Genomic DNA, 57,671 nt, shown 5'->3' on the forward strand with positions numbered 1-57,671 from the left:
ACTCGACGTGATGGGCGAGCACGGGCGGCGGCGCCCCGCGGCCGGCGAGCGCCTGCGCGACGCGGCCGTGCGCGGCGAGCCGCCAGCCGCCCGGCGCGCCCTCGTAGACGGCGCGGTGCACGAGCGGATGCCGGAACGCGAACTGGCGCGGCACGTCGGTCGCGCGCACGAGGCCGGCCGCCAGCAGGGCGTCGAGGAGCACGAGCGGGTCCTCGACTTCGGCCGCGGCGGCCGCGAGCTCGGGCTCGAACGGGTCGCCCGCCACCGCCGCGCCCTCGAGCAGCCGGCGCTGGTCGGCGTCGAGCGCGCGGAGCTCGCCCGCGATCGCCTCGGCCACACCACCGGGTAGCGACGCGCCCGCGCGCACGAGCTGCTCGATGTAGAACGGGTTGCCGCCGCTCTCGCGCAGCACCGCGTCTCGCTGCGCGGCCGGCAGCGTGGTGCCGATCAGCTCCAGCGCCTCGTCGGGGTCCAGCGGCCCGAGGTCGATCCGGATCCCGTCCCGGAGCCCGTCCGGCGCGGGCGGACGCATCGCCACGGCCACCAGCACCCGCGCGGCCGGCGGGCGCCGCACGAGGGCCAGCAGCAGCTCGAGCGAAGCCGGGTCCGCGTGGTGCATGTCGTCGAGCGTGAGCACGAGCGGCCGCGTCGCCGCGAGCCGCGCCAGCAGCTCGATCACTGCCCGGTGCGCCCGGTAGCGCTCGACGGCGAGCGTCGGCGTCGCGCCCGCCCGGTCCGCGAGCGCGGGGAAGATCCCGCCGAGCTGCTCCGTGTCCAGCCCGCGCAGCTTCGTGTCGTCGAGCGTGGCGAGGTGCGCGTCGAGCGCGTCGACGAGCGGGCCGTAGGGCAGCTCGCGCTCGAACTCGGCCGCGCGGCCGCGCAGCACCAGCGCGCCGTCTGCCTGCTGCGCGAGCTCGTTCAGCAGATGCGATTTGCCGATGCCGGGCTCGCCGGTGATGGCGACCAGCGCGGGCATGGCGCTCAGTGCGTCGCGGAGTCGGGCGAGTTCGCGGGCGCGGCCGATCACGGCCGCGCATGGTGGCATGTGAGGCCTGGACTGGGCTCGGAGCGGTTACGCCTTGCACCGAGGAGGGGTGGGTCGAGCCGCGCGGTTTGCGCATCGGCCGCGTTGTTCTAGTTCCGGATTCCGGTACTCAAACGACACGGTGCGGAGTCTGACTCGTGATTTCCCCGAGTGAAACTCCTCAACCGCCGATGCACGAACAACGCGCTCGGCCCTTCCCCTCCTCGGTGCCCGCCGTTCACGCGGTCGGTCCTTAGGCTGCGACGGCAGTGACCACGGCGGGCCGTTCCAGGTGCCGCCGCGACAACGCGAGCGCCACCACCGACAGCGCCACCATCCCCGCCCCGACGTACATCGGCGACGCGGCGGACACGTGCTCCGCCAGCTTCCCCGCCAGGTACGGCGCCACCGCGCCGCCCGTGAAGCGCACGAACGAATAGGCCGCCGACGCGATCGGACGCTCGACCACCGCCGCGGCCATCACGGCCTCCGTCAGCACCGTGTTGACGATGCCGAGCAGCGCGCCGCTCACCACGATCACGACGATGAGCCCCGCCGAGGAGGCGTGGAAGACGCCGCCGAAGAACAGGTCCACGGCGACCAACGCCAAGGTCACGCCCAACACGGACACCAGCCCGAAGCGCCGCTCCAGCCGCTGCGCGCCGAACACGGACGTCAGCGCCACGAGCAGGCCCCAACCGAAGTAGATGAGCCCGAGCTGGTGGGCGCTCATGCCCAGCAGCAGCGGCGTGTAGGCCAGGATCGTGAAGAAGCCGAAGTTGTAGAAGACGGCGACGATCGCCATCGACCGCAGGCCGCCGTGGCCGAGGGCACGCAGCGGGTCCAGGATGGATACGCGGCGGGCGGGCTTCGGGACCGGGCCGAGCCAGATCGCGATCAGCAGGAAGCCGATCGCCATCAGCACCGCCGTGCCGAAGAACGGGCCACGCCACGAGACGTCCCCGAGCAACCCGCCGAGCAGCGGCCCGGACGCGATGCCGAGCCCCAGAGCGGCCTCGTACAGGATGATCGCGGACGCCAGCCCGCCGGTGGCCGCGCCGACGATGACCGACAGCGCGGTGGCGATGAACAGCGCGTTGCCGAGCCCCCAGCCGAGCCGGAACCCGGCGATCTGGAAGACCGTGTCCGACAGCCCGGCCAGAGCGCTGAACACGACGACGAGGAACAGGCCGACCAGCAGCGTCTTGCGCGGCCCGATCCGCGACGCGAACCAGCCCGTGACCAGCATCGACAGCCCGGTCATCGCGAAGTAGCTCGTGAACAGCAGCGAGACCTGGCTCGTTGTGGCGTCCAGATCTTCCGCGAGCACGGGCAAAATCGGGTCCACGAGGCCGATGCCCATGAACGCGACCACGCACGCGAAGGCGACCGCGTACACGGAACGGGGCTGGCGCAGCAAGGGGTTCACGGTTCGATGAGCCGGTCGAGGGCGGGCAGGGCGGCGGCGAGCGCGGCGCGAGCCTCGTCGTCCAGGCGGTCAAGCCGCGTTTGCAGCACGGCCGCCCGGCCGGCGCGCAGCTCGGCGAGCTGCGTGCGGCCGATGGCGGTGATCGCCACCTGCACCGCGCGCGCGTCCGACACGTGCGGCGTCTTGCGCACCAGGCCTTCCTGCTCGAGCCGGTTGACCAGCGCGGTCATCGTCGGCTGGGCGACGAGCTCGGCCGCCGCCAGGTCGGTCACCCGCTGCGGGCCGTCGGCGTCCAGCCGGCGCAGCGTGAGCAGGGCGCCGACGCTGAGCCCGCGCGGCGCGTGGGCGCGCAGCAGTTGCGAGACGAGCGCGACGCGGCGCTCCAGTTGGGCGGCGAGATCTTCGATGGCGAAACTGTATAGCACGCCTATGTATATCCAACCCGTTCCGGCTCATCGACCCGGAGAACCGGTGTCGGACCAACCGGTGACACGTATCACGGTGCACTGATTTTCCACAACTCGAAAAGTGGTCACCAAGCGGATCGCGGTCATGAAATCCGCTGGACCTGCTAGTAAATGGACCGGCGAGTCCGGAGCCTGACGGACGTTCGACCGCTCGGGAAGGTAGTCTGCATCCTGACCATGCCCAGTACTGCATCAACCTCATCTAGTAACGGCACGCGTCCGACGGGTGAAACGTCCGAAGCACGCATCGCCAAGGCGCTCGCGCATCCCCTGCGCGCGCGCATCCTCCAGCGGCTCGGCGAACGGGTCGCCAGCCCCGGCGATCTGGCAGTGGAGCTCGGGGCTCCGCTCGGGGTCGTCAGCTACCACGTGCGCATGCTGCGCGACTACGACTGCGTCGAGCTCGTGCGCACGGAACCGCGCCGCGGCGCGCTTCAGCACTTCTACAAGGCCACGGCTCGGCCGAATCTCGACGAGAACCAGTGGCGCACGCTGCCTTCCGGGCTGCGCGGCGAGCTGGCCGGCGAGACGATCCAGGAGCTCGTGACCGACCTGGCCTCGGCGGCTGACGCCGGCGCCCTCGAAGATCCCGAGATCGTGCTCACCCGCACGCCGCTCGAGCTCGACGACAAGGCCTTCAAGAAGCTCAACAAGCTCCTGGCCAAGACGCAGGAGCAGGTGCTCGCGATCGCCGCGGAGAGCGCGGCCCGCGGCACCGACGGCGTCTTCGCCACCGAGCTCGGCCTGCTGCACTTCAAGCGCTCCGGCGCCAACAACTAGCGTTCGTCGACAGTCGCGCGGTCAGCGTTCAGACCGCGCGGTCTGTCACGTTCGCACTCATCCCTCCCTCACTGGGTACGGCCGACGCATGCGATTCACGTTCGCCGGACTGTTCATCACCGCCCTGATGCTCGCGCTCGTCCCGAGCGCCGCCAGGGCTGACGACGCGTCTCTCAGGAAGACCGTCGCCACGCAGGCCAAGAAGTGGGAGAAGGCCGCCGAGCGCTACGTCGACAAGGTCAAGGGCCTGGAAGACGGCGACGAGGCGAAGCTCAAGAGCGCCACCCAGACGTTCGCGAAGTCCACGCAGAGCTTCCACGCCAAGGTCGAGGCGGAGGAGGCCTCGTCCTCGAAGCTCAAGAAGGCGCGCACCAAGCTGCTCGACGGGCTCGAGACCTACGGCGACGCGCTGGACAAGTTGGTCGAGGCGATCGACTCGGAGGACAAGGCCAAGTTGAAGTCCGCGCAGAAGAAGGCCGACAGCGCGGAGAAGAAGCTCAAGAGCGCCGCGAAGGCGTTCTCCTAGCCGGATCGACCGCTCACCCGTCGACCTCGGCGGGTGAGCGCGTCTCCTCGCGCAGCCGGTTGATGGCGACGATCCCGTCGATCACGAACAGGAAGCTGCCGTCGCGTCCCAACGTCGGCTCGTAGCGCCGGCCGTCGTAGAGGAGCGGCGCGGGCCGGTAGGACGGGCGGCCACGTCCGAAGACGAGCGTCACCGGATGCTCGCCGCGCACGGGCATCAGGTCGCGGACGCTCGGCAGGCGCTCGAGGTCGAAGCAGACGCCCGTGACTTCCTTCCCGTACGGGTGGAAGCGCCCCTCGCGCATGATCCCGAGCTGGGTACCAATCACCAGCCCCGCGGTCACGCAGTCGCGCCCCGTGCGTGAGCGGAACGCGCCGACGCCCCACCGGCGGCCCGTCGCGTCGAGCGCGGAGACCGCGAGCCGTGGACCGTCGGTCGCGGTGGTGCTCGCGTCGCGCAGCGTGCCGGGGAACGGCTGGTCGAGCGGCTCGCCGGACCGCAGCAGCCCGGTCGCGTCGGCGCCCGCCGCGATACCGAGCCCGGCGACCACCAGCACGGTCGCCACGCGCAGCCGTCGGCGCCGCCGGCGGGGCTGATGCTCGCGCACCGCGGCGGCCACGAGCTGGTCGCGGACGGCGTTCTGCGTGCGGCGGCCGCGGTCGCTCACGCGACGTCCTCCATCTCCAGATCGTCCCGCAGCGCGCGGGCGAGCGCACGCAGTCCGCGCGAGACGCGGGCCCGGGCGACCTGCTGGGAGACTTCGAGCGTCGCCGCCAGCTCCGCGTAGGATCGCTCCTGGATGACCCGCAGGTCGACCGCGCGCCGCTGGTCCTCGGGCAGCCCGCGCACCGCCTCCAGCAGCGGCCCGTCGAGCGAGTCCAGCCCCGCGAGCGCCTCGACGCGCACGAACTCGTCGTCGTCGAGCGGCGGCACCGAGATCGCGAACCGCTCCAGCGCCGCCCGCTCGACCCGCCCGCTGCGCCAGTAGTGCCAGAGCTCGGTGCGGGCGATCGCGAACAGCCAGCCCTGCTCCTCGGCGGCGGTGTCGCCACGGAACTGCATCCGCCGCGCGAGGACCTTCGCGAACGTCTCCGACATCAGGTCGACGGCGACCTCCGGGTCGAACACGCGGCGGACCAGGAACGCCAGCACGCGGTCCGCGTACGCGTCATAGAAGGCGGCGTACTGCGTGGGGTCCTTCTGCGCGCGTACCAGCAGGCTCGTGGTCGACGCCGACCGGAGGATGCGAAGCCTGGGCACGACGGGGCGAGCCTAGTCGACCGCGCGGCGGGCACGACCCCAATGAGCGTTGCGTCTTCGGTCTGGAAGCCCGCCGGGGCGGGCCTCTGGATGGACGGGCTAGGCGAGCGTGAAGCGTGAAACGAGGCGTTCGAGCTGCTCCGCGGTGGCCGCGAGCTCCTCGGCGGACGCGGCGATCTCCTGGGCGGACGCCGAGGTCTGCTGCGTGGCGGCCGTGACCTGCTCGGCGGACGCGGAGGACTGCTCGGCGACGCTGGCGACCTCGCCGATCTCGTGCTCGAGCCGCTCGCCGCTGGTGGAGATCTCCTCGACGGCGGCGGCGATCTGGGCGGCGCGGGTGGTCATGTCCTCGACCGAACCGCCGATCCGCAGGAACGCCTCGCGGGTCTGCGCGACCGTGGCCGCGCCTTCCTCGGTGCGCTGGACGCCGTCGCCGGCGACGATCACGGCGTTGTGGGTCTCGGCCTGGATCTCGCCGATCAGGCCGGAGATCTGGCCCGCCGCCGACTGGGACTCCTCGGCGAGCTTGCGGACCTCTTCGGCGACGACGGCGAAGCCCTTGCCCTGCTCGCCGGCGCGTGCGGCCTCGATCGCGGCGTTGAGCGCGAGCAGGTTCGTCTGCTCGGCGATCGCGGTGATGGTGGCGACGATGCCGCCGATCTGCTCGGACTTGGACGCGAGCTGCTGGATCGCGCCCGTGACGGACTCGGACGCCGCGCGGACGGAGGTCATCGCCTCAGTCGCGTGCTCGGCGGCCTGGACGCCTTCGCGCGCGAGATCCCGCGCCTCCTCGGCTACTCGCGCGGCCTGCTGCGCGTTCTCGGCCGATTGACGTGCGGCCGCCGAGACCTGGTCGCCGGCGACGCGGGCGCTGGTGACGCCGCGGACCTGGCGCTCGGCGCCCTGGGCGACCTCGCCGATCGCGGTGGCGATCTCGCCGACGGCCCGCCCGGCCTCCTGCGACGTCGAGGCCATCTCCTGCGAGGCCGCCGACAGCGTCGTGGCGCTGCCGCTCACGCCGCCGACGATCTCGCTCAGGTTCGCGACCATCCCGCTCAGCGCGGTGCCGAGCGCGTCGTCGCTCGAGCGCGCCGTCACGTCGACCGTGAGGTCACCGGCGGCGACGCGGTCGGCGGCGCCCGCCATCTCCTGCAGGTAGGCCATCATCCGGCGCATGGCGTCGCCGAGGTCGCCGACCTCGTCCCGGTTGGTGACGTCCACGGTGTGCCCGAGGTCGCCCTCGGCCACGCGGTCGGCGGCGCCCAGGACCTTGCGGATGCCGTTGACGAGCGAGCGGGCCACCAGGTACGCGATCGCGAAGCCGACCACGCCGGAGACGATGATCAGGATCAGCGCGGAGCGCTTGGCCGAGGCGGCCGCGGCCACGCTGTCGGCGTCGCCGGACTCCGCGAGCGCGACCTTGGAGTCGAACAGCTCGGTGAACGCCGCGGCCACGGCCGTGAACGCGGGGACGCCTTCCTTCTTGTTGAGCGCGTACGCGTCCTCGGTGCGGCTCTGGTCCGAGAGCGCGAGCACCCGGTCGCGGACCGCCTCGTACGCCTCGTTCGCGGCCGTCAGCTCGGCGAACGACGCCTTCGCCGTGTCCGTCTGCAGCGTGCGCTGGACCGCGGCGAGCCGCTTGGTCGTCTCCTCCGAGTTGGCCTTGATCTTCCCGTCGAGCTCGCGCTTGGCCGCGAGGTCCGACCCTTCGAGGATGTGGTTGTTCAAGAACGCGCGGTTCTCATTGAGCTTCGCGCGGGCGACGCCCATGTCCGCCAGTGGCTTGGCCGCGTACTGGTACATCGCGTGCGCCTCGTCGGCGACGGTGGTGGTCCCACGCATGCCGACGATGCCGACCACGACCATGAGCCCCAGCAGCAGGCCCACGGTGGCAAGAAGCTTCGTCTTGATCGAGATTCTCATGTCCCCGGCCATCGACCGTGTCCGCCGAAAGCTTGCGTTCATTAAGGGAATGCACACCGTGTTGCACGACGGGCGCAAACGTGCACGGCTCCAGGCGGCGAAAAAGCCCGCCGAAGCGCGCGCTTCCTTTAGACGACTTGCGCCGCGGCGTGGCCCGAGGCCCAGGCCCACTGGAAGTTGAACCCGCCCAGGTGGCCGCTGACGTCGAGCACCTCACCGACGAAGTACAGGCCGGGGCTCTTGAGCGATTCCATCGTCTTCGAGGACACCTCGCGCGTGTCGACGCCGCCCAGCGTGACCTCGGCGGTGCGGTAGCCCTCGGTCCCGGCCGGCATGAACCGCCAGGCGGCGAGCCGATCGGCGATCTCGCGCAGCTGCGCCGGCGTGTACTGCTTCATCGGCTTGGACGTGAACCAGTGCTCGGCCAGCAGCGCCGCCATCTTCTTCGTGAAGACCTCGCCCAGGAGCGTCTTTAGCTCGCTGTTCGGGCGCGTGGCCTGCTGGCTCTGCAGCCACTCGAGTGCGTCGCGGTCGGGCAGCAGGTTGATCTCCACTATGTCACCGGGGTGCCAGAACGAGGAGATCTGCAGGATCGCCGGGCCGCTGAGGCCACGGTGCGTGAACAGCAGGTTCTCGCGGAAGCTCTCGCCGTTGCAGCCGGCCACGCAGTCCACCGACGTGCCGGACAGCTCGGTGCACAGCTCCTTCAGCGGGCCGGACGCGGTGAACGGCACCAGCCCGGCGCGGGTGGGGAGGATGTTGTGCCCGAACTGGCGGGCGACCTCGTAGCCGAAGCCGGTGGCGCCGAGCGTCGGGATCGACAGGCCGCCGGTGGCGATCACGAGCGACTGCGCGGCCACATCTCCCAGGTCGGTGCGCAGCGCGTACCCGCCGGCGTCGGCCTTCTCGATCGCGTGTACGGACGTGTTGACGTGCCACTCGACGCCGGCCTCCTCGCACTCCGTCAGCAGCAGGTTGAGGATGTCCTTGGACCGGTTGTCGCAGAACAGCTGGCCGAGCTTCTTCTCGTGGTACGGCACCTCGTGCTTGGCGACCAGCCCGATGAAGTCCCACGGTGTGTACCGGGCCAGCGCGGACTTGCAGAAATGCGGGTTCGTCGCCGCGAAGTTCGCCGGCTCCGCGTACATGTTGGTGAAGTTGCAGCGCCCTCCACCGGACATGAGGATCTTCTTGCCGGGCTTGTTGGAGCTGTCGAGCAGCAGCACCTTCCGGCCGCGCTCGGCGGCGGTGATGGCACACATCAGCCCGGCGGCACCTGCGCCGATGATCACCACGTCGAACGCGCGCACGAAGCTCAAGACGGGCGCGCATTCTAGGCGCTGCCCGTCGTCGAGAACTGCCGTGGTCTCCGGGTGTATCAGGGCGGCGACCGGCCGGGTCAAAGGGTCGGACATGCCCGAACACGACTCCGGCACCGCCATGCAAACCGCCGTGATCAAGGTCACCCGGTCCGCGCCCGCCGCGGACTTCACGGTCGAGCTGCTCGACGCGGACGGCGACCGGCTCGAGATCGAGACGATGGTCGCCGGCCTGCCGGAGCTCGCGGCGCTGCAGGTCCTCCCGAGCGCCGCGACGATCGGGCAGGCGCTGGTCGCGTTCTACGCCGACACGACGAGCTCGCATCAGTTCAGCCCGATCGGGACCGCGCTCGGAGACCTGCTCCTGGGCGGCAAAGTCGGTGCGCACTGGACACGACTTCAAGGCGCCGGTCCTCACCGCACCCTGCTGCAGATCGAAGACCCCGACCTTGCACTGCTCCCCTGGGAGCTGATCCGCCACGGCCAGCGGCGGCTGTTCGCGAATCCGCAGGCGCCGTGGGCGCGCGCGGACGCTCTGGTGCCGGAGCCGGCCGAAGAGCTCCTCCCGCTGCGCCTGCTGGTCGTGGAGGCACCCGGCATGGGTCTGGACACGGCAGCCGAGACGCGCGGCATCAAGGCGGCGCTGAGCGCGTTCGACGGCGCAGTCGACGCTCATTTCCTCACGAACCCGAGCGAGAGCGACTTGCGCGCGGCCTTCGAGTTCCGGCCGCACGTCTTCCACTTCAGCGGTCACGCGGGGCCCGATCCGGATTCAGGGCTCCCTGGGTTGCAGATCGCAGACCTCTCGCTCACCAGCGACTACGTGGTCCACTTCCTCTCGAACGAGCTGCCGCGCCTCGTGGTGCTCAACGCCTGCCGCACGGCGAACGGGGACGTTGGCCAGGTCCACACGCTGGTCGAGAGCTTCCTGGAGATCGGCGCAGCGGCGGTCGTCGGCATGCGCGGCGACATCCATGGCGCTCCGGCGGCGTGCTTCGGCGAGCAGCTGTATCGCGCGCTCGCGGCACACCACCCGATCGACGTGGCGGTGGCGACCGCGCGCAACGAGCTCGCCCGCTCGCACAGTGCCGTGCTGCGCGACTGGAGCCTTCCGAGCCTCACGCTCCGGGTGCCGCCCGAGCACGTCCTGCCGATGTGCGAGCGAACGACGAAGGACGACCGAAAGGCACTCGAGGACGAGCTGGGCGACCGGCTCCGGACGTTCGTCGACCGCTCGAACGAGCGCCGGAAGCTGACGGCCATCGATCCGCACGTCGGCTCGCCGGAGCGGTTGGTCGTCGTCCACGGCGAGATGGAATCAGGCAAGACCGCGTTGCTGCAGTGGATCCGCCGCCGCAGCGCGATGCGCGGCGTGTGCGTCCGCTACGTCGACTTCCGCTCGCCTGAGCGGATCAACTTCGTGCGCGCGCTCGAGATCATCCGCGACGAACCCGACGACGTCGCGCTGCTCGGCCTCTCACCGACCGCGTTCAGCAGCTTCAACTACGACCTGGGCTTCCTGCTCGAGGGGCGGCTTCCCGTCGCGCACAGCAACGGCGTGAGCGCGGTGCCGGCACCCGAGCGGCCCAAGTCCTACGAGCTCGGAGAGAACATGGTCGACGAGATCTTCACGTCGTTCCGGACGGCGCTGCAGAGCGCCACCAGCGCGGAGCGCCCGCTGGTGCTGATTCTCGATCACGTCGGAGCAGTGCTGCAGCCGGACTTCACCGATCGTCTGTATCCGCTGCTGATCAAGCGCGTTCTGGCGACGAAGGAGCTGGAGCACGTGCGGATCGTCGTCGTGCTGTCGCCCGAGCAGCGGCGCGATTACTGGCCGGCGTCCGACGCCGACGTCGGCTACCGGGTGCCGGTCGACCTCCTCAAGCCGGGGGAGTTCCAGCGCTGCGCGGAAGACGTCGTGCTGGCGCTGGGCAAGCCGCTGAACGCGGTCCTCTCCAACCTGATCGCCGCGCTGGAACCGCTGTTCGCGCCCGCCGACTGGGTCCCGAAGAAGCTCGACGAAGTCCGGGGGCTGATCCCATGAGCACCGCGTCCGAGCTGCTCGCGCGCCTCGCAGACGGCGAGTCGCCGGCCTCGATCCTGGCGTCGCTGCGCCCCGAGTCCGAGCCCGCGCTACTCGCGCGCTGCGCGGTGGTGCGCACGTTCGACCGCGACCTGTTCAACGCGGTTCTGGCTCAGGGCGGAGACTTCGAGACGCTCGTCCAGGCACCGGGCGTGTCCCGGCTCCCGCGCACCGACGGGATCTACGAGCTCACGCCCAGAGAACGCGAGCGGCGGTGGCGATCGTGGTGGAGCGACGCCGACCCCGAGACGCTGCCGCCCGAGTTGACGGCCCTCCTCGAGAAGCTCGTCGGCTACTACACGCGCCCCGATCAGGCCCTCGATCGCCTCGCCCAGCTCGCGCTGATCCGGCCGGAAGAGGCGATCGGCGAGTTCCGCGAGCAGTTCGCCGACAAGGATCGCCGCTTCGACCTTGCGGCCTGCCAGGACCTGATCGACGTGCTCAGCGACCCGCTGCGTGAACGGCTGCTCAGCACCGAGCTCAAACGCGTGCGCGACGACCGGGCGACGCTGCTGAAGGCGCGTAGCCATTGGTCGGCCGAGTACTTCCAGACCGCGACGTTCATCCAGCCGGCACGCTTCGACGACGTCTACGGCGGTCTGTTCGCGCCCGGCGGCCCCCGCGTGCTCAACGCCCACGCGCCCGGCGGCCGCGGCAAGACGACGCAGCTGCGCGCGCTGATCGCCCGCAGGCTCGTGCCCGAGCAGGACACGCCGCTCGGCCCGCTGATCGCCGGAGGCCGGATCCCGTGCGTGCGCGTCGACTTCGACCTCGTCGACCCCGTCAACGCCGCCCGCTACCCGTGGCTCATCCTGCTCGAGACCGCGGCGCAGCTCGACGACCAACTCTCGCGCGCGCCGTTCAAGGGGCTGCTGCACGAGTACGGCTGGGCCGTCCCGCTGCTGCGCCGCAACCCCTCCGATCCCTCCCGCGCGGAGGTCGCGAGCAAGTGGATGCGCAGCGAGGGCGCGCGGGCCGCCGAGTCCGTGCCGCGCGACTTCATGCGCACGCTCAATGAGCAGCTCGGCGACACGCCCGTCCTGCTCGTGCTCGACACCCTCGAAGAGGTCCATCTGCGCCCCCAGGGGGATCTCGCCGCGCCGATGCAGCTGCTCGCCGACCTCCTTCACGACTGCCCGGGGTTGCGCGTCATCCTCGCCGGCCGCCACACCGTCGAAGAGGTGCTCGGGCCGGTCGCGGAGATCCTCGGGCCGATCGAGGTCTTTGAGGTCGAGAAGCTGCTGGCGGACGAGGCCGAGCGCTACCTGGCCGATCGTCGCGGGCTGGAGGGTGAGGGCGTGCGCGCCGCGATCATCGACAACGCCGGCGGCGATCCGTTCAAGCTCGCGCTGCTCGCGGATCTCGTCCAGGAGCAGCCGGGCATCCCGCCCGAGCAGATCCGCGGCTACCCGGCCGACGTGATCCGCCTGATCCGCCGGATCATCAACCGGATCGACGAGCCCGGCGTGCGCTGGCTGCTGCGCTACGGCGTCGTCCCCCGCACGCTGACCCTCGCGTTCGTCCGCGACGTGATGGAGCCCTACCTGCGGGCGGCGATGGCGGGTGTCGCGGCGTTCGACCCGCCGGGCGACGACGACGTCCCCGCCGAGCTCGAGGAGCGCGAGCCGCCCTTCCCGCCCGACTATCTGGACACGCCGGACTCGAGCCTCGACCTCGGCGCGCTCTGGCAGCAGCTGAGGCAGTACGTCGTCGGATCGACCGGCTGGGTGTTCGAGGTCGCCGACGGCGCCACCGAGGCACCGGTGACGCTGCGCTTCCGCGACGACGTCGCGATCCCGATGCGCAAGCTCCTGCGCCGCAAGGGCGTGGACAAGCTGCTGCACCGCGAGGCGGCCGAGTTCTACGAGGCGCGGGCGCGCGACGACAGCTCGGAGCGGTGGGAGCGATGGATGTCGGAGGCGCTGTATCACCGCTTCCAGCTCGCCGGGCACCGGGCCGAGCGCTTCTGGCGGCGGGCGCTCGACGAGGCCGGCTCATCGCCGTACCGCCGGGAGGCGATCGCGGGCGAGCTGCTGATGTCGGACTACATCGACTTCCAGGGCGCTCCGCTGCCATGGTCCGACACCGAGCCGATGGTCGCGGTCGAGACGCTCGTCGAGGCGCGCTTCGAGCACGCGGCAGCGCTCACGGAGCGCGCGCGGCTGGAGGGCGTCCCCGCCGACGACACCCTTTGGAGCCGGGCCGAGCAGAGCCGCGTCGCGATCACCCTCGCCGGCAAGCGGGTCGTGCCGTCGTTCCGCTTGGCGTACATCGACGCCGGGCTCGAGCTGCGGCACGGTCGTCACAAGGCGGCTGAGGCGCGGCTGCGTCGCGCGCTGACGAAGGCCCGGGGGCATGTCGACGTCGCCCGCCTGCGGATGCTGCTCGGCGACGCGCTGTTGATGCGCGGCGAGCCCGCGGCGCTCGAGGCGTACCGCGACGCGCTCGTCTCGGTCTCGCGGCTGCCCGCCTCGCGCGGGTGGCAGGCCGCGATCCGGCGGCGCATCATCGACGCGGCCTCCGCGCTCGATCGCCTCAAGGAGGCCTACGACGAGTACCACAAGCTCGAGGCCGTCACGGTCGGAGCCGAACGCGACGCGCTGACGCTGCTGGCCGCCGAGCAGGCCCTTCGCTCCGGCCACCTGACCTGGGCCGACGAGCGTGCGCGCCGCGTGCTCGGCGGGTCGGGCGAGTGGGGCGCGTGGGCGGTGCGGGTGACCGCAGCCGCGCGCCGTGACCCTCCAGCCGCGAAGCGCTACGCGCAGCGAGCCGCCGACGCGACCGGTCGCGCTCCCGCGGGCGGCGGCATCGCGGCCACCGCGAAGGCGGCCTGGTCGCAGGAGCTGCTGGGTGTGGCGGCCGGCTCGGCGTTCGAGCTCGAGACCGCGTTCGCGCATCTCGAGCAGGCCCGCAGCCTGTGGCAGTCGCAGGGTGAGCCGGAGGCGATGGCTCGCTGCATGATTGCGGCCGCCCGCCTGAAGCTGCGTACGGTCGGCGATGTCAACGCCGCGCGCCAGCTGCTCGAGGACGCCGAGCGCCTGACCCTGCCTCCGCGCAGCGACGAAGGCGCGGCGCGCAGCCACCTGCGGGTCGAGCTTCTCGTCACCGAGGAGCGCCAGGCCGAGGCGGCGACGCTCGCTCGGCACGCCGTCAAGCGGTTGCGCGCCGCCGCCGCCCCGCCGCGGCAGATCGTCGCCGCCGCGGTGCAGGCGCTGGCCATCTGCCCACCCAACGCGCGCCGGAAGCTGCTCGATATCCTCGTCGGCGAGTGCGAGCGGATCACGCCCGTGTCGGCGCGCGTAGCGGCGCTCGAAGGCCTGTCGCGTGTGCCGGTCCTGCCAGGCGGCGAGTGCGGCCAGCGGCTGACGGCGCTGCGCCGGCTGCTGCATATCCCGTCCGACCGCCGGCTGACCGCGGCCGATCGGGCGTTGCTGAAGCTGACGCTGGCCGAGGTGGCACGTGTGGCCGGCGACCGCCAGGCGGGTGTGACCGTACTGATGGACGCGCGCCGCGAGCTGCGCGGGGGCGACGCCATGCTGTGGGTGCGCGAGTGGTCGCGCGCGCTGGACCGGATCGAGCTGACACGCCGAGACCGGCACTGGACCGCGCCTGCTGATCTCGACGCGTTCCTCGCGGCGCACACCGAGCAGCCGATGCTGTGCGCCGCGTTCCTGATCGAGCGCGCGGAAGCGAACGAGGAGGACGCGAAGGGCGAGGCGCGGCGGCTGCTGGGCCTCGCCGAGCGCGAGCTCGCCCGCGCGCCGGACGATGAGACGCAGTGGCACGCGCGGCTGGCCGAGGCGCAGGCGCGCGTGGACAGCGGCGGCCTCACGGCCTCTGACGTCGTGGCGCTGACCGCCGGCGCCGCGGCGCTCTTCATCGGCCTCGGACAGCTCTGGCGCTCGACGAAGCGCTGGCTCGCGGAGCCCGAGCTCGGTCACGACGGGGGCGTCATCGAGGTGCAGGTGACGGCCGGCGACACGCTGTCCGTCGCCGTGCGGCCGCCCACCGACGCGCCCCGCCGGCAGGTGGCCGCGTCCGAGCCGCCGATCGCGGCGGTGCTGGCGACGGACGACCTCGAGCGGTTCTCGTTCGCGCTGGTCGAGCGCTGGCGCAACGATTGGATCGGCGCGGGCACGGCGCTCGGCGAGATGCTGCTGACCACGGAGGAGCGCGGCCGGCTCCTCGCGGAGCCGCGCGACGTGCGCATCGAGCTGGCCGATCCGCGCCTGCACGCGCTTCCCGTCGAGCTCGCGCGCGTCCCGACCACGCGCCAGCCGCTGGTGTTCGAGGAGCAGCTCCGCAGCTTTGCGCGCTCACTCTCGGGCGAGGTCGTCGCGCTGCACGCCACGCGGCTGCTGCAGTCGCTCTTGAACCGGCACCGCAACGCGAAGCTCGCGGTCGACGGTCAGCTCGGCCCGCAGACGCGACTGGTGCTCGATCGGGCCCTGGCGGAGGATCGCGACGGCGGGGTCCGCGCGCTGTACGACCGGCTGCAGCCCGGGCTGGAGCCCGGCACGCGGCCGCTCGCGATCCTGGTGCATCCCAGCGCCGACCTCCAGCCGGGCGACATCGGGCACAGCACCGACGTGGGATGGCTCTACGAGGCGAGCGGCTTCACCGTCTGGCGATTCGTCAGCCCGCGGATCGACGAGCTGCGCCGGGCGCTCACCTCCGCCGCGGCCGAGGGCATGGTCCCCACGGTCATGCACCTCGCCGGCAGCGTTCGCGTCTCCGGCGGGGCCGTCGCGCTGTCGTTCCTCGGCGCGGACTGGTACAGCGAGGCGCTCGAGGGCAACCGCTACTCGGACGGGTTGACCGCGGCCGCCGTCGACTCGCTCCTGAAGGCACTCCCGCGCGACGCGTTCCGTCCGCTCGTTGTGGTCGACATCGAGCGCCCGGAGGGCACCACCGAGGCGATTACCCATCTCCTACTGCGCAACCTGTTCGCGGGCGACCTGTTCGCGCTGGGCCGCTGCGCCGCCGTGCTGGCCACCGGCCTCTCGATGCCACACCAGCGCGATCCGTACGCGCAGCTCGTGCGAGCGCTCGCCCGCCGCGACACCGTCGGGGAAGTCGCGAGAGCCGTGCGCGCGACCGGGTACGCGGACGCGATGGCGGCGGACGGGCTGGAGTCAGCGCTCGGGCCGCTCGCGACGGCGCTGTACACCAACGTGCCCTGGCTGCGCCCGGTGTCGCGCTGATGGATCCGCTCGCCGCGCGCAAGGTCATCGAGCTGCGGCAGAAGCTCGCGGGCATCCAAGCGGAGTTCGCCGGCTGGATGGCCGACGCCGGCGAGGACAAGCCGCTGCGCAAGCACCAGTCGCAGATCTCGCACATCACGCGGCAGCTGGGCGTGATGGTCGACGGCCTGCGTGCGCAACTCGATGCGCTCGCGCGCGACGACGAGCTCGTGCTGGGCCGCTGCCGCGAGGTGCAGATCCGGGTGTTGGAGGTGCACCGCCTCTGGGACTACTTCCGCTCGAAGCTGTCGCTGCGCTACGTGGAGTGGTTCCGCGACTACCTCGCCGTCGCCGACGAGCTGGCCCACGCGTGCTACGCGCCGGCGCGAGACGCGTGCACCGGCGGGGTCGTCCCGCGCACGATCCCGCTGGTGTTCTTCAGCGGCGAGTTCAGCCCGTATACGCATGCACGCGACACGGCGTTCGCCGTCGAGACGGTCGAGAACGCGATGAGCAGCCGCGAGCTGCGTGAGTTCGCCGATCGCCTGCCGGTGCCCGTCATCGGCGTCCCCTGGTACCAAGTCTCGCACCTGCCCGACGTCCTGATGATCGCGCATGAGGTCGGGCATGGCGTCGAGGACGACTTCGGCCTCGGTGAGCCGATGGAGGCCGCCCTCGAACCGATCCTGGCGGCGTACGACGAGGATGCCGAGTTCGCCTGGAACCACTGGCGGCGGGAGCTGTTCGCCGATCTCTACGGTCTGCTGGCCGTCGGACCCGCGTACACGATGGCACTGGCGGATCTGCTGGCGACCGACACCCGGTCGATCGTCGCCGAGACGGGGGAGTTCGCACGCTTCGACGTGCACCCCCCTGCGACCTTGCGGCTGGCCGCGCAGTCGGTCGCGATCGACAAGCTGGAGCTCGCCGTGGATCCGGCCGAGAGCCGCAGCGCCTGGGAGCGCACGTTCGCGGCGGCGCCCGGCGACCGCTTCCACCTGCAGGTCAAGGACGTCACCGAGACGCTGCTGGGGGTGTCGTACCGGGTGTTCGGGAACCGGACGCTCGCAAGCGTGCTGGAGAAGCGGCCCGATCCCGTTGGCTGCAGGGCGGTCAAGCAGGCCGCGCTCGCGGAGCTGCGCGTGAACGGGGACGACGTGCGCGTGCTCATGGCCGGCGCGCGGATGGCCTTCGAGGAGAACGCCGAGTCCTATGTCCGGCCGACGGTCGAGGACGCTCTAGGCCCGCAGGACCGGATCCTGGCGCGCGCCGTGGCGAACATCGACAGCAAGACGCGGCACGCCGGCCCACGCGAGCTGAGCGAGCAGCACGACCTCACCGCCGGGGCGGAGCTGCTGCGCGCCCTGGAAACGCGAGACGCAAAGGAGCAACCCCGTGAGTGACTCGACAGCCGCCGATCCGCTCCGCCCTGAGCTCGACGCGATCGAGCAGCTCGCCGACCTGCTGGCCGGCGACGACGACGCGCGCTTCGTCGTCGTGTTCCAGGCGCTGACCAACTTCTCCACTGGCATCCGCGAGCGTCCGGAGGAGGAGGCGGTCAAGCTCGCCCGCTCGGTGATGGTGCGCTCCGCGGAGCCGCACCTGGCGCGAGCACGCGCGACGCGCTCAGCGGCGGTCGGTGTGCCGCGGACGCGCGCGGAGACGAGCGACAGCATCTACAGCGACCCCGTGTTCCTCGCGAACGCGCGCCGCATGATCGGCGACCACCAGCGCATCGTGGGCGGAATCCGGACGAGCGACTACCCGGACTGCGTCGCGGTCGGCTCGCCCGGCGCGTGGTGCTGCACCGGGACGGTCGTGGCGCGCAACGTCGTCGTCACCGCCGGGCACTGCTGGGCGGGAGGCTGCGCCGCGCGCGTGTTCTTGGGTGACGACGTCACGCGCGAGGCCGAAGGTCGCGTCGTGAAGGTCCGACACCCCGCCCCGCACCCCAAGTACGACCCGTCCGATCCGCTGCAGGACATCGCGGTCCTGATCCTCGAGGAAGATCTCGACGTCGCGCCCCGACCGCTGGCGACGGCCGGGATGATCGAAGCCGCCGCGACCGTTCGCCTCGCCGGCTACGGCAACACCGACGTCTTCAGCTCCGGCGGCTACGGCATGCGCCGGATGGTCGACGTGCCGCTCGCGAGCACCGACCCGAGATTCGGCGCTGACGCCGCCACCGAGTTCGTTGCGGGCGCCGCGTTCCTGGACCGCGATAGCTGCAACGGCGACAGCGGCGGCCCGGCGTACGTGCAGGCCGACGGCGCCTGGTACCTCGCGGGCGCGACGTCGCGTGCGACGGCGAGCGCGATCCGCCCCTGCGGCGACGGCGGCATCTACACGCGCGTCGCGGCGTACGAGGACTGGCTCCGCAACGTGCCGGGCGGGCACTGGGACTAGAACGGCGAAAGGCCCGCAAATGCGGGCCTTTCGGTGAAGCGGATGAAGGGACTCGAACCCTCGACCTTCTGCATGGCAAGCAGACGCTCTAGCCAACTGAGCTACATCCGCGCGGTGCGGCGAGGAGTATAGCCAGCCTTATGAGGTCTTCCAGGGGTGTCAGTACATTCAACTCATGGCGGACTCCCCAACTGAGCGGCGACCCAGGACTCCGCTGCCCCCGCGACAGGACGGAAAGCCCCCCGCGGGCCGGCCCGGCAACCAGCCCCAGACACCTCAGGGGCGGATGGCGCGGATGCCCGGTGGGCGGAATTTCTGGTTCATCGTGCTGGGCCTGCTGGTCCTGAACTACGTGCTGATGGCGGTCATCTCGCCAGGGCGCGACCCGAGCGTGACCGTGCCGTACAGCAGCCCGAGCGGTGCGCCCGGGTTCCAACAGCTGGTCGATCAAGGCAAGGTCGCGCGGATCTCGACGCAGGGCGCGTCGGTGACGGGCGAGTTCAAGCAGGAGCAGCGGTACCCGGACTCCAAGGCCGAGCCGACGAAGAACTTCGACACCGAGCTGCCGACCCCGCTGCTGTCGGACCCCTCGTGGGTGGACGAGCAGGTCGAGAAGGGCGTCAAGGTCGAGGCGACGCCGATCAACGACGGGCGCGGGTTCCTGGCGTCCCTGCTGCTCGGGTTCGGCCCCGTGATCCTGCTCGTCTTCCTGTTCGTGTGGCTGTCCAGACGGGCGGCGGGCGGTCAGATGGGCGCGATCGGGTCCTTCGGGCGCTCGCGCGCGCGTCGCGTGGAGGGCAACGAGACCAAGGTGACCTTCAAGGACGTCGCCGGCATCGACGAGTCCAAGGGCGAGCTCGCCGAGGTCGTGGACTTCCTCAAGAACCCGGAGAAGTACCAGAAGCTCGGTGGCCGGATTCCGCGGGGCGTGCTGCTCGCGGGCCGTCCGGGCACGGGCAAGACGCTGCTCGCGCGCGCGGTCGCGGGTGAAGCCGGCGTGCCGTTCTTCTCCATCAGCGCCTCCGAGTTCGTCGAGGCGATCGTCGGCATCGGCGCGAGCCGCGTCCGCGACCTGTTCAAGCAGGCCAAGGAAGCCGCGCCCGCGATCATCTTCATCGACGAGCTCGACGCGATCGGCCGCCAGCGCTCCTCCGGCGGCGGTCCGTTCTCCGGTGGCAACGACGAGCGTGAGCAGACGCTCAACCAGATCCTCACGGAGATGGACGGCTTCGAGCAGGGCGACACCGTGATCGTGGTGGGCGCGACCAACCGCGCGGAGATCCTCGACTCCGCCCTGCTGCGTCCCGGGCGCTTCGACCGTCGCGTGACGGTCCCGGCGCCGGACAAGGAGGGGCGCAAGAAGATCCTGCAGGTCCACACGCGCTCGCTGCCGCTGGACGAGAACGTCGACCTGGACGACATCGCCGCGATCACGCCTGGCATGGTCGGCGCGGACATCGCGAACCTCTGCAACGAGGCGGCGCTGCTCGCGGCCCGCCGCGGCCACGTGAAGGTCGAGCGGGTCGACTTCACCGACTCGCTGGAGAAGATCATCCTCGGCGCGCCGCGCGGGATCATCCTGTCCGACGAGGAGAAGCGCCGCACGGCCTACCACGAGTCCGGCCACGCGATCGTCGGCATGCTCACCCCGGGCGCGGACCCGGTGCGCAAGGTGTCGATCATCCCGCGCACGATGTCGCTGGGCGTGACCATCAGCTCCCCCGACGCCGAGCGCACGAACTACGACGTGGACTACCTGACCGGCCGGATCAAGGTCGCGCTGGGTGGGCGGATCGCGGAGGAGGTCGTGTACGGCTCGATCTCCGCGGGCGCCGAGTCCGACATCCAGCAGCTGACCGGGATCGCCCGGCAGATGGTCGGGCGCTGGGGAATGAGCCGCGCGGTCGGCCCGATCGCCGTGATCCCGAGCGAGTCCCAGGGCCCGCTGCTCCCGGGCGTGTCCGAGGTCTCCCAGGCCACGCAGGAGCTCATCGACAGCGAGGTCAAGCGGATCGTCGACGAGCAGTACGCGGTCGTCGTGCAGCTGCTGACCGAGAACCGCGACAAGCTGGACAGCCTGACCACGCGCCTCCTCGAGGAGGAGACGCTGGACATGGACGACGCGTACGAGGCGGCCGGCCTGGTCGCCCCGCGCGCACCGCAGGAAGATCCGGTCGCGGCGGAGGAGCCGCTAACCGCGTAAGGGTGCGTTGAGGAATGGGCGGTGCGCCTGATGTGGTGCAGCCGCCCGTGCCTCGGGCCGCCCGCGACAAGCGTGGCGTGCCTCTGGCACGTGAGCGTCGTGGGTGGCGCGAGGTGCCGCGGATGTGCCGCAGCAGGTGTGCCGGTATTCCTCAACGTGCCCGTAAAGCCGCGCGGCCGCGCTGCACGCTCGTCTCACCCCGCGCGAGTCGCTCGCGCGGGGCGTCGAGCAGCGAGCCGCTCTCGTCCAGGTAGTCGCGCCACGAGTGCGCCGGGCGGTAGCCGAACAGCCGCTCGGCCTTCGCGTAGGAGATCCCGCCCGCGTCCTCGCGCGCGAGGTCTTCCGCGACGCTCACCGCCTCGCCGAAGTGGTGCGCGACCAGCTCGCCCAGCGGCCGTCCCGCGCCGTTGTCGGCGGAGACGACGTACGCCGCCTCGTGGCCGGGCGTCGAGCCCTCGACCGCCAGCCGGAGACCGTGCGCGAGGTCGTAGACGTCGATGTAGCTCCAGAACGAGACGCTGCCCTCACCGCCGAGCGGGTCGCTGAGCCACGGCTTCAGCGAGCGCTCGTAGTTGCCCTCCCACTGGACCCAGGACGGCCGGATCGACACGGCGGTCACGTCCGACCGGGCGACCATCGCGTCCATCAGCTGCTCGCCGAAGACCTTCGCGAGCGCGTACGGGTCCTGCGGGCGGTTCTCCAGCGACTCGTCGATCGGGGCGACCGCGGCGTGGAACGGGCGCTCGGCGAACGCCATCCCGCTCACGGTCTCGCTCGAGACGTGCACGACGCGGTCCACGCCCATCCGGACCGCGGCCTCGGCGACGTTGAAGGTCGCCATCACGTTGTTGTGGAAGACGGTGTGGGACGGGTTGCGGGTCGGCTCCGGGAGCGCCGCGCAGTGGATGACGGCGTCAATGCCACGCACCACCGCGAACGCGTCGCCGGCGTCGGTCAGGTCGGCCTGCACGTAGTGCGCGCCGAAGTCGCCGCCCTCGTAGACCGGGGGCGCGAGATCGCACCCCGTGACCTTGTGCCCGGCGGAGAGGAGCTCGTGCACCGTCGCCGCGCCCACCTTGCCCAACGCGCCGGTGACCAGGATCTGCATGCCCGCTTGTTACCAGACGGAGGGCGTTCATCCGGGCTCGCGATGTTCTTTGAACGTTTGACCTTTTCACGGTCCGGCAACAAGTGCAGTGTCCGCTGACAGAGGCCGCGGCTCGGAGAGAAGCCGTGGGGGAGAGTGCAGACATGGCTGGAACCGTGGGACGCGGGACCGAGACCGACACCACCCGCACCGGTGGTCGCTTCGACCGGGGAGAGACCGGCGCGGAGCCGCAGTACGCGCCTGAAGCGCGCACGGGCGTCCTCCCGCCGATGGAGTACGCCGACATGCCGGAGCCCTTGCCGCTGCGCAAGATCCTCGGGCCGAGCGTGATCCTGGCGGGCGTCGGCGTCGGCTCGGGCGAGTACATCCTGTGGCCGTACATCTCCACCAACGCGGGCATCGGGTTCCTGTGGCTCGCGGTTGTGGGCGTGACGCTCCAGTACTTCCTCAACATGGAGATCGAGCGCTACACGCTCGCCACCGGCGAGACCGCGATCGCGGGCTTCGCGCGCTACTGGAAGCCGTGGGGCGCGATCTTCTGCGTGGGCGCGATCGTGCCGAACATCTGGCCCGGCTGGGGCACGGCGGGCGCGACCACGTTCACCTACCTGGTAGGAGGGAATCCGACCACCGTCGCGGTGATCGTCTGCATAGCCATCGCGGTGGCGTTGACGACGTCACCCGTCGTCTACAAGGCCCTGGAGACCGCGGAGTTCTTCAAGATCGGCCTGACGCTCGTGTTCCTGGCGATCGCGATCATCGCGGCGATCCCGCTGTCGGCCTGGGGCGACCTGAGCGACAACGTTGACAAGATCGGCACGCTGCCGATGGACGACGTGGAGATCGCCGTGCTGCTCGCCGGCCTCGTCTTCGCGGGCGCGGGCGGCGCGAACAACCTCGTGCAGTCCAACTGGATCCGCGAGAAGGGCTTCGGCATGGGCAAGTACGTGCCGAAGATCCAGTCGCCGTTGACCGGCGAGCCGGAGCCGCAGCCCTCGACGGGCACGATGATGCGGCAGGACGAGGAGAACATCAAGCGCTTCAAGGGCTGGTGGAAGGTCGCCAACAAGGAGCAGCTCGTCTCCTTCTGGGCCATCTGCCTGGCCTCGATCATCACCTTCTCCGTGCTGGCCTACGCGACGGTCGGCAACCAGCAGCTCTCCGACTCGCCGGACTTCGACTTCATCAAGGGCGAGGGCGAGATCCTCAAGGACGTCGTCGGGCCGTGGTTCGGCACGTTCTTCTGGATCTTCGGCACCGTGTCGCTGATGCTCGTGGCGCTCGGCGTCGTCGACTACGTCGCGCGCGTCGTCTCCGACGTCCTCAAGACGCTGCACCTGCGCGACAACGAGAAGCTCAGCGAGTCCAAGCTCTACACGTACGTCGTCTGGGGCATGTGCGCCGCCGGCGTGTGCGTGCTGCTGTCGGGCATGGACCAGCCGCTCGTGCTGCTCGTGCTGTCCGCGTGCCTGAACGGCATCGTGATGTTCGTGTACTCGTGCCTGCTGATCAAGCTCAACCGCTCGGGTCTGCCGTCCGCGATCCGCGTGCGCGGCGCCCGCCTCGGCGTGCTGATGTTCTGCGTCGCGTTCTACGGCTTCTTCGCCGGTTGGTACGTCATCGTCCAGATGGGAGAGCTGTTCTGATGCTCGCTCGCCGTGTATTCGCCCGCTTTGTGGTGTTCGTCGTGGCGTTCACCGTGCTCTACGTGGCGGCGTGGTCGCTGGGGTTGCTGTCCACCTAGACCTTCGTCTGGACAATCGGCCGAGTTGACCTCTGGACCATTCAAGTCCATCTTGTCTGCACACAGACGGGACCCGCAGGGAGGCGCGGCCACTTGTCAGCACGAACTTTCAGCATCAGCGCGGTAGTGGCGGCGGTCATCGCGGTGTGCGCGTGGCCGTCGCTGGCCAGCGCGCAGAGCGTCTCTGAGGCGCCGACGCTCAGCGGCACCGCGATCTCGGGGCAGACCCTCACCGCCAGGGGCGGCCGGGGCTCGAACGGCTACTGGTACGGATACCAGTGGGCGCGCTGCACCGGCACGGCGGAGAACACCTGCTCGTGGCTGGCCGGCGAGAACGACAGCACGTACAGGCTGGTCAGCGGTGACGTCGGCAAGCGGATCCGCGTCGCCTATGTCTCGTTCCGCGACTGGGACGACTTCGCGTACCGGTTCTCGTCCGCGACCGCCGTCGTCGGGCCGGTTCCGACGCCGACGCCCACGCCGACGCCGGTGAAGACGCCGACGCCGACGCCCACGCCGGTGAAGACGCCGACCCCGACGCCGACGCCGGTGAAGACGCCGACGCCGACGCCTACGCCGGTCAAGACGCCGACGCCGACGCCTACGCCGGTCAAGACGCCGACGCCGACCGCGACGCCGGCCAAGACGCCGACCCCGACCGCGACGCCGGTGAAGACCCCGACGCCCACGGCCACGCCGGTCAAGACGCCCACGCCCACGCCGACCCCGGTCGCGGGTGACGTCGGCGGCAGCGTCGACACGCCGGCTCCCCAGCAGCCGACCGCGACCGTCGAGCCCACGCCGCTCCCGCCGCCGGCCACGACGTCCACCGCCCCCACGGGCGGCGTGCTCGGCGCGACGGAGAGCAAGCCGAAGATGATCAAGCCGTTCCCGGTCATCCGCATGAGCGGCCAGCTGACCACGAGCGGCGCGGACATCAGCGTGCTCACGGTCAAGGCGCCGAAGGGCACCAAGATCCAGGTCAGCTGCTCCGGCAAGGGCTGCCCGACCAAGTCGCTCGCCCGCGCCACCAAGGTCGTGCACCTCACCAAGTTCGAAGCGGTCCTGCGCGCCGGCATCAAGCTCCGCGTCACCGTCTCCAAGCCCGGCTACATCAGCAAGGTCACGACCTTCCAGATCCGCAAGGGCAAGGCGCCGCTGCGCAGCGACCAGTGCCAGACGCCGGGTGAGAACAAGCTCACCCGCTGCCCGAAGTAGCGGGCAGCGACTCGCCGCACAGCACGGCAAGGATGTCGTGCGCGCGGCGGCGGAAGAAGAAGTGGCCTTCGGCGGGGTCGAACCACGCGCGGCAGCGTGGGAGGCTGGCCACGAGGTGGAGCGCGTGGTCGGCGGGCACGAGCGCGTCGGCCATGCCGTGCCAGACGTGCACCTCGCCCCGCACCTCCTCCAGCGCGAATCCCCACGGGCGCGAGGTCACGAGGTGGTCCTCGACGAGGCCGGAGACGCCGCCCTGCACGGCGGCCAAGAACGACGCATGCGCGCCGCGCAGCGTGGTGTCGACGTAGGTGCGGTCCACCGGTGGCGCGCCGAGCGCCATCGCCCGCCGCAGCAGCACGGGGTGGCGCTGGACGAGCGCGACCGCGCGGTCTCCGAGCCGCGCCGCCGGGCCGGGTGCCGTGGCGAGCGCGCGCAGCGGTAGCCGGACGCGACGGGGGAGGCCGGGCACGTCCACGGGCGCGCACAGCGGCGACAAAGACGAGACGACGGCGGCGGCCGTCAGGCGCTCCGCGAGCCGGTAGGCGCACGCGACCGCGTACGGTCCGCCCGCCGACACTCCGGCCACGGCGAAGCGGTCCAGGCGCAGCGCGTCGGTCAGCTGCTCGAGATCGTCGACGAAGTCGAGCACCGTGCGCCCGGGCTGTGCGGTCGACGCGCCGAAGCCGGGGCGCTGCGGCATCAGCAGGCGGATGCCCAGCTGGTCGAGCGCGTCGGTCAGGTCGCCGCAGTCGAGCGGCGTGCCGAGCGCGCCGTGGATGTAGAGCACGGGCCGGCCGTCGCGCGGGCCGGCGTCTCCGCACGCGAGCTCGCGGCCGTCGCGCAGTGTGATGGTCTCGACACGCACCTCGGTCACGGGAAGTCCCTGCAAACGACCCTAGTCCGTGCGCGGCGCCACGATGTTGCCTGTCGGTGACAGCGCCGCGAGGATCTCGTCGAGCGCGGTCGCGAACGCGGCTGGACGCTCCATCATCGGGATGTGGCCCGCGCGCGGGACGATCGTGATCGGCGCGTCCGGCCGGAGACGGCGCAGCGTCTCGAGCCCACGCGCGGGGATGATCCGGTCGCGCTCGCCCCAGATCGCGCCAACGGGCGGCCGGAGCTGCGCGAGCCGCTGCCTGAGGTCGGCGGACGCCGCGGTGCGCAGCGCCGCTTGGATGCGGGTCGCGCCGGTCGAGGCTTGGAGCATCGCGCGCACCTCGGCGGGCGGGAGCGACGCGGGGTCCGCCGTGCCCGGCGACATCAGCAGCCGCCGGCCCCAGGGGAGGTCCGCCAGCGGCGCGCCGACCCGCCGCAGCGGAATCGCTCGCTCCGCCGCGAGCCCGAACGCGCGCGCCGCCGGCCCGGGCATCCGCCGCAGGCCCGCGGGCGCGACGAGCACGAGCCGCCGGACCCGCTCCGGACAGCGGTCGGCGAGCGCGATCGCGACCGCCCCGCCGAGCGAGTGCCCGACCAGGTCGAATGGGCGCTCCAGGTGAGCGAGCCCGTCGGCGATCGCCGCGGCGACGGCATCGAGCTCGAACCCCGGCCCGACCGGCGCCGACGCCCCGAACCCGGGCACGTCGAGCGCGACCACCGAGCGCTCACTCAGGAGCAGCGGCACGACCCGCCGCCAGATCACTCGCGTCGTCGCGAGCCCGTGCACCAGCACGAGCGGCTCGCCGTTCCCATGGGTGTCGAACGCGAGCATCGACAGACGTTTAGAGGCGCCGACCAGAATCGAACTGGTGTACACGGCTTTGCAGGCCGCTGCGTAGCCACTCCGCCACGGCGCCGGAGTGAGCGGATGATCTTAGCCCCTCGAAATCGCGAGCGTCGTTGCTACTCTTTCCGCCCGTCGTGGGGCGATTAGCTCAGTTGGTTAGAGCGCACGCTTGACATGCGTGAGGTCACTGGTTCGAATCCAGTATCGCCCACTTCCGAAGGCCCGCCGAAGCGGGCCTTCTTCGTTTCTGACGCGCTTCAGCCGAGCTCGACGGCCTGCGGCAGCCCGAAGGTCGGGAACGTCTTCGGATTGCTCGTGCTGCGCTGGACGCGCGTGCTGACGCGGTAGATCGCGGCCGGGGCACCCGCGGGGACGGCCACGGTCGCGGTGAAGGCGCCGCGGGCGTCCGGCTTCACACGCGCGACCGGTGTCTCCGCGCCGCCGCAGGTGAGCTGCTGGGTAATCACGATCTGCGCACGCGGGCGCGCGAACGGGGCGACGACCCGGCCACGCAGGCGGACGCTGCCCGCGCGCACGACCGGCGGCTCGACCACGACGCGGCGCGTGAGCTTGAGCTCCGGCGAGCGCTGGCGGCCGACGCGCGCCGAGTAGCGGGCGCGGGTCGTGCCTCGGTGGGCCTTGGGCGGCAGCGGCGCGGTGGTCGAGAACGAGCCGTCCGCGGCGATCGTGGTCTTCGCCACCTGGCGGCCGTCCGCGTAGTGCAGGCCGACGGTCTGGCCGGCGAGGGCCGTGTCCGCCGCGCCGACGAGCGTCACGCGCCCGCTGCGCTCCAGCACGTTGAGCAGGACGAGCGGGCGCTGGGAGCACGCGCGCGTGAGGTCCACCTTCGGCGGCGCCGGGACGACGACCGGGCCCGGACCCGGCAGCGGTGTCGGGTCCGGGCCCGGCGTGGGCTCGGGGAGGGCGAGAGCGACGCCGCGCTCCGTCGTCGTGCTCGAGCTGAGCGCCACCGGCAGCCCCATCGTGGCGCCCTTGTAGGTCGTGTCCGCAGTGTTGGTGATCGCCGTCTCGCCGGCCCCGACCTTCACCTGGAAGCGGGCGGTGTACGTCCCGCCCGAGGCGATGGCGGGGGCGGCGAAGCGGACGGTGTCCGCCGCCGCGTCGAACGTGGCGGTGCCGGCCGCCGGCGTGATCGACGCGGAGCCGGGCACGTAGGTCGTGCCGGCTGGGATCCGGTCGGCGACGGCGAGGTCGACCGCCCCGTCCTGGCCGCCGTTGCTGCCCGTGACCTCGTAGGTCAGGACGTCGCCGGGCACGGCCTTCCCGCCGGTGCTGTCGGTGACGGTCATGGTCTGGGTGACGTCCGGCATGTGGAGCTCGGTCGCGAACGTGACGACCGCGGGCAGGTACACGTCGCCGAACGTGGTCAGCCGGACACGCGCCGCGGTGGCGTCGTTGCCCAGCGCGCCGGTCGCGTCGATCAGGTCGGCGTCCATGCCGAGCGTGTTCGAATGGCCCGGCTCGCGGCCCGCGACCTCGATGCCGCCCGTCGAGACCGTCGAGTTGAAGAGGTTGGTCGCCGGGTTCGTCGCGTTCGCCAACGGCTGGAACGTCGGGACGGCCGGGCCGCCGGTGACGTCCGCGATCGCCGCTCCGTCGCCGGCGACGCCGCGGTCGCCCTCGTAGGTGATGAACCCGACGGTCGTGCGGACCGGCCCGGTCTTCGGCGTCTGGAACCCGGTCACGTCGATGTCGCGCGGCGGGTCACCCTCGTTCACCGTCCGCAGGCCGTCGAACACCGTCAGGTTGCGTGCAGGCTCGGTCCCGAGGCCGTACGCGACGACCAGTGCCCAGCCGGCGGCCTTGCCGGTGCCCGTGACTCCGGGGATGTCAGCGACCGTGTAGCGGCCCCCGCCGCCCGCCGCGACCGCCGCGGTCACGTCCGCGATCCCCTGGTAGTAGCCGTAGGTCGACAGGTCGTACGGCTTCGTGGGGCTCACGGCGACGTTCGCCGCGGGCGTGACGAGCCGCACCGTCGAACCCGCCGGCGGTGCCTCGCCCGCGCCGAACCAGTACAGCCGCGCGGACAGCACGCTCGCGCCGGCCGGCAGCGCGAGCTGCGCCGAGGAGGAGTTGGTGAACGGCGGCGTCGCGCCGACGAACAGCTCCTCGAACCAATCGTTGTTGATGCTCCAGTCGGGGGCGGCCCCGGTGAACGTCGCCGGCGCGGTGCGCGCGACCGCGCACTCCGCGGACTCCGGGCACGTCATCTGCGAGTTCGCCGCGATCGCGATGTTGCCCCGCACGTTCTGGCTGAACGCGACGCTGAACTCGCGGTCGGCGTGCGCCATCGGCGCGCCGATCAGCAGCAGTACGGCAGCGAGCAGCAGGCTTCCACAGCGCATCATCGGGCAGGTCCTTGTCGGATTTCGAACACCTTGAGGCGGCGCGAGAATACCCGAGCGGACCCGTCGGTCCGGACGCACCGGGGTACGCTCCGCGCGTGGACGCGTGGCCCGATTCGACGTGCGAGTGCCATACGGGGGCCGAAGCCGCGGGCGGCGAGCGGTCCGACGCCGGGGTCGTGTGCCTGGTCTGCGAGTACCCCTGCAACCTCCTCGCGTGCGTGGAGGGCAATCGCCGTGACGCTGCGGACGTGGGCGAGTCGCTGATCGAGGGCAGCGCGAGCGCGATGTGGCTCCCGACGCCGAAGAGCCGCAGCGAGCTGCCCCGCGCGGACTGAAGGTCAGTCCAGGAACGACAGGACGGTGTCCGTGAACGCCTTCGGCGCCTCCTCGGGGACCCAGTGGGCGGTGCCGGGGATGATCCGGTCAGTGACGTCGTCGGCGACCTCGCGCAGCATCTCGGCCATCAGCGGGCCGGTGGTCGACCGCTCCCCGCCGACGGCCAGGACGGGCACGGCGAGCTTGCCGTTGGCCTCGAGCGCGGCGCGGTTGTCGCGCGCGTCCTGCTCGAACGCGCGGTAGACCTCGAAGCCGGCGCGCATCGCTCCCGGGGCGGAGTAGGCGGCCGCGTACACGTCGATGTCGGTCGCCGACGGGTCCGTCGTGCGGGCGTCGAAGAAGTACTGCAGGTACTGGCGCTCGCGGCCCTGGACGAGCAGCTCCGGCAGGTCACGGGCGCCGTGGAAGGCGAAGTGCCAGACGCGCGGGTCGCTGCGCAGGCGGTCGAACACCGCCGTGCCGGGGATCGGCGCGTCGACGAGCACGAGCTGCGAGAGCTCGTCGCGGAATCGCTGCGCGTAGGCGTAGGCGACCATCAGGCCGATGTCGTGGCCGGCCAGCGCAATCGGCCCGTCGATGCGCAGCGTCTCGCGGACGAGGTGCCGGATGTCGCCGGCCATCGTGCGCTTGTCGTAGCCGCCCGCGGGCTTCCAGGAGTTCCCGGCGCCGCGGTAATCCGGCGCGACGACCCGGAAGCCGGCCTCGGCGAAGGCGCCGATCACGTGGTGCCATTCCCACCACGTCTGCGGGAAGCCGTGGAGCAGGACGAGGGTGCGGGGTCCGTCGCCGGCGGTCACGTAGTGCAGCCGCAGGCCGGGCTCGATGTCGGCCATGTCGTGCTTCATGGCGCGGCAGTCTCGAACTCGCGTGCCAGAAGCGCAAATGACGCTTCGTCACCCACCGCATCAGCGCCGCTTATGCATGCGTCGGCGTGAGGCCGCGGCACAGGGCCGCGGCCTCACTCGCGACGTCCTACGGGTTGGTGGTGGACAGCGTGAACGTCACCGTCTTCGAGTAGGAGCCGGTGCGCAGCGCGTCGGTCCGCTTGACGAGCTGCTTGAACGTGGCCACGACCTTCTCGTTGGCGGTCGGAGCGGTCCAGGCGGTCTTCGCCAGCTCGATGCGGAGCGGCTCGGGCAGCAAGAACGCGCCGTTGGTGAGGAAGCCCGGGGCGGAGACGGACAGGGCGGCGTCGCCGGCCGAGCTCGTGACCGTGAGGTCGGTGGTCGCCGTGTAGTCCCTGTCGATGCCCGGCGTGAACGCGCCGAAGCTGGCCGGGGCGCCGAGCGAGAGCGCCAGCGTGGCCGGCACGGCACCGCCGACGGTGCCGGTCGTCGAGGTGGACGTCGGGTTGTTGATGGACGCCTGCAGCAGGGCGATGACCGCGCGCGCCTGGCGCAGAACGGCGTCACGCGCGGCGGGGTCGGCGGTCAACCGGGACGTCGCCTGGGAGGCGACGTCCTCGAGGAAGAAGATCGCCGTGTACTTGTCGCCGGCCGTGCCGTAGGCCTCGGCCTGGGCAGCGGACGCCTTCAGGCGCGTGCCCGTGGCCGCGTCGATGCGGGTGCCGTAGTCGTTGACGAGGTCACGGATGTCCGTGTACCAGGCGGGATCGCGCGTGAAGTCCTTGACGATGTAGCCCTTGGCGGCGTTGCTGAGCGTCGTCGCGACGACCTTGTCGACATAGGACTGCACGGTCGGGTAGAGCGTGGCGAGCTGGGCGTCGGTCATCGGCAGCGAGCTGCCGTCCAGCGCGCAGAAGCCGCCGCCGCTGTTGGTGCCGGAGTTGATGCGGATCGCCGCCTCCTGCTGGGACAGGCGGATGCCGCCCTGGGCGAGGCCGTAGCTGTCACGCGTGATCGCGCCGCCCGCCGGGGTGGCGGTGGTGATCACCGGCGCCGACGGAGGCTGGATGCCGTAGGCGACCCAGCGGAACGTGTGGTCGGTGAGGGCGTTCTGGACCATGTGCTGCGGGATCCGCGAGAGGGACGGCAGCGTGCACGTCTGCGGCTCGCCCGGGTAGCCGCCGGGGTAGGTGCCCTGGTCGCGCTTGCGCAGCGGACCGTAGTCGGTGATCAGCTTCCAGTCGCCGTGCGAGGCGCCCGCGACCTCCCAGTTGCGGAACGTCGGCGAGTCGGCCGCGCGGGCGGCGTTGGCGATGCCGAAGGAGATGTCGCCCTCGGAGTTGATCCGGAAGATCGGGGTCGGCAGGTCGGTGCGCATCACGCCGCCGCCGCCGTGCAGGATGAACGCGTCGAGGATGTTCGAGAGCGGCTGGACCGAGTTCGCGTACGTGCGCAGACGGCCCGCGGACTGCGAGTGGCCGGTCGCGATCACGTACTCGGGCGCGGCGAGCGAGCCGAGCGGGTCCAGGCCGGCCGGCGAGCGGACGGCCTTGACCGCCTGCGAGAACACGTCGTAGGACAGCGAGTCGTCGGTGATCGTGTTGTTGGCGGTGACGTCCAGCGCGCCGTAGCGCGACGGGCTCCACAGCTTCAGGCCGGTCGCCGAGTGCAGGCCGACACGCTGGGCGGAGACGCCGACCCACACATAGCCCTGCTGGATCAGGTGCTCGTGCGTCTGGAACCAGTCGACCTCCTGATCCCAGCTGTTGCTCACGTTGGTCCACTCGGCGATCACGATGCCGTTGAACTTCGCGGGCGCGGTGGGGCGGCGCACGACGATGCGGGTGCTGTACGGGTGCCCGGTGGAAGTGACCGTGGCGTTGGTGGTGCCGTTGGCGTTGTAGCGGGTCGCCTGACCGGAGATGAAGTACTCCTCCTCGACGTAGCCCGCCTTCGCGAGATCCACGTCGGACGCCAGGAACGGGTAGCCGCGGGCGGCGTCACCGACCGGCGACGTACGCGCCACCGGCCCGGTGACCGCCGGAGCCGGGACGCTCGCGCCGGTCGCCGTCGACGGGCGCGGGGCCTCGCCGTTGGGACCGGGTGGGACGGCGACCGCCGGAGCGGCGAAGCCGACGGATGCAGCGAGAGCGGCCACGAGGGCCGCACCGCGCAGGCGCCGCTGGACAGGGCGTGCGGACAAAACTCCACCTCAGAAGTTGGGAACCGGCGGTTTTGACGACTCCACGCCAAAACCTGAGCCGCATTATTTCCGCGCCTGGTTACACGTGTCAAGCGGGGCTCGCGCCACAGCGAAGTCGGCGCTACGACCCTTGTCCGCGGGGGCTTGACGCTCGCCCGCGCGGGCTCCACGCTGGGTCGTCGATGCAGGAGCAGGAGACGCCGGCCTTCGTGGCCACGATCGCCGGAGCGCCGGTCGCCACGCCGGCGCCGGTGCCCGTGCCGGCGTTCGCGCCGACCGCGGAGCAGCGCGTCGTCACCGCGCCGACCGCGGAGCAGTCGGCCGTGACCGCACCGCCGCCGCGGCGGCGGCCACGCGCACGTGGACGGCGCTCTCGTCCGCGGCGCGTGATGACGCGGGTGTTGCTCGCGGGGATCGTCGTCGCGTTCGCGGTGTACGCCGTCGGGACCGGCAGCAACCTGGTCCAGCGGCTGCGCGACGGGGCGAGCGTGCGCACCGTCCCGGCCGACGGCCGCTCGTTGTTGCGGGCCGTCGCGCTCGAGCGCGCGCTGCAGGCGCTGCCGCCGGCCGCTCAGGTCGAATCGCTGCGCGTCAGCGCCGACCGCCTGGAGGCGCGCGTCGCCGTCGGCAACCGCGTCCGGCTCGTGCGCGTCACGGAACGCGGCTGGGTGGCCGAGACGCCGTCGACGAGCGCGCCGACCGGCGCCCGCGTGCGGATCGACCCCCGCGCGCCCGCGCGGCTGATCCGGACGGTCACGCGCCGCACCGGCCGCAGCCCGGCGCGGGTCGCCCACGTGACGCTCGAGACGGCCCGCTGGCAGCTGGTGTTCAAGGACGGCGCGCAGTTCTCGGCGAACGTGCACGGCCGGGACGTCCGCCGCGGCTGACGGCCCCAGCGCCCTCGCTGCTCGGCTAGGAATCCGGTGCGACGGGTACACACGCGACCGCAGGGGTCATTCGCAAGGGGAGGTCCATCTTGTTGTCGATGCTCGACCGTGAGCGCACGGTCGCTCCGGCGAGCTACCGCCGCTGGCTGATTCCGCCCGCGGCGCTCGCCGTCCATCTCTCGATCGGCCAGGTATACGCGTTCAGCGTCTTCAAAGAGCCGCTGGTCGAGCACTTCGACACCAAGCTCACGCCGATCAGCGTGATCTTCAGCATCGCGATCGTGATGCTCGGGCTCTCGGCCGCGATCGGCGGCACGTGGGTCGAGCGCAGCGGCCCGCGCAAGGCGATGTTCGTGAGCGCGATCTGCTGGGCGACCGGCTTCTTCGTGTCCGCGATCGGCGTGGCCACCGACCAGCTGTGGCTCGTCTACCTCGGCTACGGCGTGATCGGCGGCATCGGCCTCGGCATCGGCTACATCTCGCCGGTCTCGACGCTGATCAAGTGGTTCCCGGACCGGCCGGGCCTGGCGACCGGCCTCGCGATCATGGGCTTCGGCGGCGGCGCCCTCGTCGCCAGCCCGCTGTCGGACACGCTGCTGACGACCTTCGACGGCAGCATCGCCGCCTCGTTCGTCACGCTCGGCGCGATCTACCTGGTGATGATGATGCTCGGCGCGTTCACCGTGCGCCTGCCCGCCGAGGGGTGGAAGCCGGACGGCTGGGAGCCGTCGCAGGCGACCGAGCGCAAGCTCGTCACGCGCGGAAACGTGACCGCCAACACCGCGATCCGCACGCCCCAGTTCTGGCTGCTGTGGGTGGTGCTGTTCTGCAACGTGACCGCGGGCATCGGCATCCTCGAGCAGGCGTCGCCGATGATCCAGGACCACTTCGACACCGTCAGCGCGGCGGCCGCGGCGGGCTTCGTCGGCCTGCTGTCGCTGTGCAACATGGCGGGGCGGATCGGCTGGTCGTCGACCTCCGACGTGATCGGCCGCAAGGCGATCTACGTCGTGTACCTGGGGGTCGGCGCGGCCGCGTACTTCCTGCTCGCCTCCACCGGCACCGCGTCGATCGCGTGGTTCGTGCTGCTGACCGGCATCATCCTGAGCTTCTACGGCGGCGGCTTCGCGACCGTACCCGCGTACCTGAAGGACCTGTTCGGCACGCTGCAGGTCGGCGCGATCCACGGCCGGCTGCTGACCGCGTGGTCGGCGGCGGGCGTCGCCGGGCCGCTGATCGTCAACGCGATCGCCGACTCCGAGAGCGCCGCCGGCAAGTCCGGCGCGGACCTGTACTCGCTCTCGCTCTACATCATGGTCGGCGTGCTGGTCGTCGGCTTCGTCGCGAACCTGCTGATCCGGCCGGTCGCCGAGCGCCACATGGAGCCCGAGGAGCACAGCGGCCGCTTCGCCCGCGAACCCGAACCCGCATCCGTCAAGGAAGGAGCCCGCTCATGATCTCCGACTCGGTCCGCGGCATCGCGCTGTGGTGCATCGTCGCCGCGGCGCTGGCCTACGGCGTCTTCAACACGCTCACCAAGGTCGTCGAGTTGTTCTAGGGGTACAGCCGCTGGTAGGTCGCCCAGACGTTCCCGCCGTACCCCGTCTCGTTCGGGTTGTTCTGCTGGGCGACCGCCTCGACCAGCGCCTGCTCGGTCGGCTGCGGGGTCTTGGCGAGCTGCGCGTCCACCCGGGCGCGCACGACCGGCCCGGCGAGCGCGGTCCCGCCCGAGGAAGTGGCGACCGTGTTCACGCGCGCACCCACGTTCCCGGGCATCAGGTCGACCGCGAGCCGCTGCCACGCCGCGCGGTTCTCGCCCCAGTTCTTCGGCGTGCGGATGTAGGACGTCAGCGAGCCGACGCCGAGCCCCAGCCGGTCGCCCTCGGGGATCTCCTCCGCGGCCTGCTTGGGCGTCTTGGTCTTGCCGAGCTCGCCGTGCTTGGTGTCGATCGTGCCCTTCAGCGTCACGGCGCTGAACATCGTCCGCACGTGCTCGTCACCGAGGCCGGTCGGCGTGATCACGGCCTGCTGGTCGCGGATGAAGTCGTCCGCGGTCGTGCCCGCGGCGGACGCGGCGTTGATCGCGCTCAGCAGCGGCGGGACGCCCTGCACGCGCAGGAGTGCGGCGTCGATCTCCTCGCGCGTGAGCGGCGGCTCGGCCAGCGCGCGCAGCGAGGTGTGGCGGCGCAGCGCGTCGAGCGCGTAGGGCATCGTCGCCTGCTCGATCGACGCCATCGACGCCTTCACGCCCGCGACCGTGTCCAGCGAGGACTCGCGCGGCGAGGGCGCGTCACCGCCGCGGTTGGTCTCCCACACGCCGATGCAGTTGGAGATGCGCGTCGTGAGCTCCTCCGCGGTCGGCAGGGCGACGGCTTCCGCCGGGGCCGCCTGGCGGGAGAGCATGGCCGTGACGCTCGCGTTGCCGGCCGACTGCTGCAGCGCCAGCACGCGCTCGAACGGGGAGACCGGGGCGCGCATCGCCACGGCCGACTCAGAGCGCTCGCCAGGCCGCTCCCGCACGGTTCGCCTCATTGCGCGGAGTCTGCCGATCCGGTCGGCGGGATGCGACGCTTAAACGACCTGGTAGCGCGATGTGTCCGTACCCGGACCCCGGCTACGGCCCGAGGTCGATCGCGCGCTCGACGTCGGCGAGCTTCGGGTCCGGCCCGAACCCGGTCACGACCCAGGTCGCGCCCGCCGCGAACCACGGCGCCGGGTCGACCTCCGGCGTGTTCACGATGATCACCGGGAAGTCCTCGCCGAGCGCCTCCCGCATCGCGTGCACGTCCTCCGGCGACTCGGTCTCGACCGGGAAGAAGCCCTGCCAGCGCTTGGCGCGCTCGAGCGGCTTCTTGCGCGGCCAGCGCCCGCCGACCCAGACGGGGATCGTCCCGTTGACCGGCCGCGGCTCGAACTCGCCCTCCCAGTAGCGCACGAGCTGCTCGAGGCCCTCGTCGAGCAGCCGGGCACGCTCGCGCATGTCGCCCTCCTCGCCGAAGCGCTCCGGATCGAACTCGCCCGTGGTCTCGGAGCCGATGCCGACGCCGAGGATGAGCCGGCCGCCGCTGAGGCGGTCCACGGACACCGTTTCGCGCGCGAGCTGATGCGTCCGCCGGCGCGGGAGCGGCGTGATCAACGGCCCGATCTTCACCCGCTCGGTGACCATCGCGACGGCCGCGAGCGTCACCCACGGGTCGGCGAGCTTCTCCACGGGCGGCTTGTACGCCACGTGGTCCCAGACGAAGAACCCGTCCCACCCCTTGGCCTCGGTCCGTTGTGCCAGCTCGGCGACCACACGGGGCTCGGACAGCTCCCCGAACGGCGCGACGAAGATCGCGCGCTTCAAGACGTACCTCCCAGTCGTTCGACATCACGGCGCCACAACTCCCGCTGCACCTTCCAGCGCATCCACCCGATCATGGACCGGGCGAGGAGGAAGACCAGCGTCGGCAGCAGGATCGCCAGCACGAAGACGTGCTCGATCGGCTTGCCCGAGTTCAGCGCATCTTGCACGGCCGGTCGGATGTCGACGCCGATGACGAGCGCCGCGATCACGCAGCAGTACAGCGATGTCGCAAGCTTCCCGAGCGCGGACAGCCAGCGGTTCAGCCGCACCAGCGTGTCCCACGCGACACGCCGGACGGTCAGCTGCTCGAACAGCGTCGCCCGGCGCGTGCCCTCGGGCGAGAGCTTGGCCTCGATGACCGTCTTGGCGCGCGAGGCGAGGGGCACGCGCCCGATTATCCCGGCGTGACAACCCGCAAGTAGCATCGATCGGGTGCGTTCACTCGCTCTGATCTTGACCGCGGGGCTGCTCGTGTCCGCCTGTGGCGAGGCGCCGAAGCCCGCTGCCAACGCGCGCGTGACGCTCAAACTCAGCCTGCCGGACGACGGCGGGATGGTCCGTGACGAGCGCGTGGTCGTGCGCGGGACGGTCAGCCCGGCGGACGCGTCCGTGCGCGTCGGGGGCGAGGACGCCGAGGTCGACGGGGGCGAGTTCAGCAAGGAGGTCGCGCTCGCGCCGGGCGGGAACGTGATCGACATCAGCGCCTCCTCACCGGGCCGTCGGCCGGCCACGGACGCCGTGCGCGTCACGCGCGACATGCGCGTGGACGTGCCGAACGTCGTCGGGCAGGAGGTCGATCCCGCCAAGACGGCGGTCGGCAACGTCGGCCTGAAGGTCGAGGAGGAGCAGCGCGGCGGCTGGCTGGACCGCGTCATCCCCGGCACCGACCACGTCTGCGCGACGCGCCCGGCGGCAGGCACGCCCGTGGACAAGGGCACGACGGTCACGCTGGTCACCCAGCGCGAGTGCCCGACCGGCCCGTAGAGACCTCTAGACGTCGGGAACGGCCAGGATCATCGTGATCCGCGGCTTGCCGCGCTCGATGATCACGTCCCACGTCATCGTCCCGGTCGTGGCGCCCGTGCGGTACCGGGCGCTGGCGCGGCCGACCGCGCCGCCTTCCGCCTCGAGCCCTTCCAGCACGAACTCCGACTGCGGGCTCTCCGCGAACTGCTCACGGTAGACGTCGACGACCTCGGCGCGGCCGCGCTGGCGGTCGGTCGGGAACACGCGCTGCGCGTCCGACGTCAGCAGGCGCGAGATCTTCGCCGCGTCCTCGTTCGAGTAGGCGGACGCGAACTGGCGCGCGAGCCGCTCGGCCTGCGCGTCGCTGACGGGGGAGCCCGGGGGCGGGATCTCGTCCCCGCCGCCGGGGATCGCGGCGACGGCGATCGCGCCGGTCGCCAGGACGGTCGCCGCGCCCAGCAGCAGTAGTCGCGGCCGCTTGCGCGCGCGGTAGGTGCGCAGCGGCGACGTGTCGTGGGCGGAGTCCGGAACGTCGGGGTCCGGGGCGGCCCACACGCCGGGGTCCCGCCGGATCGTCGGCGCCGCGGCGCCCCGCGCGACCGAGCGCTCCTCCTCGGTGACGGACTGCCCCTGCGCGGCGGCGAGCGTCGCACGGCCGAAGTCACCCGCCGACGGGAAGCGGTCGGCGGGGTTCTTGGCGAGCGCGCGGGCGAGCACCCGGTTGAACTCGGGGCCGGCGCCGATCGCGACCGGCGGCGGCTCGTGCAGGTGCGCGAGCATCGTCTGCGGGACGGTCTCGCGGATAAACGGCGGGCGGCCGGTGAGCGCGGCGTAGAGCACGCAGCCGAGCGCGTAGACGTCCGCGCGGGCGTCGCTCGGACCGGGCTTGAACTGCTCGGGCGCCATGTAGTCGACGGTGCCGAGGAAGTGCCCGCCGGTCGTGACGTTGGTCTCCGCGCTCGCGAGCCGCGTGAGCCCGAAGTCGGCCAGGTAGGCGTGATCGCCGCTGAGCAGCACGTTGGCGGGCTTGACGTCCCGGTGCACGAGGCCGGCGGTGTGCGCGGCGTCCAGCGCGCCCGCGACCTGGTTGATGATGGCCGCCGCCCGCTCGTGCTCGACTCGCCCGTGCGCGCGCAGCTCCTTGTGCAGGTCGGTGCCCTCCACCCAGCGCATCACGATGTACAGCCGCCCGTCCTCCTCACCGGCCTCGTACACGGGGATGACGTTCGGGTGATCGATCGCCGCCGCCATCCGCGACTCGCGCTGGAAGCGCTCCCGGAAGTCGCTGTCGGCGGCGTGCTCGGGCGCGATCAGCTTCAGCGCGACCGGCCGACCGAGCGAGAGCTGCGTCGCCCGATAGACGATGCCCATCCCGCCACGACCGGCGACCGACTCGATGCGGCACCCGGCAATATGAGCGCCCTCGAGCACATCGGTCACGCATTCAAGTGTGACGAACGCGCGACCCGTTCCCGTGCACTGTGAGCCAGTCGGCCAGTGCCTCGGCCAAATCGGCGCGTTTGCGCGCGTGGCCGACGTGGAGCTCGGCCCCGATCACGGTCTCGGCCGGCATCGGCATCTAAGGTGCCCGCGATGGACCCGATTGATGCCGAGCGCCTGCGCGAAGACCTCGAGCGGCTCGTCCGCATCCCGTCGATCGCGTTCGACGGGCATCCGCGGGCGCCGCTGGACGAGGCCGCGGCGCTGGTGAAGGAGCTGCTGCCGGGCTCGCGGTACGTCGACGTCCCCGGCGAGGCGCCGAGCGTCTACGCCGAGTACGGCGAGCCGGGCACCGGGCCGACCGTGCTCCTGTACGCGCACTACGACGTCCAGCCCGCGCCGACCGAGGGCTGGGAGAGCGACCCGTTCGAGCCGACGCTGCGCGGCAACCGCCTGTATGGGCGCGGCGCCGCCGACGACAAGTCCGGCGTCGTCGGCCACCTCGCCGCGCTGCGCGCGTACGACTTCAAGCCGCCCGTGCACACGAAGGTCCTGATCGAGGGCTCGGAGGAGAACGGGCGCCAGCGCATCCTCGAGGTCGTCGACGCGCAGCCCGACCTGATGCGCGCCGACCTGCTCGTGATCGCCGACGGCGGCAACTGGAAGCTGGGGGAGCCGACGCTGTGCACGACGCTGCGCGGCCACGGCAAGCTCACGGTCACGCTCCGCACGCTCGAGAACGCGCTGCACTCGGGCATGTTCGGCGGGGCCGCGCCGGACGCGCTGCTGGCGCTGGTCCGGCTGCTCGCGACGCTGCACGACGACGACGGCAACGTGGCGGTCAAGGGCCTGAGCGACTCGACCTGGGCCGGCGCCGACCTCCCCGAGCCGGACTTCCGCCGCCAGGCGGGCGTGCTGGACGGGGTGTCGCTGATCGGCGGCGGGAGCGTCGCCGACCGCCTGTGGGCGAGCCACGCGGTCTCCGTCCTCGGCCTCGACGCGCCCGCCGTCGAAGGCGCCGGCAACATCGTCATCCCGGTCGCGCGGGCCAAGGTCGCGGTGCGCATCCCGCAGGGCGCCGATCCCGTCGACTCGATGGACGCGGTCGAGCGGCACCTGCGCGCGCACACGCCGTGGGGCGCCGCGTTGGACATCGAGGTCGAGCCGGCGTCGTCGCCGCTCGCGCTCGAGGCCGACGCCGCCGCGGCCCGCGCACTCGAAGCGGCGTACGGCAAGCCGGTCGCGGTCATGGGCAGCGGCGGCTCGATCCCGCTCGTCGCCCGCCTCGCGGAGGTCTACCCGGAGGCGAAGATCGTGCTCTGGGGCGCGCAGGACTCCGACGCGGCGCAGATCCACGCCGCCAACGAGTCCGTCGACCTGACCGAGCTCGAGGCGATCGCGCGCACCCACGCGCTGCTGTTGCAGCAGCTCGCGGAGAGCGAGGGCTGATTCCCGCCCGCCCCGTCGGGCGGGCGAGAGTCAACCGGCGGCGCCGGTTGGAACACGGGCGCTGGGCTTGTCCTTGCCCACACAACGTCCCTCACGAACCGAACGTCACAAGGTGTTGACGGGTCAGGTCCGCGCGCGGACGACGACACGCTCGCAGGTTGCGGAAACGAGATCGATCGGGTCGACCCGGGCAACGTCGTTCCCAGGGCCGCACACGATCCGGTCGGGCTCGCCGTCGCGGGCGTCGAACCGGTCGTTCCCGCCGGCGCCGTAGAGCTCGTCGCGTCCCTTGCCGCCGGTGATGGCGTCGTCACCGTAGGAGCCGCGAAGCACGTTCGCGGCGTCCGTGCCGAGCATCGTCCGCGGCCCGGCGTCGGGGTGGTAGTCGTGGCTCTCGTACGGCGGATCGGTCTCCACGTCCTCCACATCCGCGAGCACGTTGTTGCCTTCCCCGCGCAGGCCGTCGTCGGCCCGCCCGTCGAAGCTGAGGCTGAGCGGATCGAGCTCGCGCCGGCGCAGGTTCACGGTGTCGATCCCGCCGCCGCCGACGACGGTGGTGCCCGCGTACGGGTACAGCTGGTCGTCGCCTGGCCCGCCGTCGATCTGACCGCTCGCGAAGCTGCCCAGCTCGTCGTCGCCCGGGCCGCCGGAGAGCGTCGCGGGGATCCTGCTGGTGATGCGGTCGTCGCCCGGACCGCCGATGACGACTGCGGTGCGGACCCCGGGACACTGGTACTCGCGCTCGGCCACGACGCACCCGTCGACCGAGACCGGGACCTGCATCGAGGACGGCGTCACGCTCACCGTGCCGGGCGTTCGGGTGAGATCCACGTGGACCGACGGCCGCAGGTTCCACGGGGTCGGTGCCGAGCCGAAGGTGTACGTCACCGTGCCGTCGCGGTTGACGAGCGAGTCCGCCGGGGGTGGCAGCGGCCCGGGATCGCCGTCGGGGCGCTCGCACGTGTCCGAGACCTGGTCGACCGGGTCGGCGAGCACGGTGTCGGTGCCGGGGCCGCAGACGACGCGGTCGGGCTCGCCGTCGCGCGCGTCGACGGTGTCGTTGCCGTCGCCGCTGCTGAGGACGTCGCTTCCGCGTCCGCCGACGAGCGTGTCGTCGCCACCGCCCGTGGTGAGGTGGTTCGGCCCGTCGCTGCCGGTGAGTGAGACGGCGCCGCTCGGGGTGGACCGTTGCGCCCCGATCAGGACGTCCTCGACGTCGTCCTCGAGCCGGCCGTCCGCGAAGGTCGGTCCCGCCGCGGGCAGCCGCGCCACGTCGATCCCCGGGCCGCCGCGGAACCGGGTGCGGTCGGTGCCCACGAGGACGTCGTCGCCCGCGCCGCCGCGAAGCTCGATGTCGCCCGGTCCGGCAGTCAGCAGGTCGGCCCCGGCGCCGCCCGAGACCACGGCCGGGATGCGAGCGCTCGAGACGACCGGCTCGTCGGCACCGCCGCGCAGGTCCATCACGATGCGCTTCACGCGTGTGCACACGACGCCGCCCCGGCGCGCCCTGCAGCCGCGCTCGCGCAGCTTCGGGGCGTTGGTGACGCGCACGGTCGTGCCCGACGCGTTGACCCAGGTCTTCTCGGCCTGGGCCGAACCCGTGTAGGTGAGCGTGCCGCCGCGGTTGACGACCTTGGCGGCGTGCGCTGGGGCCGCGAGGACCAGCAGGGCGGCGCCGACCGCGAAGAGCTTCCGGATCACTCAGGCTTGAACGGACTCGGGCCCGTGGAGTTGCGAGGCTCCGGTGTTGAAGTCGATCGTGACCGTAATGGCCTCGCCGCGCGCGTAGGTGAGGACGTTGTCGTGGACGGAGACCGTCCGGTAGGGCGCGTCGGCGAAGGCGCGGCGGGCGGCGAGCAGGTGGCGGTAGTGGTGCAGGAGCGAGTCGGGATCGTCTTGCTGGGTGGCGACGTTGACGGCCGTGTGGTCGGGCGCGAACGGCAGCCACGCGTGCTCGGCCTCGGTGAACGAGCCGTCCGCGTCCCACTGCATCGGCGTGCGCACCGGGTCGCGGTTGCCGAACACCCACGGGTCCACCCGGCGCTCGGGCGGGATCTCGACGTCGCGCATGCCGATCTCGTCGCCGTAGTAGAGGGTCGGCGTGCCGCGCAGGGTGAGCAGGAGCGTCGCCGCGGCGCGCTCGTGGCCGGGCGGGAGGCGGCTGGCGAGCCGCGGGCGGTCGTGGTTGCCGGCCACCCAGTTCGGCCACGCGCCGTCCGGCAGCGCGCCCTCGTAGCGCTCGATCAGCTCGGCGACGTCGTGCGCGGTCCAGGGGGTGGAGAGCAGATGGAAGTTCGAGGGCAGGTCGAGCCCGGACGCGTAGTAGGCGACGAGCCGCTCGATCGGCAGGTACAGCTCGCCCACGAGCAGCCGGTCGCCGACCGTGGCGCGGAAGGCGCGGATCGCGTCCTGGACCTCGGGGCGGTCGGTCGTGAACTCGGGGAGGAGCGCGGAGTAGGGATCGTCGCCGGGGCTGAAGTCCGGATTGGGCGGGTTGTCGCGCCGCTGGTCGTCCTTGAACAGCTGCCGCAGCGCGTCGATCCGGAAGCCGTCCGCGCCGTGCTCGCACCAGAACCGCAGCACGTCGAGCATCGCGGCGCGCACGTCCGGGTTGCGCCAGTCCAGGTCGGGCTGCTCGGGGAGATAGGCGTGGTAGTAGAAGCGCTCCCCGTGCGGGCTCCAGGCCGGCCCGCCGAAGTTCGAGACCCAGTTGTTGGGCACCTCGTCCGCCCAGATGAAGTACTCGGAGTGGTCCGTGAACCACGGATGCTCGATCGACGTGTGGTTCGGGACGTAGTCGAGGATGAGCTTCAGGCCGAGCCGGCGCGCCTCTTGCGCCAGCGCGTCGAAGTCCTCGACGGTCCCGAACAGCGGGTCCACGTCCCGATGGTCGGCGACGTCGTAGCCGAAGTCGGCCATCGGCGAGCGGTAGAACGGGGAGAGCCAGACGCCGTCGACGCCGAGCCACTTCAGGTAGGGCAGCCGGCGGCGGACGCCTTCGAGGTCACCGACGCCGTCGGCGTTGGAGTCCTGGAACGAGCGCGGGTAGACCTGGTAGATCGCCCCGCGCTGCCACCAGGTCATCCGGCGATCCTACGCGCGCACCCGCTTGGAACGCGTCGGTGCGATCGCGGCCGTGCCGAGGTACTCCGCGACATACGACCTCGCGCGCTTGATCTTCACGCGATAGGTGCAGTCCGTGCGGAGCGTGGCGGTCTTCCCGCCGACCCGGACCTTGCCCGTGCACGGGACGTTCGCGGGCAGCGTCACCTTGCCCGTCGCCGTCAGGTTGCGGATGCGCAACGTGATCGCAGTGGCCTTGAAGCGTGCGACCGTCTTGGTGGTCGTGACGGCGGCGGTCTGCCCGGACGAGTCCGTGGCGATCGCGGTCAGTGTGTTGCGCCCGACGTCGCCGGCGGTGGGCGTGAACGCGCAGTCGTACGGCGCGACGGTGTCGACGCAGATGACGCGGTCGTCGTCGAGCCACCGGACGCTCGCGATCCCGCGGTCGTCCTCGACGCTGACGCCGAGGTCCGTGCCCGGCCGCCACGCGATCCGCGGGGCCGCGTCGTCGATCGGGACGGCCGGGCGCTCACCCGCGACCAGGATCGTCTCGCACGTGGGGCTGACGACGTCGAACGGGTCCACGAGCGCGGTGTCGGTGCCGGCGCCGCAGCGCACGCGGTCGGGCAGACCGTCGCGGGCGAGCAGCGTGTCGTCGCCGTCCCGGCCGTCGAGCACGTCGATCCCGCCGCCGCCCGTGATCGTGTCCGGCCCGGTGGCGCCGATCAGCTGGTTGGCGTCGTCGGTGCCGACGAGCGTGATCGGCCCGTACGGCGGCGCCGGAGGATCGGCCGGGTGCGGCATCGCGTCGCCGACGTCGACGTTCTCCAGATCGGGCAGGAAGTTCGCGTGGGTGCCCGCGTGGCCGTCGTCGGCGACGCCGTCGAGCGTGAGCGTCACCGGACCGGTGAGCTTCACGTTCCACGGCAACTGGTAGACGGCGTGGTCGACGCCGGCGCCGCCCCCGACCGTGTCGCCGCGCTGGGCGTAGAACGTGTCGTCGCCGGCGGCGCCGGTGAGCGTGTCGGCCGCCTCGCCACCGACGATGAAGTCGCGCCCGCCGCCGCCGTCGGCGATCAGCGGGACGCGCAGGCCGCCGGCTTGGACGGCGTCGTTGCCGGCGCCGCCGACGACGACGACCTCGTTGACGCCCTCGCAGCGGAAGAACGTCGCGGACGACGACGTCGTGGCGTCCGTGGTGCAGCCGGTGGCGGTGATGGGATCGCGGTTGCCGTTCTGCGCGATGGCGGACAGCGCGTACTGACCGCCGTAGTCGAACGACACGTCGAGCGGTTCGCCGGACGTGCCGGTCAGGGTGACGCGGCCGTTGCTGTTGACCAGCGTCGCGGCGTCGGCCGAGGTCGTGAGCGCCAGGAAGGCGAGCAGGAACGCGAGGCGCCTCATCGGACCGTCCTCACCGGGGAACGCTTGGCGGTGATCGCGTCGGTGCCGCCGTAGGTCGCGACGACCCGGCCGCCCTTGAGCGAGACGACGCGGTACGCGCAGCTCCGGCCGAGCTTCGCGGTGCGGGTCGTCGTGCCGGCCTTGACCGTCACGGTGCCGCTGCACGGGATGCCGTTCGGCAGCGTCACCTTCCCGGAGGCGACGAACCGCTTCCCCTGTCGCTTGACGGTCAGGCTCACCGCGCGGGGGGTGAACTTCGGGACGACGAGCGTCCGGATCGCGGTGCTCGTCTGGCCGGCGGTGTCGCTCGCCACGGCGACGATCGTCTTGCGGCCGACGTCGGCGATCCCCGGGGTGAAGCGGCAGACGAACGGAGCGGCCTTGACGGTGCAGAGCACGGTCTCGCCGGCGCTGAAGCGCACCTCGGCGACGCCGCGATCGTCGGTGGCGTCGACCGTGAGCGCGCTGCCGGCTCGCCAGGTGAGCTGCGGCGGAAGGTCCTGAACGCTCGGGACCGCCGTCGCCGTGACCTGGACGTCTTCGCAGCCCTCGGCCACCTGGTCGGCGCTGTCGACGAGGGCGATGTCGTTGCCGTCTCCGCAGCGGACGCGGTCCAGCTCGCCGTCGCGGGCATCGAGCGTGTCGTCGCCGCCGTTGCCGACCAGCACGTCGCTGCCGGCACCGCCGGTGATCCTGTCGGCGTAGTCGCCACCCGTGAGCGTGTTCGGGCCGGCGTCGCCGGTGAGGATCGCCGGGCCGCTGCCCACGAGCAGCTCCTCCACGCCGTCGACGATCCGGAACGGGCTGTCGCCGACGACGCCTTCGAAGGCGCTGTCGAGCGTGAGGCTCTGGGTCACGTCGCTGGAGCCGCGGCTGACGAGCTGGTCGATCCCGCTGCCCCCGCGGATCGTCGTCTGGGTGGGGGTGCGCAGCACGTTGATCACGTCATCGCCGGGGCCGGCGTCGAGCACCACGCGCGGGCCGCCCAGCAGGAAGGCGAGGTCGTCGCCGTCGCCGAGGTCAGCGACGACCGCCTGCACGCCCGGGCAGAAGTAGCCCTGGTTGAGCGCGTCCGTGAGCGTGCAGCCCTCGGCCGACGTGAGGCGGTAGACGAGGACACCGCCGGGGTAATCCCGGACCTGGAAGTTCTCGCCGGCGCCTGGAGCCCCGGTGTAGGTGAGCGTCCCGCTCCGATTGACCGCTGTCGCCGCGTTGGCGGCGGGCGCCAGGGCAGCGCACAGCAGCGCCGCTCCGAGGCCAAGCATCCCTGCTCGCATCCGTCCCCCGTTGAGTGGTGAGGATCGAACGTATCAGGCGCGCAGCCACTCGGCGAGCAGCGTTGGCCCGTCCGGGGAGACCGTCAGCTTCGCGCGCGACTCGGGCTTGAGGAAGCCCGCGGCCGACGCATGGTCGAGGAACGCGGTGAAGCCGTCGTAGTAGCCGTTGGTGTTGACCAGGCCGAACGGCTTGTCGTGGATGCCGAGGTAGCTCCAGGTGTAGACCTCGATCAGCTCCTCGAGCGTGCCGATCCCGCCGGGGAGCGCGATGAACGCGTCGCTGAGCTCCGCCATCAGGGCCTTGCGCTCGTGCATCGAGCCGACGGTGTGCAGCTCGGTCAGGCCGGGGTGCGCGATCTCTTTGTCGACGAGGACCTGCGGAATGACGCCCGCGACCTCACCGCCCGCGGCGAGCGCGGTGTCGGCGACGAGGCCCATCAGGCCGACGGACGCGCCGCCGTAGACGACGCGGATCCCGCGCGTGGCGAGGACGGTGGCGAGCTGCGTGGCGGCTTCGGCGTAGGCGGGGTCGTTGCCGAGGCTGGACCCGCAGTAGACGCAGACGGACTTCATGCTTTGAGGGCCTTGAGGAGGCGATCGAGGTCGGACTCGTCATTCCAGGCGCCGACGGAGGCGCGCAGGTACGGCGTGCCAGGCAGGTTGCGGACGGCGACGCCGCGGGCGTTGAGCTGCTCGCGCCTGGCCTCGGGGTCGTCGACCTCGAAGGTGACGAGCGTCGTGGCGCCACGGGGCGCGACCGTGAACCCGGCGTCGGCGAGCCGGGTCGCGAACGTGTGCGCGAGCTCGACGCCGCGCGCGTAGATCGTCTCCAGACCTTCGGCCTCGAGCACGTCCAGCGCGACCTTCGACAGCGCGACGGCCTCGCGCGGCAGCGGCAGGTCGAACCGGTTCGCGGTGCCCTTGAGCGAGCTGTCCAGCCCGTGGCTCGTGTCCTCGAACGAGAAGTACGTCGGCGCGATCGTGCGCACCCGCTCGCCGAAGTCCGGGTCCAGGTAGAGCATCCCGGTGCCGTCGGCGCCGCAGAGCCACTTCTGGCCGGGGCCGGCGTAGGCGACGCAACCGAGCTCGTGCACGTCGACCGCGATCGCGCCCGCGCCCTGCGCGCCGTCGAGGATCACCGGCACGGGCACGTCGGCCAGCTCCGCCGGCGCGACCTCGCCCGTGATCCAGCTCACGTGCGAGGCGGCGACGAGCGTCGTCTTCTTGGTCACCGCGTTCGCGAGCTCCGCGATCGGCACCTCCTTGACCGTCGCGCCGCGGTGGCGGGCGGCGATCAGCGGCCCGATCAGGCCGGGATGCTCGGCGTCCGAGGTGATGATCTCGTCCTTGGCGCTGATCGCGAGGCCGGCCAGGATCACGCCCAGCCCCGCGGTCGTCCCGCTCGTCACCGCGACGTCCTCAGGCGCGCAGCCGAGGACCCGCGCGTAGCCGGTGCGCAGCGCGTCCCCGAGGTCGTGCCGGCGCTCGAAGTGCGGCATCAGCCGGCCGTCGGTGAGCTGCGCGTCGAGCTCGGCCCGCGCGGCCTCCGCGGCGGCCCGTGGAATCGGTCCGTCCGTGCCCGCGTTCAGGTACGCGAGCTGCTGCAGAACGGGGAACTCGTCGCGGAAACCCATGCGGCTGCGGACCCTAGCGGCCGCAGACCGGCCACGGCGACGCGCCCTCGCGGGCGTACAGCATCGCGGCGCGCTGGTTCTGCTCAGCCTCCGAGGCCTGTGCCGGGTTCCCGCTGCCGCCGACGCTCGCCCACGTCTGCAGCGTGAACTGGAACTTGCCGTAGAAGCCGTTGCCGGTGTCCGTCCCCGGGTTCCCGCCGGACTCACACGCGGCGATCGCCTCGAGCGTGGGGGAGGCGGTCGCGTCGCGCGCCTTCACGACCCGCCGGCGCTCCCGGCGCTCCTCCTGCTTGATGTCCACCCGGAGCGATCGAATCCGGCGCGCGATCGTGGCGGGCGGATCATCACCCACCCGGCGCCGGTACCGGACCGGCGAGAACCCCTGGTCCTTGTGGTCGGCGAGCCGGCGGGCGAGTCGCCACGCCTTGCGCGTCAACCGCTCCTGCGCGAGCTCCGTCTTGACCTCACGCATCTGCGAGGCGACGGTCAGATGTCCGGCGAGCGGCGCCTGGATGTCCGACTGGGCGGCGGCCTTCACCGACGCGGGTACTGCGAGAGTCGCGGCGCCCACGGCCAATACGACGGTCGTGGTCGTTCGCATGCTGTTCCCTTCGTTCGCTTGCGGCGAGCGAGTCACCGTAGCGGCCGCGTTCGACGGAACCGCGAACGGCGGATCACACCCGCGGGCGCCGCGTCAAGCAAACTCGCGCTTCGCGGCGAGCCCGCTTGACCCGTCGCGGCGGGCGTGATGTGGGCAGGTGAGGAGGGTTCCCCTCACTGTGCGAACGCACAGGCGTTCACCGCGATTCGATCACGAGAGACCAAGCGCGCTCGTGCGGGACAGGGGGTATGCCCGGAAACTTCCGCTCAGCGAAAGTTTCCGGACACACCCCCCGCGAACCCGGCCCGAGCGATACCAACGGGGGAGCGCACAGCGGGTGTGCTCGCAGTTCCGGCCCGGAAGGCGGTTCGAACCGCGGCGCCGCACTAGCATGCCTGCCCGTGCGCGTCCCGCTTCCCGACGGCTCTGTCCGTGAGCTCCCCGACGGCTCCACCGGAGCCGACCTCGCCGCCGATATCGGTCCGGGCCTTGCCCGGGCCGCGCTGGCCATTCGTGTCCTTGACGAGAGCAAGACGGAGCAGCGCGACGGGACGGCCTATGACGACGGCCGGATCGTCGACCTGGACGCGCCGCTCACCGACGGGCAGCCGATCGAGATCCTCACCGCCAAGGCGGGGGACGGCGACGCGCTGAAGCTGCTGCGGCACGACATCGCGCACGTGCTGGCCGAGTCGGTGCTGGAGCTGTATCCGGGGACGAAGGTCAGCATCGGGCCGCCGATCGCGGACGGCTTCTACTACGACTTCGACTTCCCCGAAGGCGTGACGATCAACGAGGACGACTTCCCGAAGATCGAAGCGCAGATGAAGAAGCACGTGAAGGCCGCCGAGCCGTTCGTGCGCACGGAGGAGACCACGGCCGAGGCGATCGACCGGTACCTGCGTGAGGACCAGCCGTACAAGGTCGAGCTGATCGAGGACCTGGTGACCAACCAGGGCGTCAAGACCGTCGGCATCTACACCAACGGCGAGTTCAAGGACCTGTGCCGCGGGCCGCACGCGCCGGACACGGGCCGCGCGAAGGCGTTCAAGCTCACCTCCGTCGCCGGCGCGTACTGGCGCGGCGACGCGAACCGCCAGATGCTCACCCGCATCTACGGCACCGCGTTCGCGACCAAGGACGAGCTCAAGGAGCACCTGGAGCGCCTGGAGGAGGCGCGCAAGCGCGACCACCGCCGGCTCGGCCGCGAGCTCGGGCTGTTCGCGTTCTCGGAGACCGCGACGGGCTCGGCGTTCTGGCTCCCGCACGGCACCCAGCTGTTCAACACGCTGGTCGGGCTCTCGCGCGAGATGGGCGAGCAGCGCGGCTACACCGAGGTCAAGACCCCGCAGCTGTTCGACTCGCAGCTGTGGAAGACCTCGGGCCACTGGGACAAGTACCGCGACAACATGTTCGTGACCGAGTCCGAGGGCAAGCAGCTCGCGCTGAAGCCGATGAACTGCCCCGGGCACTGCCAGCTCTACAAGCTGCAGAAGTTCTCGTACCGCGATCTGCCGGTGCGCTACTCCGAGCCGGGCCTGCTGCACCGCAACGAGCTCTCGGGGACGCTGCACGGGCTCATGCGGGTGCGCCACTTCGCGCAGGACGACGCCCACATCTTCTGCACCGAGGACCAGCTCCAGGACGAGGTCACGGCCGCGCTGGAGTTCGCGTTCGCGACCTACCGGATGTTCGGCTTCGACGTGGAGGTCGAGCTCTCGACCCGTCCCGAGCAGCGGATCGGTGCCGAGGAGCTGTGGGACCGCTCGGAGGCCGCGCTGGAAGCGGCGCTGCAGGCCAACGACCTCGAGTACCGCGTCAACGAGGGCGACGGCGCGTTCTACGGGCCGAAGATCGACCTGCACATGCGTGACTCGCTGGGCCGCTCGTGGCAGCTCGGCACGGTCCAGCTCGACTACAACTTCCCGGAGCGGTTCGAGCTCACCTACACCGGCGCCGACAATGTCGAGCACCGGCCGGTGATGATCCACCGCGCGCTGATGGGCTCCTACGAGCGCTTCATCGGCATCCTGATCGAGCACTACGGCGGCGACTTCCCGGCCTGGCTCGCGCCGGTCCAGGCGATCGTGCTGCCGGTGTCGGACCGTCACATCGACTACGCGAACGAGCTCAAGGCCCAGCTGAGCGGCTTCCGGGTCGAGGTCGACCACCGCACGGAGTCGATCGGCCGCAAGATCCGCGACGCGGAGCTGCGGAAGATCCCGTACATGCTCGTCGTCGGCGATCGTGAGGTCGAGGAGCGGACCGCGTCGGTGCGCCGGCACAAGGAAGGCGACCAGGGCGCGCTGTCCGTCGAGGCGCTCAAGGAGCAGCTCTCACAGCCGGAATAGAGGGGACCCGTGGGCATCCTTGCCCTCGGGTCACCACTGCTTGCCGTCGCCATCCCTGGCTTCGGCTCGACCTGGGTAATCGACTCCCAAAACGGGAACTTGAGACCTCAGGATGTTTCGCCCTATACTTCGTGACGTTGAATACGCGTTCCCATACCGCGCCGCGTTCTTGACGCTCGGCGCCCACACCAGCTAGATGCCGGTCCCTCGTAGGTTCGACCGGCAACCGCCTGAGCGTGATACCACCCGCGTGAACGAACGCATCCGCGTTCCCGAGGTCCGTCTCATCGACGACACCGGCCAGCAGGTGGGGATCATGCGCACCAACGAAGCCCTGCGGATGGCCCAGGAGAAGGATCTCGACCTGGTCGAGGTCGCCGCGGAGGCCAAGCCGCCAGTAGTCCGGATCCTGGACTACTCCAAGTACAAGTACGAGCAGGCGCAGAAGGCCAAGTCGGCCCGAAAGCACCAGCAGACGATCAACGTCCGTGAGATCAAGTTCCGGCCGAAGATCGCGCAGCACGACTACGACACGAAGAAGGGCCACGTCGAACGCTTCTTGAAGGCGCGCGACAAGGTCAAGGTCACGATCATGTTCCGCGGGCGCGAGATGGCCCATCCGGAGCGTGGCGAGATGATCCTGAATCGCCTCGCCGAAGACCTGAACGAGCTCGCGATCGTGGAGCAGCGTCCTCAGCAGGACGGTCGCAACATGACGATGATGCTCGGTCCGGTCAAGACGACGACCGACGGCAAGTCAGATTGAGCTGATTCGGCGGCGCGGCCATAGCCACCCGGACCGGGTGGCTATACTGCGTCGCCGGTTATGCCCAAGATGAAGTCGCACTCCGGCGCCAAGAAGCGCTTCAAGGTCACTGGTACCGGCAAGGTCCTGGCCCGTCACTCCTTTTCGAGCCATATTCTCGAGAAGAAGTCACCCAAGCGCAAGCGCCATATGGCCCTGGCCATCGTGCTCGTCAAGGGTGACGCGTCCCGCGCAAAGACGATGCTGAACGGGAACGGTCGATGACCCGCGTCAAGCGCAGCGTCCACGCCAAGAAGAAGCGCCGTGAGGTCCTCGAGCGGACCAAGGGCTTCCGTGGCGAGGCCAACTCGAACTACAAGCGCGCCAAGGAAGCGATGTTCAAGGCGGACGCGTACGCGTACCGCGATCGTCGTAACCGCAAGCGTGACTTCCGTCGCCTCTGGATCACCCGCATCAACGCGGCCGCCCGCCAGGAGGGCATGTCCTACGGCACGTTCATCCACGGTCTGTCGCTGGCCGGCGTCGAGCTGGACCGCAAGGTCCTGGCCGACATCGCCGTGCGCGACCCTGAGACCTTCCGCGTGTTCGTCGCCCGGGCGCAGAACGCGGTCGCTGCGGCGGCCTAGCGCTCCCACCGAGCAATTCGCGGTGACTTGACGCCGGGCTTTCTCGCCCGGCGTTCGTGTTTAACAGGCGCCGAGCTCGCTCCGGGCAAAGCGGCCCGTGTAGTAGCGGCCGCGCTCCACTGGCCAGGTGATCGTCGCACGGCCGAGCGCGTCGATTGCGGCGAACCCCCGCGGCTGGTGTCCGAGCGGGTCGTCGGCCTCCTCGCCCAGGTCCGCCGGCGGGCACGCCTTCCCGGTCGCGTCGAAGACCAGCGCGGTCGCCCGGCGCGACGAGCGCAGCGCGTACACCGTGTGGCCCGCACCGACTGCGACGTCGAGCAGTGAGACCGTCCCGCGCGCGATGACCTGCGTCGGCCCGAGCCCGCCGGGGACGAGCGCCGCGGATTGCACCTGGGGCTCAGCCGTCGCCGCGGCGCGCGCCGGCTGCTTCGGTCGGGGCACCGGAGGCGGGCAGGGCGGGATCTCGTCGGGGGCGCCCGCATCCCACGCGATCCGCGCACCGGGGCCAGACGCGGCCCGCAGCGTCACGACGCCGTGGCCGACCGCGTACGAGATCCGCCGCGGCGCGCCGAAGGTGCCACCGGGCGGGCGGACCGCGGCCCACACCTCCCTCGGCGGCCACCAGCAGCGCGCGCCGCGCGGTTTCCGGTGTCGCGACGCGAGCCAGGCGGCGACGACCGTGCCGTCGGGCGCGGCGGCGAGCACGCCTTCGTCGGCGCGGCGCGTAAGGAGCCGCGGCAAGCCGAGGGGCGCGGCGACGGACGCGAACGTGCCGTCGCCGCGGGCGGCGCTGCCGTCACTGCGCGCGGCGGGCGGTGCGCCGCCGGGCACGCCTGTGCCGTCGCGGGGCGCCGCGGTCGGTCCGAGCACGATCGCGGCGCTCAGGCTGTCGCCGCTTTCGCCCAGGACGATGGCGGCGCCTGTCGCGTCGACCGCCACCGCCGAGGGGCGAGCGAGGCCCGGCACCCGGACGGAACCCGCGAACGGCAGCCCCGGCGCCGCGCGGCGCACGAACGTCTCGCGTTCGCCGCCGAGCGCGAGCACGGCCTCGCCGCCCGGGGCGATCGTCCCCGCGAGGTCGTGGCCGCCCTCGAGCAGGAGCTGACGCGGGTGGCCGGGCCGGTTCGCGCGGGTCCGCATGCCCGAGGCGATCAGCACGTCGCCGAGCAGCGTGGCGCGCTGCTCGCCCGGCGTGCCGACGACGATCCGGGCCGGCGTCTCGGACAACTCGAGCATCGCGCCGCGATAGTGCGGAGCGCACGCCTCGGCCTCGACGTGCACGAACGTGGACGTGCCCGCGGTCGAGATCGCGTCGGGTGGGAGCGTCTGCTGACAGCCCGGCGCGACGACGTCGGCGGGCGCCGACCAGGCCGTGGCCGCGGCGATCAACGCGGCTGCGAGCGTGGCTATACTTCGGCCCTCGTCATGTCCTATTCGTCCCCGGCCACTGAGCGCGAGATGTCACGTGATCGTGAAGTGGGGACGTTCCGCCGATTCGCCGCGCACGCCCGCGAGGCCTCGGCGGCCTAGGACCAACCGAACTCCGCCGAGCCTTGATAGGGCGCCCCTCCCACCGGAGCGGCGCCCTTTTTCGTTTCTACGCACCCATGACTGAAGCCATCTCCAGCTCCCACAACGAAGCCCTCAAAGAGGTCCGCAAGCTCGCCGGCAAGAAGTGGCGGGACAAGCTGGGCTCGTTCGTCGCCGAGGGCGAAGACCTGCTGGAGGCCGCGGAGGCCGCCGGCTGGCACCCGTCCGCCCGCTACGTCACCTCGGACTCGGGCCTCGAGGGCATCCCGGTGCTCCCGCACGTGATGGCGAGCGTGTCCCAGCTCGGCTCGGGCACGCGCGCGATCGGCGTGTACCCGCAGCGCTGGGCGCAACCGCAAGGCCCGCTGTGCATCGCGCTGTGGGGCGTGGGGGACCCGGGGAACGTCGGCACGGTCATCCGCTCCGCGCTCGCGTTCGGGGCGAGTTGCGTCGCGCTCGGCCCGGGCAGCGCCGATCCGTGGTCGCACAAGGCCGTGCGCGCCTCGATGGGCGCGATCTTCTCGATGCCGGTCGCGAAGGTGCGCAGCGCGTCGGAGCTGCCGGGCCGCAAGATCGCGCTGGCCGCCCGCGCGGGCTCGCCCCTGCAGCGCGTCAAGCCGAAATCGGCAAGCACCGGCGAAGCCGGTCGCGCAGATATGGCGCCGGTCACCCTCGTCGTGGGCGCCGAGCGCGAAGGCCTGAGCGACGAGTTCGTCGCGGGCTGCGACGACGTCGCCCACATCCCGATCGCCCACGCCGACTCTTTGAACGCCGCCATGGCGGCCACCGTTGCTGTCTACGAGCTAACTAGGATCACGCGCCCATGAGCACAGCCACCGCCGACCGGATTGCGCAGCTGCGGGCCGAGGGCGAGGCCGCGGTCGCCTCCGCCGCCTCGACCACGGACCTCGAGGAGATCCGTGTGCGCTTCCTCGGCCGTAAAGCCGAGCTGCCGAACCTGTTGCGAGACGTCGGCAAGCTCCCGCCCGAGGAGCGCGGGCCGGTGGGCAAGGGCGCCAACCAGGCGCGGCAGGCGCTGCAGGCCGCGGTCGACAGTCGCCAGGCCGAGCTCGAGGCGACCGAGCTCGAGAGCAAGCTCGCCGCCGACATCGTCGACGTGACGCTGCCCGGCACGCCGGTCACCCCGGCCGGGCACCTGCACATCCTCACCGCCACCCGGCGCGAGATCGAGGACGTGTTCGTCGGCCTGGGCTTCTCCGTGGTCGAAGGCCCGGAGATCGACCTCGCCTACTACAACTTCGACGCGCTCAACCACGACGTCCATCACCCCGCGCGCAGCGAGGCGGACACGTTCTACGTCGCCGACGACGTGGTCCTGCGCACGCAGACGAGCCCGATGCAGGTCCGCCAGATGGAGCTGCAGGCGCCGCCGCTGTACATCATCGTCCCGGGCCGCGTCTACCGGCCGGACAACGACGCGACGCACACGCCGCAGTTCCACCAGGTCGAAGGCCTGGCCGTGGACGAGGACCTGACGCTCGGCGACCTGCAGGGCACGCTGCTCGCGTTCGCCCGCGCGATCTTCGGCGACGACCGCGAGGTCCGCCTGCGCCCGCACTTCTTCCCGTTCACCGAGCCGTCGGTCGAGCTGGACGTGAGCTGCTTCAACTGCAAGCAGGGCTTCCTGCGGGACGGCTCGCGCTGCCCGCTGTGCAAGGGCACGGCGTGGATCGAGATCCTCGGCGCCGGCATGGTGGACCCGAACCTGTACGGCTACGTCGAGGGCTACGACCCCGACAAGCACCAGGGCTTCGCCTGGGGCATGGGCATCGAGCGGATCGCCTTCCTCAAGCACCGCGTGCCGGACCTGCGCATGTTCTTCGAGAACGACCTTCGACTGCTGGAGCAATTCGGATGAGGCTGCCCCTGTTCTGGTTGACGGACTACGTCGACCCCGGCATGGAGGCCTCCAAGCTGGCCAACCGCCTCGCGATGACCGGCACCGAGGTCGACCGCGTGCACGCGCACGGCGTCACCGCGCTCGAGAACTTCGTCGTCGGGCGCGTGCTCGAGCGCGAGCAGCACCCGGACGCCGACCGCCTCAGCGTCTGCCAGGTCGCGATCGGCGAGGGCGACGTGGCGACGATCGTCTGCGGCGCGCCGAACGTCGCCGCCGGCCAGACCGTCGGCGTCGCGCTCCCGGGCTCCGTCATGCCCGACGGCACCAAGCTCAAGAAGGCCAAGCTCCGCGGCATCCCGTCCAACGGCATGATCCTGGCCGAGGACGAGGTCTCGATCGGCATGGACCACGCCGGGATCATGGTCCTCGACGACGACCTGACGCCCGGCACGCCGCTCGCCGACGTGCTGCCGATCTCCACCGACGTGCTCGAGCTGGAGATCACGCCGAACCGCCCCGACTGCCTGAGCGTCTACGGCGTCGCGCGTGAGGTCCACGCCGCGACGGGGCAGCCGCTCGCGCCCGCGCCATGGGCGACCGACCCCGGCACGCCCGGCCCGATCGAAGGCGTCACGATCGAGGTCGAAGACCCCGAGTTCTGCCCGCGCTTCACCGCGCGGCTGTTCGAGGACGTCACGATCGGCCCGTCGCCGCGCTGGCTGAAGGCGCGCCTGATGGCCGCCGGGCAGCGCCCGATCAACAACGTCGTGGACATCACGAACTACGCGATGCTGCTCACCGGGCAGCCGCTGCACGCGTTCGACTTCGACCTCGTCGCGGGCGGCCGCCTGAAGGTCCGCCGCGCCGGTGAGGGTGAGAAGATGCTCACGCTGGACGACGCCGAGCGCACGCTCGACGGCTCCATGCACCTGATCGAGGACGGCGACGGCCCGACGTCGATCGCTGGGATCATGGGCGGCCAGCGCTCCGAGGTCCAGCCGACCACGACCCGCGTTCTGATGGAGGCGGCCAACTGGAACGGCCCGACGCTGCAGCGCACGTCGCAGAAGCTGGGTCTGCGCACCGAGGCGTCCGGTCGCTTCGAGAAAGGGCTCGCGCCCGAGCAGGCGATGGAGGGCCAGATCGTCGCCACCCAGCTCATGCTCGAGCTGACCGGCGCGCGGCTGGTCGACGGCACGATCGACATCGGGGGCGAAGGCCCGGCACCGGTCACGCTGCGCCTGCGCGACGAGAAGGTCACGCGCCTGCTCGGCACTCAGGTGCCGATCCGCGAGCAGGCCGACATCCTCGAAGCGCTCGAGTTCGGCGTCCACGACGCGGGCGACGGCCTGGACGTGACCGTCCCGGCCTTCCGCCGCAACGACGTCACGCGCGAGGTCGACCTGATCGAGGAGGTTGCGCGCCTGTGGGGGCTGGAGAAGCTCCCGGCGACGATCCCCGGCCACGGCATGAGCGCGCGGCTCACGACCGAGCAGCGCCTGCGCCGCCGCGCGGCCGACGCGCTCGTGGGCGCGGGCTTCAGCGAGGCGATCGGCTGGAGCTTCCAGGCGCCCGAGCTGGCGCGCAAGCTGCGGATCGACCTCCCGGCCGTCAAGCTGCGCAACCCGCTCTCGGAAGACCTGAGCGTGATGCGCACGACGCTGCTCGGCTCGCTCCTGAACAGCGTCCGCCACAACACGGCGCGCGGCACCGAGGACGTGCGGCTGTTCGAGGAGGGCTCGGTCTACTTCGACCGCCCGCACGGCCGCACCCCGACCGCCGCGGAGGCGCGCTCGACGCCGCTCCCCGACGAGCGGATGCATCTCGCCGCGCTGCTCACCGGTCGCCTGCATCCCGCCTCCTGGGGTGAGTCCAATCCGCCGACCGCGGACTTCTTCGCCGCCAAGGGCGTGCTGGAGACCGTGCTCGGCGCGCTGCGCGTGCCGTTCACCGTCGTGCGCGGGTCCGACCCGTTCCTGCACCCGGGCCGCGCGGCGCGCGTGCTGATCGGTGGCGAGGACGCGGGCTGGCTCGGCGAGCTGCACCCGGGCGTGACCGAGGAGTTCGACCTCGGGCGTGTCGCCGGCTTCGAGCTGGACCTGTCCGCCGTGCTCCCGCACGCCAACGTCGCGCCGCTCTACGAGGACCTGACGAGCTTCCCGGCGATCCGCCAGGACCTCGCGTTCTGGGTTCCGGCCGACCGCACGGCGTCCGAGCTGGTGGAAGTGGTCAAGGGCGCGGGCGGCAAGCTCCTCAAGGACGTGTCCGTGTTCGACGTGTACGCGCACGAGGGCCGCACGTCGCTCGCGGTCCGCCTGGAG

47 protein-coding genes and 3 tRNA genes (1 of these 50 running past the window's edge) are annotated in these 57,671 nt (G+C 71.6%); 23 read left to right on the top strand and 27 right to left on the bottom strand.

Translation table 11 applies throughout. The features are described 5' to 3' along the window. The 3 genes from OJ997_RS21660 to OJ997_RS21670 form a co-directional block, all read right to left on the bottom strand. A partial coding sequence (locus tag OJ997_RS21660; protein ID WP_270027325.1) for an ATP-binding protein occupies positions 1-1,027 on the bottom strand: 1,027 nt, incomplete at its 3' end. Between the two features lie 250 nt (positions 1,028-1,277). Beyond that, the gene (locus OJ997_RS21665) at positions 1,278-2,453 is read right to left on the bottom strand and encodes an MFS transporter (protein ID WP_270027326.1); all 1,176 of its coding nucleotides are present in this window, start codon (positions 2,451-2,453) and stop codon (positions 1,278-1,280) included. Continuing rightward, complete coding sequence (locus OJ997_RS21670; protein ID WP_270027327.1) at positions 2,450-2,878, bottom strand: MarR family winged helix-turn-helix transcriptional regulator; 429 nt, start codon at positions 2,876-2,878, stop codon at positions 2,450-2,452. The genes OJ997_RS21665 and OJ997_RS21670 overlap by 4 nt, the downstream gene beginning before the upstream one ends. A gap of 219 nt (positions 2,879-3,097) precedes the next feature. Here OJ997_RS21670 and OJ997_RS21675 point away from each other — a divergent pair, with 219 nt between their 5' ends. Together OJ997_RS21675 and OJ997_RS21680 are read left to right on the top strand one after the other, a co-directional pair. After that, entirely contained in the window at positions 3,098-3,700 is a 603-nt protein-coding gene (locus tag OJ997_RS21675; protein ID WP_270027328.1) for an ArsR/SmtB family transcription factor, read from the top strand. 88 nt (positions 3,701-3,788) lie between these two features. Next, positions 3,789-4,226, top strand: a complete 438-nt coding sequence (locus OJ997_RS21680; RefSeq protein WP_270027329.1) for a hypothetical protein — start codon at positions 3,789-3,791, stop codon at positions 4,224-4,226. A gap of 13 nt (positions 4,227-4,239) precedes the next feature. Here OJ997_RS21680 and OJ997_RS21685 read toward each other — a convergent pair whose 3' ends face one another. The 4 genes from OJ997_RS21685 to OJ997_RS21700 form a co-directional block, all read right to left on the bottom strand. Continuing rightward, entirely contained in the window at positions 4,240-4,893 is a 654-nt protein-coding gene (locus tag OJ997_RS21685) for a hypothetical protein (protein ID WP_270027330.1), read from the bottom strand. Further along, complete coding sequence (locus tag OJ997_RS21690) at positions 4,890-5,486, bottom strand: RNA polymerase sigma factor (protein ID WP_270027331.1); 597 nt, start codon at positions 5,484-5,486, stop codon at positions 4,890-4,892. Before OJ997_RS21690 ends, OJ997_RS21685 begins: the two co-directional genes overlap by 4 nt. A 99-nt stretch (positions 5,487-5,585) precedes the next feature. Further along, positions 5,586-7,409, bottom strand: coding sequence for a methyl-accepting chemotaxis protein (locus OJ997_RS21695; RefSeq protein ID WP_270027332.1), 1,824 nt, complete (start codon positions 7,407-7,409; stop codon positions 5,586-5,588). Between the two features lie 128 nt (positions 7,410-7,537). Continuing rightward, complete coding sequence (locus OJ997_RS21700) at positions 7,538-8,719, bottom strand: BaiN/RdsA family NAD(P)/FAD-dependent oxidoreductase (protein ID WP_270027375.1); 1,182 nt, start codon at positions 8,717-8,719, stop codon at positions 7,538-7,540. 103 nt (positions 8,720-8,822) lie between these two features. Here OJ997_RS21700 and OJ997_RS21705 point away from each other — a divergent pair, with 103 nt between their 5' ends. Genes OJ997_RS21705 through OJ997_RS21720 form a run of 4 tightly spaced genes read left to right on the top strand, consistent with a single transcriptional unit; the run spans position 8,823 to position 18,400 of the window. Next, entirely contained in the window at positions 8,823-10,772 is a 1,950-nt protein-coding gene (locus tag OJ997_RS21705; RefSeq protein WP_270027333.1) for a CHAT domain-containing protein, read from the top strand. Continuing rightward, a complete protein-coding gene (locus tag OJ997_RS21710; RefSeq protein ID WP_270027334.1) occupies positions 10,769-16,015 on the top strand; it encodes a hypothetical protein in 5,247 nt (1,748 codons plus the stop codon). The genes OJ997_RS21705 and OJ997_RS21710 overlap by 4 nt, the downstream gene beginning before the upstream one ends. Then, complete coding sequence (locus OJ997_RS21715; RefSeq protein WP_270027335.1) at positions 16,015-17,397, top strand: hypothetical protein; 1,383 nt, start codon at positions 16,015-16,017, stop codon at positions 17,395-17,397. Before OJ997_RS21710 ends, OJ997_RS21715 begins: the two co-directional genes overlap by 1 nt. Then, positions 17,390-18,400, top strand: coding sequence for a S1 family peptidase (locus OJ997_RS21720; protein ID WP_270027336.1), 1,011 nt, complete (start codon positions 17,390-17,392; stop codon positions 18,398-18,400). Before OJ997_RS21715 ends, OJ997_RS21720 begins: the two co-directional genes overlap by 8 nt. A 37-nt stretch (positions 18,401-18,437) precedes the next feature. Here OJ997_RS21720 and OJ997_RS21725 read toward each other — a convergent pair. After that, positions 18,438-18,511: transfer RNA gene (locus OJ997_RS21725), tRNA-Gly, on the bottom strand. Positions 18,512-18,725: 214 nt separating this feature from the next. On the opposite strand from OJ997_RS21725, the gene ftsH reads away from it, so the two are divergent. After that, positions 18,726-20,603 carry an ATP-dependent zinc metalloprotease FtsH gene (ftsH, locus tag OJ997_RS21730; RefSeq protein ID WP_270027337.1) on the top strand — a complete coding sequence of 626 codons (1,878 nt, stop codon included), beginning with the start codon at positions 18,726-18,728 and terminating at the stop codon, positions 20,601-20,603. Positions 20,604-20,754: 151 nt separating this feature from the next. Here ftsH and OJ997_RS21735 read toward each other — a convergent pair whose 3' ends face one another. Then, entirely contained in the window at positions 20,755-21,711 is a 957-nt protein-coding gene (locus OJ997_RS21735; RefSeq protein ID WP_270027338.1) for an NAD-dependent epimerase/dehydratase family protein, read from the bottom strand. Positions 21,712-21,854: 143 nt separating this feature from the next. On the opposite strand from OJ997_RS21735, the gene OJ997_RS21740 reads away from it, so the two are divergent. Then, complete coding sequence (locus tag OJ997_RS21740) at positions 21,855-23,357, top strand: Nramp family divalent metal transporter (RefSeq protein ID WP_270027339.1); 1,503 nt, start codon at positions 21,855-21,857, stop codon at positions 23,355-23,357. Positions 23,358-23,581: 224 nt separating this feature from the next. After that, a complete protein-coding gene (locus tag OJ997_RS21745) occupies positions 23,582-24,673 on the top strand; it encodes a hypothetical protein (RefSeq protein WP_270027340.1) in 1,092 nt (363 codons plus the stop codon). Here OJ997_RS21745 and OJ997_RS21750 read toward each other — a convergent pair. The 3 genes from OJ997_RS21750 to OJ997_RS21760 all read right to left on the bottom strand — a co-directional run bounded on the left by OJ997_RS21750 (position 24,654) and on the right by OJ997_RS21760 (position 26,466). After that, the gene (locus OJ997_RS21750) at positions 24,654-25,547 is read right to left on the bottom strand and encodes an alpha/beta fold hydrolase (protein ID WP_270027341.1); all 894 of its coding nucleotides are present in this window, start codon (positions 25,545-25,547) and stop codon (positions 24,654-24,656) included. The genes OJ997_RS21745 and OJ997_RS21750 overlap by 20 nt on opposite strands. Positions 25,548-25,568: 21 nt before the next feature. Beyond that, the gene (locus OJ997_RS21755; protein WP_270027342.1) at positions 25,569-26,381 is read right to left on the bottom strand and encodes an alpha/beta fold hydrolase; all 813 of its coding nucleotides are present in this window, start codon (positions 26,379-26,381) and stop codon (positions 25,569-25,571) included. A 14-nt stretch (positions 26,382-26,395) separates the two neighbouring features. After that, positions 26,396-26,466, bottom strand: a tRNA-Cys gene (locus OJ997_RS21760). A gap of 67 nt (positions 26,467-26,533) precedes the next feature. On the opposite strand from OJ997_RS21760, the gene OJ997_RS21765 reads away from it, so the two are divergent. Then, positions 26,534-26,607: transfer RNA gene (locus OJ997_RS21765), tRNA-Val, on the top strand. 46 nt (positions 26,608-26,653) lie between these two features. Here the strand turns inward: OJ997_RS21765 and OJ997_RS21770 are convergent. After that, positions 26,654-28,765 carry a hypothetical protein gene (locus OJ997_RS21770; RefSeq protein WP_270027343.1) on the bottom strand — a complete coding sequence of 704 codons (2,112 nt, stop codon included), beginning with the start codon at positions 28,763-28,765 and terminating at the stop codon, positions 26,654-26,656. A gap of 95 nt (positions 28,766-28,860) precedes the next feature. On the opposite strand from OJ997_RS21770, the gene OJ997_RS21775 reads away from it, so the two are divergent. Beyond that, on the top strand, positions 28,861-29,100 hold the full coding sequence (locus tag OJ997_RS21775; protein ID WP_270027344.1) for a hypothetical protein: 240 nt from the start codon (positions 28,861-28,863) through the stop codon (positions 29,098-29,100). Between the two features lie 3 nt (positions 29,101-29,103). On the opposite strand, the gene OJ997_RS21780 is transcribed toward OJ997_RS21775, so the two are convergent. After that, positions 29,104-29,946 carry an alpha/beta fold hydrolase gene (locus OJ997_RS21780; protein WP_270027345.1) on the bottom strand — a complete coding sequence of 281 codons (843 nt, stop codon included), beginning with the start codon at positions 29,944-29,946 and terminating at the stop codon, positions 29,104-29,106. 127 nt (positions 29,947-30,073) lie between these two features. Next, the gene (locus OJ997_RS21785; RefSeq protein ID WP_270027346.1) at positions 30,074-32,149 is read right to left on the bottom strand and encodes an alpha/beta hydrolase domain-containing protein; all 2,076 of its coding nucleotides are present in this window, start codon (positions 32,147-32,149) and stop codon (positions 30,074-30,076) included. A 182-nt stretch (positions 32,150-32,331) separates the two neighbouring features. Here OJ997_RS21785 and OJ997_RS21790 point away from each other — a divergent pair, with 182 nt between their 5' ends. The 3 genes from OJ997_RS21790 (at position 32,332) to OJ997_RS38245 (ending at position 34,594) form a co-directional block, all read left to right on the top strand. Next, complete coding sequence (locus OJ997_RS21790) at positions 32,332-33,036, top strand: hypothetical protein (protein WP_270027347.1); 705 nt, start codon at positions 32,332-32,334, stop codon at positions 33,034-33,036. Positions 33,037-33,134: 98 nt separating this feature from the next. After that, entirely contained in the window at positions 33,135-34,493 is a 1,359-nt protein-coding gene (locus tag OJ997_RS21795) for an L-lactate MFS transporter (protein WP_270027348.1), read from the top strand. After that, positions 34,490-34,594 carry an MFS transporter small subunit gene (locus OJ997_RS38245; RefSeq protein WP_443732124.1) on the top strand — a complete coding sequence of 35 codons (105 nt, stop codon included), beginning with the start codon at positions 34,490-34,492 and terminating at the stop codon, positions 34,592-34,594. The genes OJ997_RS21795 and OJ997_RS38245 overlap by 4 nt, the downstream gene beginning before the upstream one ends. Here the strand turns inward: OJ997_RS38245 and OJ997_RS21800 are convergent. From OJ997_RS21800 to OJ997_RS21810, 3 genes are all read right to left on the bottom strand, one after another. Continuing rightward, positions 34,591-35,568 carry a hypothetical protein gene (locus OJ997_RS21800; RefSeq protein ID WP_270027349.1) on the bottom strand — a complete coding sequence of 326 codons (978 nt, stop codon included), beginning with the start codon at positions 35,566-35,568 and terminating at the stop codon, positions 34,591-34,593. The two genes, OJ997_RS38245 and OJ997_RS21800, sit on opposite strands and share 4 nt — an antisense overlap. An 82-nt stretch (positions 35,569-35,650) precedes the next feature. Beyond that, complete coding sequence (locus OJ997_RS21805; RefSeq protein WP_270027350.1) at positions 35,651-36,382, bottom strand: LLM class flavin-dependent oxidoreductase; 732 nt, start codon at positions 36,380-36,382, stop codon at positions 35,651-35,653. Further along, positions 36,379-36,768: a hypothetical protein gene (locus OJ997_RS21810; protein WP_270027351.1), complete on the bottom strand. Its 390-nt coding sequence runs from the start codon at positions 36,766-36,768 to the stop codon at positions 36,379-36,381. Before OJ997_RS21810 ends, OJ997_RS21805 begins: the two co-directional genes overlap by 4 nt. A 46-nt stretch (positions 36,769-36,814) precedes the next feature. Between OJ997_RS21810 and OJ997_RS21815 the strand changes: the two genes are divergently transcribed. Further along, on the top strand, positions 36,815-37,366 hold the full coding sequence (locus OJ997_RS21815; protein ID WP_270027352.1) for a PASTA domain-containing protein: 552 nt from the start codon (positions 36,815-36,817) through the stop codon (positions 37,364-37,366). Between the two features lie 6 nt (positions 37,367-37,372). On the opposite strand, the gene OJ997_RS37725 is transcribed toward OJ997_RS21815, so the two are convergent. After that, complete coding sequence (locus OJ997_RS37725; RefSeq protein ID WP_270027353.1) at positions 37,373-38,788, bottom strand: protein kinase domain-containing protein; 1,416 nt, start codon at positions 38,786-38,788, stop codon at positions 37,373-37,375. 153 nt (positions 38,789-38,941) lie between these two features. Here OJ997_RS37725 and OJ997_RS21825 point away from each other — a divergent pair, with 153 nt between their 5' ends. Then, positions 38,942-40,237, top strand: coding sequence for a M20/M25/M40 family metallo-hydrolase (locus tag OJ997_RS21825; RefSeq protein WP_270027354.1), 1,296 nt, complete (start codon positions 38,942-38,944; stop codon positions 40,235-40,237). A 123-nt stretch (positions 40,238-40,360) separates the two neighbouring features. Here OJ997_RS21825 and OJ997_RS21830 read toward each other — a convergent pair whose 3' ends face one another. From OJ997_RS21830 to OJ997_RS21860, 7 genes are read right to left on the bottom strand one after another with little or no spacing between them, the layout of a single operon-like run. After that, on the bottom strand, positions 40,361-41,938 hold the full coding sequence (locus tag OJ997_RS21830) for a calcium-binding protein (RefSeq protein ID WP_270027355.1): 1,578 nt from the start codon (positions 41,936-41,938) through the stop codon (positions 40,361-40,363). Continuing rightward, on the bottom strand, positions 41,939-43,321 hold the full coding sequence (locus OJ997_RS21835) for an alpha-amylase family glycosyl hydrolase (protein WP_270027356.1): 1,383 nt from the start codon (positions 43,319-43,321) through the stop codon (positions 41,939-41,941). A gap of 9 nt (positions 43,322-43,330) precedes the next feature. After that, on the bottom strand, positions 43,331-44,704 hold the full coding sequence (locus OJ997_RS21840) for an Ig-like domain-containing protein (RefSeq protein ID WP_270027357.1): 1,374 nt from the start codon (positions 44,702-44,704) through the stop codon (positions 43,331-43,333). Further along, the gene (locus OJ997_RS21845; protein ID WP_270027358.1) at positions 44,701-45,969 is read right to left on the bottom strand and encodes a hypothetical protein; all 1,269 of its coding nucleotides are present in this window, start codon (positions 45,967-45,969) and stop codon (positions 44,701-44,703) included. The genes OJ997_RS21840 and OJ997_RS21845 overlap by 4 nt, the downstream gene beginning before the upstream one ends. A 45-nt stretch (positions 45,970-46,014) precedes the next feature. Next, positions 46,015-46,554, bottom strand: coding sequence for an LOG family protein (locus OJ997_RS21850; RefSeq protein ID WP_270027359.1), 540 nt, complete (start codon positions 46,552-46,554; stop codon positions 46,015-46,017). Further along, positions 46,551-47,615 carry an aminotransferase class V-fold PLP-dependent enzyme gene (locus tag OJ997_RS21855; protein WP_270027360.1) on the bottom strand — a complete coding sequence of 355 codons (1,065 nt, stop codon included), beginning with the start codon at positions 47,613-47,615 and terminating at the stop codon, positions 46,551-46,553. The genes OJ997_RS21850 and OJ997_RS21855 overlap by 4 nt, the downstream gene beginning before the upstream one ends. Before the next feature lie 13 nt (positions 47,616-47,628). Continuing rightward, complete coding sequence (locus tag OJ997_RS21860; RefSeq protein WP_270027361.1) at positions 47,629-48,216, bottom strand: transglycosylase family protein; 588 nt, start codon at positions 48,214-48,216, stop codon at positions 47,629-47,631. Between the two features lie 401 nt (positions 48,217-48,617). On the opposite strand from OJ997_RS21860, the gene thrS reads away from it, so the two are divergent. From thrS to rplT, 4 genes are all read left to right on the top strand, one after another. After that, positions 48,618-50,567 (top strand): threonine--tRNA ligase, encoded by a 1,950-nt coding sequence (gene thrS, locus OJ997_RS21865; protein WP_270027362.1) that lies wholly within the window; start codon positions 48,618-48,620, stop codon positions 50,565-50,567. 196 nt (positions 50,568-50,763) lie between these two features. Then, positions 50,764-51,333, top strand: coding sequence for a translation initiation factor IF-3 (infC, locus tag OJ997_RS21870; protein WP_270027363.1), 570 nt, complete (start codon positions 50,764-50,766; stop codon positions 51,331-51,333). A 60-nt stretch (positions 51,334-51,393) separates the two neighbouring features. Next, positions 51,394-51,597 (top strand): 50S ribosomal protein L35, encoded by a 204-nt coding sequence (gene rpmI / locus OJ997_RS21875; protein ID WP_202952533.1) that lies wholly within the window; start codon positions 51,394-51,396, stop codon positions 51,595-51,597. Continuing rightward, positions 51,594-51,959, top strand: coding sequence for a 50S ribosomal protein L20 (gene rplT, locus OJ997_RS21880; protein ID WP_270027364.1), 366 nt, complete (start codon positions 51,594-51,596; stop codon positions 51,957-51,959). Before rpmI ends, rplT begins: the two co-directional genes overlap by 4 nt. 60 nt (positions 51,960-52,019) lie before the next feature. On the opposite strand, the gene OJ997_RS21885 is transcribed toward rplT, so the two are convergent. Further along, the gene (locus OJ997_RS21885; RefSeq protein WP_270027365.1) at positions 52,020-53,348 is read right to left on the bottom strand and encodes a hypothetical protein; all 1,329 of its coding nucleotides are present in this window, start codon (positions 53,346-53,348) and stop codon (positions 52,020-52,022) included. Between the two features lie 218 nt (positions 53,349-53,566). Between OJ997_RS21885 and OJ997_RS21890 the strand changes: the two genes are divergently transcribed. The 3 genes in view from OJ997_RS21890 to pheT are tightly spaced (each overlapping or abutting the next) and all read left to right on the top strand, a layout consistent with a single transcriptional unit that may run on beyond the window. Further along, complete coding sequence (locus OJ997_RS21890; protein WP_270027366.1) at positions 53,567-54,316, top strand: TrmH family RNA methyltransferase; 750 nt, start codon at positions 53,567-53,569, stop codon at positions 54,314-54,316. Beyond that, positions 54,313-55,368 (top strand): phenylalanine--tRNA ligase subunit alpha, encoded by a 1,056-nt coding sequence (pheS, locus tag OJ997_RS21895; RefSeq protein ID WP_270027367.1) that lies wholly within the window; start codon positions 54,313-54,315, stop codon positions 55,366-55,368. The genes OJ997_RS21890 and pheS overlap by 4 nt, the downstream gene beginning before the upstream one ends. Further along, positions 55,365-57,671: the 5' portion of a phenylalanine--tRNA ligase subunit beta gene (pheT, locus tag OJ997_RS21900; RefSeq protein WP_270027368.1), read on the top strand. It continues 105 nt past the right edge of the window; 2,307 of the gene's 2,412 nt are visible here — the first part of the coding sequence; the start codon lies at positions 55,365-55,367; the stop codon falls past the right edge of the window. Before pheS ends, pheT begins: the two co-directional genes overlap by 4 nt.

It is taken from the genome of Solirubrobacter phytolaccae, assembly GCF_027587195.1.
Taxonomy (GTDB): Bacteria; Actinomycetota; Thermoleophilia; order Solirubrobacterales; family Solirubrobacteraceae; genus Solirubrobacter; species Solirubrobacter phytolaccae.

Coding starts and splice junctions, on each gene's coding strand:
- OJ997_RS21675 (WP_270027328.1), top strand. CDS start 3,098: ATGCCCAGTACTGCATCAACCTCATCTAGTAACGGCACGCGTCCGACG.
- OJ997_RS21680 (WP_270027329.1), top strand. CDS start 3,789: ATGCGATTCACGTTCGCCGGACTGTTCATCACCGCCCTGATGCTCGCG.
- OJ997_RS21695 (WP_270027332.1), bottom strand. CDS start 7,409: ATGAGAATCTCGATCAAGACGAAGCTTCTTGCCACCGTGGGCCTGCTG.
- OJ997_RS21705 (WP_270027333.1), top strand. CDS start 8,823: ATGCCCGAACACGACTCCGGCACCGCCATGCAAACCGCCGTGATCAAG.
- OJ997_RS21710 (WP_270027334.1), top strand. CDS start 10,769: ATGAGCACCGCGTCCGAGCTGCTCGCGCGCCTCGCAGACGGCGAGTCG.
- OJ997_RS21715 (WP_270027335.1), top strand. CDS start 16,015: ATGGATCCGCTCGCCGCGCGCAAGGTCATCGAGCTGCGGCAGAAGCTC.
- OJ997_RS21735 (WP_270027338.1), bottom strand. CDS start 21,711: ATGCAGATCCTGGTCACCGGCGCGTTGGGCAAGGTGGGCGCGGCGACG.
- OJ997_RS21740 (WP_270027339.1), top strand. CDS start 21,855: ATGGCTGGAACCGTGGGACGCGGGACCGAGACCGACACCACCCGCACC.
- OJ997_RS21755 (WP_270027342.1), bottom strand. CDS start 26,381: ATGCTCGCGTTCGACACCCATGGGAACGGCGAGCCGCTCGTGCTGGTG.
- OJ997_RS21770 (WP_270027343.1), bottom strand. CDS start 28,765: ATGATGCGCTGTGGAAGCCTGCTGCTCGCTGCCGTACTGCTGCTGATC.
- OJ997_RS21780 (WP_270027345.1), bottom strand. CDS start 29,946: ATGAAGCACGACATGGCCGACATCGAGCCCGGCCTGCGGCTGCACTAC.
- OJ997_RS21790 (WP_270027347.1), top strand. CDS start 32,332: ATGCAGGAGCAGGAGACGCCGGCCTTCGTGGCCACGATCGCCGGAGCG.
- OJ997_RS21795 (WP_270027348.1), top strand. CDS start 33,135: ATGCTCGACCGTGAGCGCACGGTCGCTCCGGCGAGCTACCGCCGCTGG.
- OJ997_RS38245 (WP_443732124.1), top strand. CDS start 34,490: ATGATCTCCGACTCGGTCCGCGGCATCGCGCTGTGGTGCATCGTCGCC.
- OJ997_RS21800 (WP_270027349.1), bottom strand. CDS start 35,568: ATGAGGCGAACCGTGCGGGAGCGGCCTGGCGAGCGCTCTGAGTCGGCC.
- OJ997_RS21825 (WP_270027354.1), top strand. CDS start 38,942: ATGGACCCGATTGATGCCGAGCGCCTGCGCGAAGACCTCGAGCGGCTC.
- OJ997_RS21835 (WP_270027356.1), bottom strand. CDS start 43,321: ATGACCTGGTGGCAGCGCGGGGCGATCTACCAGGTCTACCCGCGCTCG.
- OJ997_RS21840 (WP_270027357.1), bottom strand. CDS start 44,704: ATGAGGCGCCTCGCGTTCCTGCTCGCCTTCCTGGCGCTCACGACCTCG.
- OJ997_RS21845 (WP_270027358.1), bottom strand. CDS start 45,969: ATGCTTGGCCTCGGAGCGGCGCTGCTGTGCGCTGCCCTGGCGCCCGCC.
- OJ997_RS21850 (WP_270027359.1), bottom strand. CDS start 46,554: ATGAAGTCCGTCTGCGTCTACTGCGGGTCCAGCCTCGGCAACGACCCC.
- OJ997_RS21855 (WP_270027360.1), bottom strand. CDS start 47,615: ATGGGTTTCCGCGACGAGTTCCCCGTTCTGCAGCAGCTCGCGTACCTG.
- OJ997_RS21860 (WP_270027361.1), bottom strand. CDS start 48,216: ATGCGAACGACCACGACCGTCGTATTGGCCGTGGGCGCCGCGACTCTC.
- infC (WP_270027363.1), top strand. CDS start 50,764: ATGCCGGTCCCTCGTAGGTTCGACCGGCAACCGCCTGAGCGTGATACC.
- rpmI (WP_202952533.1), top strand. CDS start 51,394: ATGCCCAAGATGAAGTCGCACTCCGGCGCCAAGAAGCGCTTCAAGGTC.
- rplT (WP_270027364.1), top strand. CDS start 51,594: ATGACCCGCGTCAAGCGCAGCGTCCACGCCAAGAAGAAGCGCCGTGAG.
- OJ997_RS21890 (WP_270027366.1), top strand. CDS start 53,567: ATGACTGAAGCCATCTCCAGCTCCCACAACGAAGCCCTCAAAGAGGTC.
- pheS (WP_270027367.1), top strand. CDS start 54,313: ATGAGCACAGCCACCGCCGACCGGATTGCGCAGCTGCGGGCCGAGGGC.